Annotated in this window: 57 protein-coding genes, 3 pseudogenes and 1 other annotated feature; of the genes and pseudogenes, 13 read left to right on the forward strand and 47 right to left on the reverse strand. The window is 52.0% G+C overall.

The window, feature by feature from the left end; all coding sequences use genetic code 11:
* The 24 genes and pseudogenes from AC3G2T_RS10220 to AC3G2T_RS10335 form a co-directional block, all read right to left on the reverse strand.
* A pseudogene (locus AC3G2T_RS10220) lies at positions 1–211 on the reverse strand (hypothetical protein); the annotation flags it as partial.
* Between the two features lie 3 nt (positions 212–214).
* Positions 215–796: a phage scaffolding protein gene (locus AC3G2T_RS10225; RefSeq protein WP_488435369.1), complete on the reverse strand. Its 582-nt coding sequence runs from the start codon at positions 794–796 to the stop codon at positions 215–217.
* Between the two features lie 137 nt (positions 797–933).
* Positions 934–1092, reverse strand: coding sequence for a hypothetical protein (locus AC3G2T_RS10230; protein WP_488435370.1), 159 nt, complete (start codon positions 1090–1092; stop codon positions 934–936).
* A complete protein-coding gene (locus AC3G2T_RS10235) occupies positions 1089–2855 on the reverse strand; it encodes a minor capsid protein (RefSeq protein ID WP_488435371.1) in 1767 nt (588 codons plus the stop codon). Before AC3G2T_RS10235 ends, AC3G2T_RS10230 begins: the two co-directional genes overlap by 4 nt.
* Positions 2852–4327, reverse strand: coding sequence for a phage portal protein (locus AC3G2T_RS10240; RefSeq protein WP_488435372.1), 1476 nt, complete (start codon positions 4325–4327; stop codon positions 2852–2854). The genes AC3G2T_RS10235 and AC3G2T_RS10240 overlap by 4 nt, the downstream gene beginning before the upstream one ends.
* 14 nt (positions 4328–4341) lie before the next feature.
* On the reverse strand, positions 4342–5568 hold the full coding sequence (locus tag AC3G2T_RS10245; protein WP_488435373.1) for a PBSX family phage terminase large subunit: 1227 nt from the start codon (positions 5566–5568) through the stop codon (positions 4342–4344).
* 11 nt (positions 5569–5579) lie between these two features.
* Positions 5580–6086: a terminase small subunit gene (locus AC3G2T_RS10250; RefSeq protein ID WP_488435374.1), complete on the reverse strand. Its 507-nt coding sequence runs from the start codon at positions 6084–6086 to the stop codon at positions 5580–5582.
* A 189-nt stretch (positions 6087–6275) separates the two neighbouring features.
* Complete coding sequence (locus AC3G2T_RS10255; RefSeq protein WP_488435375.1) at positions 6276–6695, reverse strand: DUF722 domain-containing protein; 420 nt, start codon at positions 6693–6695, stop codon at positions 6276–6278.
* A complete protein-coding gene (locus AC3G2T_RS10260) occupies positions 6692–6958 on the reverse strand; it encodes a hypothetical protein (protein WP_488435376.1) in 267 nt (88 codons plus the stop codon). The genes AC3G2T_RS10255 and AC3G2T_RS10260 overlap by 4 nt, the downstream gene beginning before the upstream one ends.
* Positions 6959–6965: 7 nt before the next feature.
* Positions 6966–7199, reverse strand: a complete 234-nt coding sequence (locus tag AC3G2T_RS10265; RefSeq protein ID WP_488435377.1) for a hypothetical protein — start codon at positions 7197–7199, stop codon at positions 6966–6968.
* Positions 7200–7202: 3 nt separating this feature from the next.
* Positions 7203–7604: a RusA family crossover junction endodeoxyribonuclease gene (locus AC3G2T_RS10270; RefSeq protein WP_488435378.1), complete on the reverse strand. Its 402-nt coding sequence runs from the start codon at positions 7602–7604 to the stop codon at positions 7203–7205.
* The gene (locus tag AC3G2T_RS10275; RefSeq protein WP_488435379.1) at positions 7594–7863 is read right to left on the reverse strand and encodes a hypothetical protein; all 270 of its coding nucleotides are present in this window, start codon (positions 7861–7863) and stop codon (positions 7594–7596) included. Before AC3G2T_RS10275 ends, AC3G2T_RS10270 begins: the two co-directional genes overlap by 11 nt.
* A 330-nt stretch (positions 7864–8193) precedes the next feature.
* Positions 8194–10455 carry an AAA family ATPase gene (locus tag AC3G2T_RS10280; protein WP_488435380.1) on the reverse strand — a complete coding sequence of 754 codons (2262 nt, stop codon included), beginning with the start codon at positions 10453–10455 and terminating at the stop codon, positions 8194–8196.
* Between the two features lie 30 nt (positions 10456–10485).
* The gene (locus AC3G2T_RS10285) at positions 10486–10662 is read right to left on the reverse strand and encodes a hypothetical protein (RefSeq protein WP_488435381.1); all 177 of its coding nucleotides are present in this window, start codon (positions 10660–10662) and stop codon (positions 10486–10488) included.
* A 37-nt stretch (positions 10663–10699) separates the two neighbouring features.
* The gene (locus AC3G2T_RS10290; RefSeq protein WP_488435382.1) at positions 10700–10882 is read right to left on the reverse strand and encodes a DUF7167 family protein; all 183 of its coding nucleotides are present in this window, start codon (positions 10880–10882) and stop codon (positions 10700–10702) included.
* 35 nt (positions 10883–10917) lie between these two features.
* Positions 10918–12519 (reverse strand): DEAD/DEAH box helicase, encoded by a 1602-nt coding sequence (locus tag AC3G2T_RS10295; RefSeq protein WP_488435383.1) that lies wholly within the window; start codon positions 12517–12519, stop codon positions 10918–10920.
* A gap of 9 nt (positions 12520–12528) precedes the next feature.
* Positions 12529–13077, reverse strand: a complete 549-nt coding sequence (locus tag AC3G2T_RS10300; protein ID WP_488435384.1) for a hypothetical protein — start codon at positions 13075–13077, stop codon at positions 12529–12531.
* A 22-nt stretch (positions 13078–13099) separates the two neighbouring features.
* Positions 13100–14218: an ATP-binding protein gene (locus AC3G2T_RS10305; protein ID WP_488435385.1), complete on the reverse strand. Its 1119-nt coding sequence runs from the start codon at positions 14216–14218 to the stop codon at positions 13100–13102.
* Positions 14218–15519, reverse strand: coding sequence for an AAA family ATPase (locus AC3G2T_RS10310; protein WP_488435386.1), 1302 nt, complete (start codon positions 15517–15519; stop codon positions 14218–14220). Before AC3G2T_RS10310 ends, AC3G2T_RS10305 begins: the two co-directional genes overlap by 1 nt.
* Positions 15520–15730: 211 nt before the next feature.
* Entirely contained in the window at positions 15731–16870 is a 1140-nt protein-coding gene (locus AC3G2T_RS10315) for a sigma-70 family RNA polymerase sigma factor (protein WP_488435556.1), read from the reverse strand.
* Positions 16857–17141 (reverse strand): hypothetical protein, encoded by a 285-nt coding sequence (locus tag AC3G2T_RS10320; protein WP_488435387.1) that lies wholly within the window; start codon positions 17139–17141, stop codon positions 16857–16859. The genes AC3G2T_RS10315 and AC3G2T_RS10320 overlap by 14 nt, the downstream gene beginning before the upstream one ends.
* Before the next feature lie 96 nt (positions 17142–17237).
* Complete coding sequence (locus AC3G2T_RS10325) at positions 17238–17510, reverse strand: hypothetical protein (protein ID WP_488435388.1); 273 nt, start codon at positions 17508–17510, stop codon at positions 17238–17240.
* A 27-nt stretch (positions 17511–17537) separates the two neighbouring features.
* Positions 17538–18203 (reverse strand): Rha family transcriptional regulator, encoded by a 666-nt coding sequence (locus AC3G2T_RS10330; RefSeq protein ID WP_488435389.1) that lies wholly within the window; start codon positions 18201–18203, stop codon positions 17538–17540.
* A gap of 47 nt (positions 18204–18250) precedes the next feature.
* Entirely contained in the window at positions 18251–18451 is a 201-nt protein-coding gene (locus tag AC3G2T_RS10335) for a helix-turn-helix domain-containing protein (protein WP_488435390.1), read from the reverse strand.
* Positions 18452–18665: 214 nt separating this feature from the next.
* On the opposite strand from AC3G2T_RS10335, the pseudogene AC3G2T_RS10340 reads away from it, so the two are divergent.
* The 4 genes and pseudogenes from AC3G2T_RS10340 to AC3G2T_RS10355 form a co-directional block, all read left to right on the forward strand.
* Positions 18666–18851, forward strand: a pseudogene (locus AC3G2T_RS10340) (helix-turn-helix domain-containing protein); the annotation flags it as partial.
* A 318-nt stretch (positions 18852–19169) separates the two neighbouring features.
* Positions 19170–19376 (forward strand): annotated as a pseudogene (locus AC3G2T_RS10345) (transcriptional regulator); the annotation flags it as partial.
* A 12-nt stretch (positions 19377–19388) separates the two neighbouring features.
* A complete protein-coding gene (locus AC3G2T_RS10350) occupies positions 19389–19850 on the forward strand; it encodes an ImmA/IrrE family metallo-endopeptidase (RefSeq protein ID WP_488435391.1) in 462 nt (153 codons plus the stop codon).
* A gap of 163 nt (positions 19851–20013) precedes the next feature.
* The gene (locus tag AC3G2T_RS10355) at positions 20014–21207 is read left to right on the forward strand and encodes a site-specific integrase (protein WP_488435392.1); all 1194 of its coding nucleotides are present in this window, start codon (positions 20014–20016) and stop codon (positions 21205–21207) included.
* 888 nt (positions 21208–22095) lie between these two features.
* On the opposite strand, the gene tyrS is transcribed toward AC3G2T_RS10355, so the two are convergent.
* Entirely contained in the window at positions 22096–23358 is a 1263-nt protein-coding gene (tyrS, locus tag AC3G2T_RS10360; protein ID WP_474684941.1) for a tyrosine--tRNA ligase, read from the reverse strand.
* A 44-nt stretch (positions 23359–23402) separates the two neighbouring features.
* Positions 23403–23668, reverse strand: a binding site (T-box leader).
* Between the two features lie 140 nt (positions 23669–23808).
* Between tyrS and AC3G2T_RS10365 the strand changes: the two genes are divergently transcribed.
* On the forward strand, positions 23809–26964 hold the full coding sequence (locus AC3G2T_RS10365; protein WP_488435393.1) for a transglycosylase domain-containing protein: 3156 nt from the start codon (positions 23809–23811) through the stop codon (positions 26962–26964).
* A 934-nt stretch (positions 26965–27898) separates the two neighbouring features.
* Here AC3G2T_RS10365 and acsA read toward each other — a convergent pair.
* A complete protein-coding gene (acsA, locus tag AC3G2T_RS10370) occupies positions 27899–29623 on the reverse strand; it encodes an acetate--CoA ligase (protein WP_488435394.1) in 1725 nt (574 codons plus the stop codon).
* 242 nt (positions 29624–29865) lie between these two features.
* Between acsA and AC3G2T_RS10375 the strand changes: the two genes are divergently transcribed.
* The gene (locus tag AC3G2T_RS10375) at positions 29866–30504 is read left to right on the forward strand and encodes a GNAT family N-acetyltransferase (RefSeq protein WP_474684938.1); all 639 of its coding nucleotides are present in this window, start codon (positions 29866–29868) and stop codon (positions 30502–30504) included.
* Between the two features lie 38 nt (positions 30505–30542).
* Positions 30543–31730: an acetoin utilization protein AcuC gene (locus AC3G2T_RS10380; RefSeq protein WP_488435395.1), complete on the forward strand. Its 1188-nt coding sequence runs from the start codon at positions 30543–30545 to the stop codon at positions 31728–31730.
* A 255-nt stretch (positions 31731–31985) separates the two neighbouring features.
* Here AC3G2T_RS10380 and AC3G2T_RS10385 read toward each other — a convergent pair whose 3' ends face one another.
* The 7 genes from AC3G2T_RS10385 to AC3G2T_RS10415 all read right to left on the reverse strand — a co-directional run bounded on the left by AC3G2T_RS10385 (position 31986) and on the right by AC3G2T_RS10415 (position 39362).
* A complete protein-coding gene (locus tag AC3G2T_RS10385; RefSeq protein ID WP_488435396.1) occupies positions 31986–32690 on the reverse strand; it encodes a 5'-methylthioadenosine/adenosylhomocysteine nucleosidase in 705 nt (234 codons plus the stop codon).
* 43 nt (positions 32691–32733) lie between these two features.
* A complete protein-coding gene (gene ccpA, locus AC3G2T_RS10390) occupies positions 32734–33738 on the reverse strand; it encodes a catabolite control protein A (protein ID WP_488435397.1) in 1005 nt (334 codons plus the stop codon).
* A 169-nt stretch (positions 33739–33907) separates the two neighbouring features.
* Positions 33908–34315 carry a hypothetical protein gene (locus AC3G2T_RS10395; protein WP_474684935.1) on the reverse strand — a complete coding sequence of 136 codons (408 nt, stop codon included), beginning with the start codon at positions 34313–34315 and terminating at the stop codon, positions 33908–33910.
* 141 nt (positions 34316–34456) lie between these two features.
* Positions 34457–34987, reverse strand: a complete 531-nt coding sequence (locus AC3G2T_RS10400) for a type 1 glutamine amidotransferase domain-containing protein (protein WP_474684934.1) — start codon at positions 34985–34987, stop codon at positions 34457–34459.
* Positions 34971–36728, reverse strand: a complete 1758-nt coding sequence (gene ptsP / locus AC3G2T_RS10405; RefSeq protein WP_474684933.1) for a phosphoenolpyruvate--protein phosphotransferase — start codon at positions 36726–36728, stop codon at positions 34971–34973. The genes AC3G2T_RS10400 and ptsP overlap by 17 nt, the downstream gene beginning before the upstream one ends.
* Positions 36725–38614, reverse strand: coding sequence for a glucose PTS transporter subunit IIA (locus AC3G2T_RS10410; RefSeq protein WP_474684932.1), 1890 nt, complete (start codon positions 38612–38614; stop codon positions 36725–36727). The genes ptsP and AC3G2T_RS10410 overlap by 4 nt, the downstream gene beginning before the upstream one ends.
* A 109-nt stretch (positions 38615–38723) precedes the next feature.
* Entirely contained in the window at positions 38724–39362 is a 639-nt protein-coding gene (locus AC3G2T_RS10415; protein WP_488435398.1) for a hypothetical protein, read from the reverse strand.
* Between the two features lie 204 nt (positions 39363–39566).
* Between AC3G2T_RS10415 and AC3G2T_RS10420 the strand changes: the two genes are divergently transcribed.
* Entirely contained in the window at positions 39567–40130 is a 564-nt protein-coding gene (locus AC3G2T_RS10420) for an NAD(P)/FAD-dependent oxidoreductase (protein ID WP_488435399.1), read from the forward strand.
* An 84-nt stretch (positions 40131–40214) separates the two neighbouring features.
* Here AC3G2T_RS10420 and AC3G2T_RS10425 read toward each other — a convergent pair whose 3' ends face one another.
* From AC3G2T_RS10425 to crcB (AC3G2T_RS10445), 5 genes are read right to left on the reverse strand one after another with little or no spacing between them, the layout of a single operon-like run.
* Positions 40215–40640, reverse strand: a complete 426-nt coding sequence (locus AC3G2T_RS10425; RefSeq protein WP_474684929.1) for a CoA-binding protein — start codon at positions 40638–40640, stop codon at positions 40215–40217.
* A gap of 11 nt (positions 40641–40651) precedes the next feature.
* Positions 40652–41461 (reverse strand): C39 family peptidase, encoded by an 810-nt coding sequence (locus AC3G2T_RS10430; protein WP_474684928.1) that lies wholly within the window; start codon positions 41459–41461, stop codon positions 40652–40654.
* Positions 41462–41493: 32 nt separating this feature from the next.
* On the reverse strand, positions 41494–42789 hold the full coding sequence (gene aroA / locus AC3G2T_RS10435; RefSeq protein WP_474684927.1) for a 3-phosphoshikimate 1-carboxyvinyltransferase: 1296 nt from the start codon (positions 42787–42789) through the stop codon (positions 41494–41496).
* Positions 42790–42804: 15 nt separating this feature from the next.
* Positions 42805–43164: a fluoride efflux transporter CrcB gene (gene crcB, locus AC3G2T_RS10440; protein WP_474684926.1), complete on the reverse strand. Its 360-nt coding sequence runs from the start codon at positions 43162–43164 to the stop codon at positions 42805–42807.
* Positions 43161–43547, reverse strand: a complete 387-nt coding sequence (crcB, locus tag AC3G2T_RS10445; RefSeq protein WP_488435400.1) for a fluoride efflux transporter CrcB — start codon at positions 43545–43547, stop codon at positions 43161–43163. Before crcB (AC3G2T_RS10445) ends, crcB (AC3G2T_RS10440) begins: the two co-directional genes overlap by 4 nt.
* 123 nt (positions 43548–43670) lie before the next feature.
* On the opposite strand from crcB (AC3G2T_RS10445), the gene AC3G2T_RS10450 reads away from it, so the two are divergent.
* Positions 43671–43961: a rhodanese-like domain-containing protein gene (locus AC3G2T_RS10450; protein ID WP_474684924.1), complete on the forward strand. Its 291-nt coding sequence runs from the start codon at positions 43671–43673 to the stop codon at positions 43959–43961.
* A gap of 67 nt (positions 43962–44028) precedes the next feature.
* Here AC3G2T_RS10450 and AC3G2T_RS10455 read toward each other — a convergent pair whose 3' ends face one another.
* Positions 44029–44553: a shikimate kinase gene (locus AC3G2T_RS10455; protein WP_474684923.1), complete on the reverse strand. Its 525-nt coding sequence runs from the start codon at positions 44551–44553 to the stop codon at positions 44029–44031.
* Positions 44554–44726: 173 nt separating this feature from the next.
* On the opposite strand from AC3G2T_RS10455, the gene AC3G2T_RS10460 reads away from it, so the two are divergent.
* Positions 44727–45032 carry a hypothetical protein gene (locus tag AC3G2T_RS10460; protein ID WP_474684922.1) on the forward strand — a complete coding sequence of 102 codons (306 nt, stop codon included), beginning with the start codon at positions 44727–44729 and terminating at the stop codon, positions 45030–45032.
* A gap of 37 nt (positions 45033–45069) precedes the next feature.
* On the opposite strand, the gene gndA is transcribed toward AC3G2T_RS10460, so the two are convergent.
* The 7 genes from gndA to AC3G2T_RS10495 form a co-directional block, all read right to left on the reverse strand.
* Entirely contained in the window at positions 45070–46482 is a 1413-nt protein-coding gene (gene gndA, locus AC3G2T_RS10465) for an NADP-dependent phosphogluconate dehydrogenase (RefSeq protein ID WP_474684921.1), read from the reverse strand.
* A 32-nt stretch (positions 46483–46514) separates the two neighbouring features.
* Positions 46515–47282: an SDR family oxidoreductase gene (locus AC3G2T_RS10470; RefSeq protein ID WP_488435401.1), complete on the reverse strand. Its 768-nt coding sequence runs from the start codon at positions 47280–47282 to the stop codon at positions 46515–46517.
* Positions 47283–47315: 33 nt separating this feature from the next.
* On the reverse strand, positions 47316–48890 hold the full coding sequence (gene gntK, locus AC3G2T_RS10475; protein ID WP_488435402.1) for a gluconokinase: 1575 nt from the start codon (positions 48888–48890) through the stop codon (positions 47316–47318).
* Entirely contained in the window at positions 48887–50158 is a 1272-nt protein-coding gene (locus AC3G2T_RS10480; RefSeq protein ID WP_488435403.1) for a nickel pincer cofactor-dependent isomerase, group 22, read from the reverse strand. The genes gntK and AC3G2T_RS10480 overlap by 4 nt, the downstream gene beginning before the upstream one ends.
* Positions 50159–50173: 15 nt before the next feature.
* Entirely contained in the window at positions 50174–51181 is a 1008-nt protein-coding gene (locus tag AC3G2T_RS10485; RefSeq protein WP_488435404.1) for a LacI family DNA-binding transcriptional regulator, read from the reverse strand.
* A 1076-nt stretch (positions 51182–52257) separates the two neighbouring features.
* Positions 52258–52854: a hypothetical protein gene (locus AC3G2T_RS10490; RefSeq protein WP_474684915.1), complete on the reverse strand. Its 597-nt coding sequence runs from the start codon at positions 52852–52854 to the stop codon at positions 52258–52260.
* A gap of 475 nt (positions 52855–53329) precedes the next feature.
* Entirely contained in the window at positions 53330–54175 is an 846-nt protein-coding gene (locus AC3G2T_RS10495) for a stalk domain-containing protein (RefSeq protein ID WP_488435405.1), read from the reverse strand.
* A 148-nt stretch (positions 54176–54323) separates the two neighbouring features.
* Here AC3G2T_RS10495 and AC3G2T_RS10500 point away from each other — a divergent pair, with 148 nt between their 5' ends.
* The 3 genes from AC3G2T_RS10500 (at position 54324) to AC3G2T_RS10510 (ending at position 55937) form a co-directional block, all read left to right on the forward strand.
* Entirely contained in the window at positions 54324–54461 is a 138-nt protein-coding gene (locus AC3G2T_RS10500; RefSeq protein WP_488435406.1) for a hypothetical protein, read from the forward strand.
* Positions 54462–54499: 38 nt separating this feature from the next.
* Positions 54500–55129 carry a YktB family protein gene (locus AC3G2T_RS10505; protein WP_488435407.1) on the forward strand — a complete coding sequence of 210 codons (630 nt, stop codon included), beginning with the start codon at positions 54500–54502 and terminating at the stop codon, positions 55127–55129.
* Positions 55130–55235: 106 nt separating this feature from the next.
* The gene (locus AC3G2T_RS10510; RefSeq protein WP_488435408.1) at positions 55236–55937 is read left to right on the forward strand and encodes a hypothetical protein; all 702 of its coding nucleotides are present in this window, start codon (positions 55236–55238) and stop codon (positions 55935–55937) included.
* A 99-nt stretch (positions 55938–56036) separates the two neighbouring features.
* Here AC3G2T_RS10510 and AC3G2T_RS10515 read toward each other — a convergent pair whose 3' ends face one another.
* The gene (locus tag AC3G2T_RS10515) at positions 56037–56273 is read right to left on the reverse strand and encodes a LacI family DNA-binding transcriptional regulator (protein WP_488435409.1); all 237 of its coding nucleotides are present in this window, start codon (positions 56271–56273) and stop codon (positions 56037–56039) included.
* Positions 56274–56900: the final 627 nt, after the last annotated feature.

A 56900-nucleotide genomic window follows, 5' to 3' on the forward strand; every position in this document is an offset into this window, starting at 1 on the left:
ACGTTACAGCGCCGTCCACAAAACCTGTTGTACGGTCATAATTTCCCATTGCATCCATAGTCAGCTTTGGCACCTTGACCTCATTACCGCCGCTGTATTGAACAAGGCCAGCGTTTGGCTCCATCCAACCGGATGTTGCTTGCGCTACGATCTGCTTATCCAGCGCCGTTTGAAAAATCTTCGCGTATTCTAAAATGTTGGGAATAGCCATATCCTATAGTCCTCCTAAAATGTTTTGTTCAATGATCGATTGTGCCGAAGGGGCACCGCCGCCGCCACTACCTTCGGCAGGGTTCGTGCCTCTAAATGTTGTGCTTGGCGGTTGTTTCTCTGCGAACAAGTCCTTATAACTCGTTTTCAGCTCGGTAATCTGATCCTCCAAACCTTTGACCGTACCGTCTTGCAGCAGCTCCAGCTTCGTTTTGTCGATCTTCCCAAGCAGCAGCTCAGGAAATTTTGCCTGAGCACCATTGAGCGCTTTTTCGATAGCAGATGTGACGGAAAGGTCTTTCAGCTTCGCCTGGTGCTCATCGGATTGCTTTTTGTTTGTTTCCTGCAGCGTCTCGATTTGCTTTTTAAGGTCCTCGTTGTCGCCAGCAGACTTTTTCAGGTCCGTGAGCTGCTTATCGCGGTCCTTCAAGGTATCCTCTGCCTGTTTCTTGGCCTCGTTTACCTCGTTGAACTTTTCTTTAGGAATCCATGAACCATCAGAAACAAGCGCGATTTTGTGCTTATCACCCGCCTTTGCAACGACCTGGTTATACAGTTCCTCGCCTAATAGTTCTTTCAAATCCATCGTGACACACTCCCAATTGGTTTTTATGGCGCAACCCCGCCGCGGGCGGCCGTGATGCTCCGGCCAACGAGCAGAGGCCCCGGCAGTCTCAGCCGGAGCCCAAATAAAAAGACACCCTCAATTATTGAGAGTGCCGCTTATGATTTCCGTAATGTCATTTGCCCGTCTTTCTCTAATTGCGATTTCAATTTGTCATACAAAGGCAATACTTCTTCCGGGGCTCCTGGCTTTAGGATGACCGTATCATTGCCGAATTCGATCCATGGAGCCAATTTCGGGGGGATAAATGGAATCACTGCATGCCAGCCTCCTTTAACTTTCTTTTCAATATCTTCATAACTTCCAAAGCGAGCGGACGCGGATTTGATGATCCCAAAGCTTCCGCAAAGGCTTCCGCCAAAAATTCTTTTGTATTTTTGTTCGCGTAATTACTCAGCTCGTCGGTGATATTTTTCGGAGTATTGGCAATGCCCAGATTTGACAAGGCTTCTGCCATGATTGACTGCGAAAGTATCCCCTTATTAATGCGGGACCAAATCACCTCTGCGTCATCAATCGTCAGCGCCGCCCCTGTCCAGGCCCCCATGACTTTCATCGCGTGGGCGTACTCAAGCAAATGACCAAACTCGTGAATAAAGAGCGATTCCTTTGTAGAGCCCGCCGGCCAGTGCTTGGCGTCCACAGATGCCTTGATTATATCATCAATATCAGACGAATTGTAATAATGTGAAGAAATATTCAGATTGGCAATGGCCATGCCGTTCGCATAAGCCAAACCGGCTTGAGCAACGAAATCTTCGGTGTTTACGGCAGTTATTTCCTTCGCGAATCCTTTTATGCCCGGGAACTCCTGCATGGCCTTATCGATTGCTCTATTCATGGCATTTGCGCTTTCTAAATCCAAGCCGCTGTAATCCGCGACTTCAAAGCCATAATCCCGCTTGGCAGCAGCTTCCGCTTCTTTCAACGTCTTTGCTGGGACGAAAGGAGCCGGTAACACAGAGCCATTATCCGGCGGCGGCGTATTGGCATCCTTGGGAGCATGTTTCTTTGCCCATTCCTCATATCTCATGTCGCCGGGGACATCGTAGGTCTTACCATCATCCCCCCGCGCAGCTCTTTCTTTCACGTTGTCCTCGAAATGCGGAATATCGACGGTCCGGCAGCGGCCATGAAATGGAGCACAGTTCACGCCCGGCTGCGCCTCCGACACCTTGAACACAGTACCGTCCATAGTCCGGCAAATTGTCGAAGTGTATTTATCAAGCGTGGCTACGTTTTTAAATTCCAAAACGTCCAGTTCCACATATGCAGCCCGCCGGGACGATCCAGAGAAAAAGGCAGATTCGGTGAGTACCAGGTTTTCAGCACGCGACCTTGAAACGCCCATTCGTTCGGAAAGCGCTGAAATCATCTTCTCCGAAGAATCCCCGCGGATTAAGCCTTGTGTAAGTGTGGTCTGCAACTCACGGACAAGCTTTTCACGGTCTGCCCATATCCTGGAACTGAAATTGCGGCCGTCCGGTGCCCAAGGTGTCGAAAGCAAACTATCAAGTTGCCGTTGATCCAGTTTTGAAAAGCTGGAACCGAGCCCTACGCCCTTCTGTAGCTCAAATATGCTGCGGTAGTAGTTATCCCTATAAATACCACTTAGAAGCTCGCGTGTGCCTGTCTGACGCTTCGCTGTGAGCACTTCGATGTGTTGCCGCATTTGTGTCTGCAAAGCTTCCAGCCTGCTAATATGAACCTTAGCGCTCGCGTTCTCAAGTTCTTTCATCCAGCGCTGATCAACTGCATTCTCCCGGCCCGCCTTGATGTACTCGTCAACGGTCCATTTGAATTCTTTCAGTTCCCCAGCTTTCAGTATTCGTCGCGCTTCGACCAAACTTACCCCGTTATTCTTGGCTAAACGCTGATACCAGGCGTCAACATCCTTTTGGATCTTGGCTATTGCCTTTTGGTACTCAACATTTGTTTGCCGAATGAATGCTTCGCCCTTGGCGAGCTGCGCCTCGTTCAATATTTCCATCCGCTGGGCCCAGTACGCGTCAGACTTCATACGCTCCCAGCTCCACCGGCTTGCTGATCGTTTGGATTAGCTCCAATACCGCCGTAATTCTGAGCTTCCTCCATAGCAGCCGTTTTTTGTGCGTCAAGGCGCTCCATCTCCTTCTTCGCATCTGTAACCCATGGATGATTCGCAACAATCGTTTCATCGGATATAATGCCGACACTGTTCTTTGCGTTTGTGATCGTGTCCGTTTCATTGATCAGGATGTCCCGATTAAAAATAAAATCAACGGATTCATTCGCGAAGTCGCCAGCGCCGCTGTTGGCAAGGTGAACATCAATAAACCATCGAAGCTGCTCAAGGCTCGCTTGGAACTCTGTTTCGATGCTATTGGCATCCATATCCAAATCGGCGTATAGGAATTTCAGTGATACGCCGCTCGGGCTGCTGCCGAATTCTTTCGACTGCGTGTCCACGCCGCGCCCAAATTCGTATATATCCTTCCGATTCATTTCCATATGCGTTTTGTAGGCTTCGGTATCGATTGTAAGGCTGATCGTGTCTACCCCGCCCTCGCCTGTGACGAATACAACGCGATACTGAGTTATGTTTTTCCTGAACTCGCTGCCGTTTGTGCCGTTGTGGTCTTTCACCACGTATATGCTGTTTGGCAAATCCTCAAGATTGTTGCTGTTATCGCTTTTCCGCTTGTCGTAGTCATCAACGAGCGATTTCAAGAACTGAATGAGCGGCAATTCTTCGTCATTGTACTTGAAGCAAATGAAGGGGATCCGCTGCCAGTTATAAGGCTTTTCGACGCCGCCTCCTTCAATCACAAAAAAATGCGCCTGACTCTCGGGCGCTTCAACGTCATCGATAAGCTGGCCATTCGTGTAATCATATCGCTTCACGCCTTCGAGACTCCAAAATTCAACCTTCGTAAGAATTTTCTTGATAGTTCCTTCGTAGGCTGTGACATTGTATACCCGAATCATGGCGTCGAGCTCGGTATGTGCAGCATCCCGCCAAAGTGGAATACACTCCTCGGATGGGATGCGCTTGAATGAGAGCGTGCCTTCTGTATTGTAGTATACGTGCAGCCAGCCTTTGCCTTTGTTCACGGCATCTTTGCCTAGATTTTTTAGCAACCGCATCATTGCGCCATTGAAGAATCCATTTAGCTGTTTGTGGTATCCCTCGTTGTCGGCCTGTATGTTCAAAGCCTTGCTCAAGAGGTAACCAACCTTCTGATCCGTCAATTTCCGAACGAAATTATGAACCAGTTTGTTATTTGCAAGATGCTCAACCGGCTTCGGCCGGCCACCTTCCCCGATAACTGTCCGTGTTCTGTGAAGGATATCCGTATTGCCGGTGTAATAGCGTTCCCCTTCGATCATCTGAAATCGGAGCGGAGAGGAAAGCCAGTCACTGACTTCTTGCCGGATGATTTGCTCAATGGTCATTGCAGAAGCGGCGCCAGTTTCGAGTATGGCCGTAATTTCCTTCATTGCCGGGGTCATGTGCTCCCTCCTTTCTAACCGAATGAAATGCTCGGTGCCTTCATGTCGCTCTCCAAAGCGTAACGCGTCATGTCAATACTGTGGTTGTCCCTGTCCGGATAACCAGCTTTCCAGCCGCCGTTTCCATCCGGATCCAGCTCGTAGCCGTCAAACTCCCTGGATGTATTCGGGCATCGAACCGGATCGATAATGATCTCGTCCAAGTCCTCCAAGAACTTCATCCCATGGTCAACCGAGTCCGGCCCTTTCTTGGCCCCGGCCACTTTCAACCCGAGATTGCGCAGCTCAGAAATCGTTCGCGGTTCTGCGCTGTCCGCCGTGACAATTCTATTACTGGTATTCTCGGCCTTGATCCCCTCGGCAAGCTTTCGAGTGGACAGCCCGACCTTGTGAATCTCATAAAATATAAAAAGACGCCTACGCGTGCTATCGAAATGCATAACGCCGTAATGCGTCGGATGTGAGGCAAAACCAAAGTCCAGGCCACGCTTGATACGATCAAAGCTCTCAATCTCTTCGTCCGAGATTCGGCGCAATGTGAGGTTGCGGAACACCTCGCCGCCGGTGCCGGTATCCTCTCCGAGATATTCATGCCGGTATGCCAGCTCGTTGCGCTGCTGCAAGCTCTCCGCCTCAAGAAAAAATTGTTCACCAAGCCAGTGCCGCGGAACGCTGCGGTAATCACTGTGATGCGTCAGCCAGCCTGTAGGCGGGTTTTTTCGATACTCGTGAACCCATGCCTTGCGCCTTTTCGGCGGGTTATACGAATAAAACACGCGATACCCGTCACCGCCGCGCAGCAACGTCTGATTGATCGAACGAATGTCCTCGACGGCAAATTCGTCGGCTTCCTCGTACCACACATATTTAAAAAAGCCCCTGCGGAGCCGCAATGACTTGATCTTGATCGGATTATCGGCGCCTCGAAATATGATCCGCTGGCCGGTTGGCTTGTAGACTATTTGCATTGGAGATATGCGGCAGTCGAAGAAATGCGCCACCCCGAGCTTGTCAATCGCCCAGACAAACGATTCGTACACAGACTCCCTCAGCGTATCCTTGACCTTACGGAGTGCAATAGCGTTAGCGTTCGGATCAGCAATTAGCCCAAGGATAATCTCGGTCGGTGTGAATGACGATTTAGTCGATCCCCGACCGCCGCCCAAAAGGAAATGTGTGGCCGTTCCTTGCTTAACCGCATGATGTACGTCGTAGAAGCTCGGCGCGACCAGGTCGGTCAACCGAACCGCCGTCATCCAGTGTCACGGTCTTTCGGCGGCACATCATCCACAATCTGCACGGCTCCCTGGACATCTATCTGCTGCTTATCGATCCACATACCGTATCGCTTGCCAAGTAGCTCAAGCGCTTTTATCTTATCTGCAAATCGCACCTCACGTTCGACCATCTCAACATCGCCTTTCATGGTCTTGACCTTGACGGAGGCTATTGCAGCCCGATCGTCAGCGTTCGCATCGTCCTCAATTTCGCCTGAATCCATATTGATCAGTTGCGTCGGGTCGAGAAAGGCAATCCGAGCAAGCTCGCGGAGGATTCGTTCCTGATTGACGCCTGTTCGCCGTGAGAGCTCGGCCATTCGCTCATCGATGTACGCGCGAATCTGAGGTTTCGTTAAATTCTCACAGCCTATCTCTGCTGCCGTTTTAGTACTGTATCCCGCTCGAATAGCCGCCTGTGTGGCATTGAGGTCGATCAGGTATTCATCCGCGAATTTTTGCTGTTTGGCCGTCAATGCCATAACAGTCAGCTCCTTTCAAGAAAATCATAAAAATAGCCGCCTCCAAAGAGACGACTGGCAAGATGGAAAATTTTAGTAAAAATAAAGCAGCCACGCTATATGTTTTGAGACATAGCCGGCTGCTTATTACTGGCACACTAACATAATAACACGGAAAATGACGTCAAAAGTATCATGATAGTATCAATTTCATCGCCAGCCGATTTTTTCAGCGATCGCTTGAATAATTTGGCCCCTCCAGCGCATTGCTGTTATCCGGCTTACTTCCAATTGCATCGCAATGCCATCCCAAGTTAAATGTTGCGGTCTCGTCCAGTATCTCAATTTTACAAGGTGTCTATGCTTTTCCGGAAGCCTTTCGACAACTGATTCAATAGCGTCAGCGATATTCTGTAGCTGCTCCAGCTTTTTATGTGTTGTAAGTAGCACCGCCGTCCGCCCTGTCGGATCGCCCGGCAGATTACTTCGGCCGCCGCCGACATTTTCGTCCTCGCTCGGCTCGCCGTGAAGGATTTCATTCTTTAGTCTTACGATTTCTCTACGGGTATCGTGATAGGCGTAGATTTCGCTTTCAATGTGCTGGAACGTTCCCCGTTTAAGTTTAATCATGCGCTGCCCTCCTGTATGCGTCTAATTCTCGTCAACCCGAGCTTATTGACTTGCCCTGTCACTGTCGTAATTGGTATGCCAAGATACTCAGCAATCTCCCCAGTTTCATGAGTCGGATACATCCTGACCAAATCCAGCAGCATGTCCGGCGTAAATTGCCTAGCTTGTAGCTCCCTGGCCGCCTCGTAACGCAAATCTAGCGGCACACCTTCGTCTGTTGCGATCGCATTCAGTTGCTTCTTTGTCGCCAGTGCAAGGTCCATTGCGCCCTCAACTCTTTTCATGGCCGTTACTAAGACCCTCTGAGAATTCTTCCATCCATTCGACTAGCATCATCATTTGCTTGATGACCAATCGATTCTCCTGATATTTCTGGCAGATTGCACCGCACGAATCAGCGACCCATGTCCAAAAGTCCGCGCTCCCCATCCCATGCCGGGAAGCCGCCTGGTTGGCTTGCTGGATCCACTCCAGCACATCCGCGAAAAACGCTTTATAGTCCATCGGCTACAGCTCCTCGATTTTGACGTAGATCCCCGGCCGAGCTGCCCAAAATTTCTCAATGATCTCGCTGGCCACAATGGCATCATCCTTCCAGAAACCCAAGTCCGTCATGATATCGAACGGGAGCTTGTTCAGGTTGTGAGTGTCGGGCTTGGTTATTTTCCACTCTCCGTCGTAATGCTTGCTTCCGGCTGGAATTGGAAACAGCCATTTCACAATCACCCGCAGGGCTCCGGTATATTTTTTCTCAGGCACATGTTGCCCGAGGTGTGCCGTCAGCTTCGCCCGAGCCGCCTTCAAGTCGTCCGGCTCGTAGAAGACTGGCTTTCCACTCGTACAAGCGACCTGCTTCTCTTGGTGCGTTGCAGTCGGCGGTTTCATCGGCATGAAGAATTCAGTCGTCATGTTGGTTCGCCTCGTGCATCTCTTCCCAATCGTCGATCATCGTCCGCAGGTAACCAGCAGCTACATCATCAGAAAACAGAGCATCCCGATCCAAAACATACTTCACCTGGAATATTTCTTCGCCGGCCTTGTTCTTGAATTTTGTCCCAAACTGCAACTTGCCGGCTTTGTCATAGCACCGCATGAAATTCCCGTTTCCGAACTCTATCGTTTCAGGGATTTCCGTTTCCCAATATTTGTTATCGTATTTTTTTGTCATCTCTTTTTTTCTCCTCTCGCGCGGAAGACTTTAAGGGGGAGGGAATGTCACGGGGAGGAGGGAGCGGAAGCGAACACTCCCTCCCCCATTACGTACATTCCCTCCCCAGTCTTATAGACTTACATAATCATGATTTAAGTCTTAAACATACTACTACGGGCGCGCGTTATATACGCGATATAATATATAGGGATTATCCGCAAGTTTTCGCGGATTTGCGGCATCGCGGCAATCATGATGCTTGCAACTTGCGGTAATCATAAATTTATGATTACCCCGCAACTTTCAGCGGATTGCGACCACCATAAAATTAAAGGTCGACGCCGCAATTCAATCGTCTTCTTCGTCTTCCTTTTTGACTATGCGGAAGCCAATTGAACGATCAATTTCATACCCGTATTTCTTGATCCAGTCTCTCACGGTGCGTTCAGCAACCTCTTTTCCGGTCGAACCATACCAAGCCATGACATCATTTAAAGTAGGCGGTTCGCCAAAATTGCAGTTATTAATTACATCTTCAAATTCCTCGGCCTTGCTTCTTCGCTCAGTTTTTGCCTTGCTCTTCCGTTTATTCGTAGCCTTCTGCCACGCTGGCGCTTCCCCTTCTGGCTCGATGTCTTTCAGGCTGCCTACTTCGTCCACACGATGAACCGGATATTGAAACCACATGTTGACCGGCTCAAACTTTGGATACTCCCGCAGCGTGCCTTCCACGCGCCAGGCCGAACGGATCCGGACGCTGTGGAGGGCCTTCTTGATCGTCTCCTGAGCGGCTGCCACCTGATCTGCATAAATAGCTCGCTTGGCATGATCCTCCATCTCCTTGGCACTCAGCAGGTCGTCCTGGGAGACGTGTTCCGCCAGATAAGCCGGGTTGTGCTGCTGGAAGTAGCGCTGATACACCGCGCATATGGCCTTGTTTTCCTCTTGCTTGAGTAACGCTTCTGTTATCTCAAGCTCCACAAGGTCGATCAGCGCGTCCGGATCCCGGGCGAATACGCCGCTGCCACTGGCCCGGTCCATAGACTTCTTGCCACCCTGAGACCCCTTTGAATGGTGATGACAGTAGATGACGCTCGCGCCGAGCTCCGTTGCGATCTTGTCGAACTGGTTCGTAAAGTGGGCCATCTGGTCCGCGCTGTTCTCGTCGCCCGTCAGGACCTTGTAAATCGGATCAATGATAATCGCAATGTAATTCTTCTTGGCCGCGCGCCGGATCAGTTTCGGCGCCAGTTTATCCATCGGCACAGACTTGCCGCGCAGGTTCCAAATGTCGATATTTCTGATGTTCTGCGGCTGCAGCCCGAGAGCCTGGTAAACATCGCGGAAGCGGTGCAGGCAGCTAGCTCGGTCCAGCTCAAGGTTGACGTACAACACTTTTCCTTGCGTGCAGGCCCAACTAAACCATTTAACTCCCTCGGCAATCGCAATACTAAGCTCTATCAGAGCGAAAGACTTGCCGGCTTTCGATGGCCCGGCCATGAGCATTTTATGCCCCTGCCGCAGCAGGCCCTCAATAAGAGGCGGCGCCAGGACCGGCATGTTATCCCAAGTTTCCGTCAGGCTCTCCGGATCCGGCAGGTCGTCGTTGACGCCTTCGATCCATTCGTGCCAATCATTCCAACTCGCTTTGCCGATGTTTGTGTCCACGATAAACTGCTTCTTACCATTCCGCTCGACGCCCGGCATGCGGGACAGCCTGGACGGATTTCGATTCTGGTTGTCGATGTTCAGCCCGTTCTTTTTGCAAACGTTATATAGATAATCCACACGCTTCCGGTACTCGTCGTAATTGGAAGCATCGACCCGAACAATAGCGTGCAGGCTTTTGCTGCCGCTGTAGACCATGACGGCGATCGGCAGCTCGAGCTCACGCATGATGGCGTTCTGCTTCTCAATGTCCATCGTGTCGGACTCAACCAGCGCATACCGGAACTCGGTCACATTCTCATTTTTGACGCCTTTGCCGTCCAGCGGATTGAAGCGGATCCAGGCTCCGGCTGTCGGGTTGTAGTCGCCCAAGACGGACCCTATGTCCCCATTGCATTGATTGAGCCGCTGAATCAGCTCGCCGGCAGTCCGGTCCCATGCCCCTTTTGTGGGCAGGTATTTCCCGTCTTCGTTTTGCCATGTGTCCACGACATAGCCGACGTTCTCGCTCGCTTCGAACAGCGTCTGCAAATACGTGGTCAACTGCTGCACCGGGTTCCAAACGGCCGGCTCGTGGATCTCCTTGCCCTCGATCCAGTTTTTATCCACGACAACGTAATCGCCGCCGGATATCTCGTCATCCCAGCCCAGCTCCCGGTCCTCGCGATCCGCAGACCGCGATACCCAGCCGTTCTCCTTCGCCATCTGCGTGATTGTGGCGCCGGTTACTGGCGTGCCGGAGCCTTCGAAGCTGGTCCATTTTTTGAAGCATTCGCCCGGATGGTATCGGGCCGGGTCCCGCTTGCTCCAATCGTCCCATTCGGCTGCCGTGTAGCCTTCGTATTTGAGGGCCATGCCCACGTTGACCCATTCTTGGTAACTCAGATAGGCCGGATCAACGTAGGCCAGTAAAGCAATGAGATCTATTTTATGCTCTGCCATCCGGCTCTACCTCCTCACGAAACTAGATATTCAAACTTGTCCGAAATCCTGGTGGACTCGCTCCCGATCGACCGTAACGTAAGTTCCACTTTCAATCTCGATAGTGACTTCGTTATTCCCGGCATCGGCTCCGATAACTCTGCCACTTACTCCTGCAAGTATCCCGTTAACGATGGCGGCTCCTTTGTTAATCCAAATCGGCTTCATACGGACCTCCCCATGTCCTTCGATATTCAGTCGGTGTTCATTCCTCGACTATTTCCCACGATGTATCAACATATTGAGCAGCGTCTTCCCAAACAAGCTCAGCAATTTTTTGGGTACGCTGATCTTCGGTCAATCTCTCTAATTCCTCGTCATCGATTTCTATTTCGCTTTCCATATCAGCCCCTGCATAGCCAAGAGTTACCTTATATTTAACTCGCATACTATGACCTCCATGTAATTGGATATTCAATTGCGTTACCACTCAAGGGACGATCCCGACTCCTCACGATATACTTTCGGATCGATACCTTCCGGCACGCGCCAGCCGTTGCCTGCGATCCGATCGATCAGACGCTTGGCCGTTTCAAATGACCATGTTCCGACGTGCTCGAACCCGCGCTGTTCAAGGAAGCGGATCTGCTTCGGCGTGGTCAACCCTTCCGTGCGCCGTTTATCCAAGCGTTCCAGCAGCTTCGTCGCCTTGCCGGCGTTATCGATTTCATCCGGCAGGATGCCCAGCTTCTCCAGCGTCTTGACTTGGGCCTCACTCGGCGGCGCCATTTCCCAGCCGAACGACGGCACATAGCTGGAAAGGTCCTCAGCCTGGATAGACATTTCAAACTGCAACGGATCCACCAGCGCGCGCTTCCGGCGTTTCATTTCGGCGAGTTGCTTCGCGAGAGCTTCTTCACGCTGCGCAACAACATCTTCCGCAGCCTGCTTCTCGACGGCTTCCAAATCCAGCGGGATGCCCGCCTCCTCGATCTGCTTGGTCATAGCTGCGGCGATTTCTTCGTTTTCGGCGATCAGATGCGCCGGGTGGCAGAGCTCATGCCGCTCGGTGTGCCAAAGAAAGTCAAGCAGCAACAATTCAGTTTTTCCGGGATGGAGCCGGGTACCTCGCCCGACCATCTGGCTGTATAAGCTGCGGACCTTTGTAGGCCGCAAGACGACAACGCAATCCACGCTGGGGCAGTCCCAGCCCTCCGTCAGCAACATCGAATTGCATAGGACGTTGTATTTGTCTTTGTCGAAGTCATCCAATATCTCCGCTCGGTCATGTGAATCCCCATTGACCTCCGCAGCCTTAAATCCAATTAAATTCAGAATATTCGTAAATTTCTGGCTAGTCTTAACCAATGGAAGGAAGACAACGATCTTTCTATCCTTGGCGACTTTCCACATCTCAGCCGCAATCGATTCGAGATACGGGTCCAATGCCGTGCCGAGATCCTGTGACTTGAAGTCGCCTGCCTGCTGCCCGACTGCCGACAAGTTGATCTGCAACGGAATCGTCATCGCCTTGATCGGGCTGAGATAGCCCGCCTTGATCGCCTTCGGCAGCGTGTATTCGTAGGCCAACGATTCGAAGTAGGCTCCCAGGTTGCGCATATCACCGCGGTCCGGAGTTGCCGTCACGCCCAGTACGTTAGCTGACTCGAAATACTGCAGCACGCGCTGGTAACTGTCCGATATACAATGGTGGGCCTCATCAATGATGATGGTGTCAAAATGGTCCGGAGCGAATTGCTGTAGTCGTTTTTCACGCATCAACGTCTGAATGCTGCCCACGACAACACGGAACCAACTACCGATTGATGTTTGCTCTGCCTTCTCCGTAGCGCATTTCAGTCCGGTTGATTTCTCCAACTTGTCGGCCGCCTGGTCCAACAGTTCGCCCCGGTGGGCCAGGACGAGCAAACGCTCGCCCAACCTTACACGGTCTTCGATGACTTTTGAAAACACGATCGTTTTACCACAGCCGGTCGGAAGCACGAGCAGCGTCCGCTTGACGCCCTTTTCCCACTCGTCTTGAATCGACTGGCGCGCCTCCTGTTGGTAAGGTCTAAGTTCCATAGCTACCTCCTAAAACTCGCCCGCCGACCAATTGCCGCTTTGCTGCTGGCCTGTTGGGAATGGCTGTTGATACTGTGGTTGCTGGTATGTCTGCTGTGAAGGCTGCTGATAGCTGTGCTGCGGTTGTGTCGGCTGAACCTCGTCGTAAGGATAGAAGGACTTGATTTGGTTGTTTGCTCGATCCTCGCCGTTATGTTTGTAATTCCGCACTTCAAGTTTCAAACGCCCCTTACGGCCCATGACGGCAGGCCAGTTCATTTTGAGCGGCTCACCTTTCTTTTTGAGTCCGATGCCGGCGAAGAAATTGGACAAAAGCCCCTCCGTCTTACTGTGCAGAAACAGGTTATGGAAAACCACGATATCCCCTTCTGGAGAGTGGACCGTGATCTCCAACTTCGCCTGGTTGCAGGCAGGCATTTTCTCGCTGCCATTGAACCGCCCGCGTTCAAATTTCGTTACCGTGAAATTGTAGTCTCCGGCCGGGAGCAAAACAAAGCCCCCGCCGTCCTTTTGAATCTCATCATCCCAACCAAGTTCTCGTTCAATATTTTGTGTCATATATGATTCCTCCAGTTATGAATTATGAAAATGGCAGATTTGCTTTAAATTCCCGGATCATGTTATGCACTTTAGGCCAAGCTCCTACCAGCACGCCCGCAATGAAATTAGGATCATAATTTTCAATAGGCGTATTCTCTGGATAGTAGCCTTTTTGGCTCACCACAATCTGAATGTCTGTCTCCGTGACTTGATGCTGCATCATCAGATCCCGCAGCGATTGAGGGATATTCGGATTCAATTGCTGCGACTCTGGCGGAGTAACTGCTGCTGCTGGTTGCTGCTGCGTCGACTGTCCCCCAGCCACCTGAGCCCCTGCCTGCACTGCGGTCTGTGAAGGGGTGCTGACTGCCGAATCCGGCGCAGGCGACGGTGACGACGTATGAGCAGCTTGAGCTGCTGGCACACTGGTAGAGCCGCTAAAGATATGAGCGATCCGGCTGTAATCCAGTGGAAACTCGTCCGGTAGGCCATGGCGGTTCTTCGCGTCCCAAGCCGGATGATGCGTCGCATAGACCGTCCGCACACCACCCTGCCCCTTGTGCTTGGTCCCTTTCTGATCGGCTGCCACCGAGAACGTTTTGTAATTGATAAACAACACCATGTCGGCCCACTCTTTGACGAGCGGTGCCGTCCTTGATCCAGTCTTTTGCCCAAGCTTCAGCTGGTAGCGGTCATAGGCGCCCAGTTCGTCGGGCTGCTCGAATTTGATGATCTGAGCATGTGCTGTCAGAACGACGTGGATACCAGATTCAACTACGTCGCTCAGGAGATTCAGGAAGCGCCCCAATTCCTCGGCAACGTAGATGTACCCTTTGCCGAATCCGAAGTCTTCCACGCCCTTTTTGTTGTGAGTCGCACAAACACTTTCGACGCACAGCATTTCTGCCCAGTCGATCGTATCGAGGACGAGCGTCCCGAATCGGCCCCCCTGCTGCTTGACCCACTCGACCTGCTGCCGGAGCATTTCCCAGCTCGTCGGCTTGGCCAGGCGGTCAACCTGCATTTCCGTGGTTGAACCCTCTGTATCGATGAAGATCGGTCGTGGGAACTGTGCAGCGAGCGAGGATTTACCGATTCCCTCGGGGCCATACAGAACCGCCTTCTTAGCTTTCTGAACTTTTCCGCTGATGACTTGCATCAGAATTCACCTGCTTTCCATGTTTTCGCTTCTTCCTGGCCTGGCTCCGTTGCAGTCTGCTCCTGCCCTGCGACATAGCCGTCTTCGATAATGATGGAACATTCCTCCCCGGTGCTGACCCGGGTTGCGATCGCCTGCAGCCCCTCCTGCTCCAGCCATTGGCCGAACTCTTGGAGCGTCTCGAGGTCCATCTGCTCCAGCTTGTCCAGCAAGATAAAGCCGCAATTCGGTTTCAACTTTCGGACAATGGCAGCAGATACCTTGAGCTGATCGGATCCGCTCATGTTGTCCCAGCGCTGGCCGTCATAGATCAGCTCGCCTGCATCGACGGACAGGCCCGGCAACGGCAGATTTGCGTTCGTCAGCAGGTCCGTCTTTTGCTCACGAATTGTATTGATTTCGGCGGTCAGCTTGTCGTACTCTACCCGGTATTCGCCTGCATCAGATTCAGCCTTGTCTTTGTCCAGATTGGCCCGCACCTTCCGATTGATCTCGTCGATCTGTTGGATGTTTGCTTCCAGCTCCGCGGTCGATTCGTCGCGTAGGTCGAGTGCGTCCTTTTGGGCAATCGCCAGGTCGTTCTGCAGCTGCCCGTATTTCTCCTGAGCGGCGTTGAGCATCGCCGTCAGACGGACCACTTCACGACCCTGCTGCTCGAACTCGGTCTGAATCTGCGTCACACGCTGCCGCTTACGCTGGTTCTCGCCATTCTTCGCCAGGATCTCCTGCTGCTGGCAGATCAACTCGGAGGCGGAAACCGGCTCCTTCGGGGCATCCGGGAAGTATGGCTGCTCTTTTGCAAACTTGGCTTTCTGGTCCGCAATCTGCCCGATGGCATGGCGCCGGTTATAGACTTCCTGTTCCTGCTTTTCCAGCTCGAAGAGTTTGTCGCCGACGCCGATGATGCGCAGCAGGATATTGGCCTTCTCCTTGCTTGTCGAGTGCATGAACTTCGGTAGATCGATCGCCAGTTCTTCGACGAAGCTGTCGAGAAGCTGCTGGCCGCCTTTCTGGCCGTTCGGATCAATAACCTTAAGGTCGCTGTTCTTACCCTTGCGCTCAACGATCAGCCCGTTTGACAGGACAATGTGCAGATAAGGCGGGACGGCCGATCCTTCCCGTTCAGCTTGGGAAGGGCGGTATTTGTTGCCGCCCAGTCCCCAAGCGATCGCATCCAAAACGCTCGTTTTACCTTGTTTGTTGTTGCCGCCAACAATCGTTAGTCCCGCGCTGGTCGGCTCGATTTTAACCGCCTTGACACGCTTGATGTTTTCGATTTCGAGCTTGTTGATTTTGATCATTGGTTTATCTCCGTCCATTCATTTTTTTAGTTTGACGCCATATAAGGGAGTCGATATTTCCGGACATTGTAATCATGATTTCCCCGTCTGTTGCCCTCAGCTTGTACCAGTTTCTGGCGACTCCCCAAGCATCAACGATGTCAGCCGCCTTACCCGATTTCGTTTTGACTTTATCGCCTTTCAAATAAAGATTCGTAGAAAAGAACCCTCCTTAAAGGTAAAATTTCAACAATGCCTTGAGGCCAGCGATTTCCTCAACTAACCGCGCATGTTCTTGCCTTTGTGCCTCTTCTACCCGTACCCAAAGGCCATCAAGTTGCTGTTTCACTTCGGCGTATTGGCTGTGCCAGTGATCGCGTTCAGCCCGCAGACTTTCCTTTTCCGAATCATTTGTAATTGGCGATACTTGAATATGAGCTGTTGACTGTGTGCTTTTGCAACTAGGAGTCGATGTTTTAGCAGCATTCACTTCATTCTTGTTACCTTGTTTCAATAAACCCCAGGCATTTTTTTTGCGGTAAATACTGCTTTTCCCTAAGCCAAACATAGAACTGATTTTTTCATCTGGTACGTTTTTCTTCTTTAATTCAAGATATTTTTCTTTGGTTAGTGCACCGTTCAATTCTGTTACCTCACTTCCTGAAAATCCCGAATATATTCGATATTTCTGAGCTAATGATTCAATTTGCTCAATGACAGTATCTTCCGAGCAGCCCAGGACCGAGCTGATTTCATAAAGGGTTAAGCCATCCAGCCGCATTTTTAAGCAGCACCGTTCATCACTATTGAGAGAAGTAAGAAATTCTTTCACGAAAATGCTCGATACGTCATCCTCTGTTTTCAATAGATCGAAAAGCGTTAACGACTCTTCCTCATTCTTCGAACCCATGTTGAGATCCATGGAAACAATCTGGGAATCCCGTAAATATTTAAGTGCCTCGTTGGCTTCCTTTGGGCTGCAATCTAATTGATTAGATATTTCAAAAGCAGATAAATGCCTTGCATCGTTTTTTATAATCCGTCCGGCCAAAGCATACATCCGCTGGCTTGCTCGGACAGACGTTCCCTTATCTCGAAGAAATCTGCGGATTTCTCCAATCATCATCGGTACTGCATAGGTTGAAAACTTCCGAACCATTCCGCCGAATTTGTCAGGGTTGAAGCGATCGAATGCTTTCATTAGCCCAATATAGGCTTCGCTGACGATATCTTCATATTCGATGCCGCCCCTTCCAATAGCCCAACGAAAACGCCGTGCGGTAGAGTGAACAAGGGGGATGCTTGCCTGAATTACTTCATTTTTCTCCCCCAAATAAGGATTAATATTTCGTATCATTTCAACAGTTTCCATTGTCAAATGATTGCCACTGTGATACCATTGGCACAATAATGTTTTTGATTTGCATTTTTCGATGGCCGCTGCTCGTAACAGTGGTCATCTTTCCTTTTATAGACTGATGTGCTTCCGCAATTTCCATTTCCAAACATTCAATCTCGGAAGCCAAAAACCAATCCCAAGTGCCGTCTTTAACTTGAGTTTTAGCCATCCGTCGGTACTGAGCGGTTAAGTACTGAATCCGATCGCGTGCAGCTTTGAAATTATAACCCTTCGCCAACTTCACACCTCCCCGCCTCCTTTACGTCCAATCGCTGTTCCAAAAAAATCCCGTTCCACAAAAACTCCTGTCAAAGCGTCTACCCACGCGTTGATTTTTTTATTACCAGCTATTCACGATTTCTTCGATTGCCTTCAAAGTAGGCTGTGCCAGCCACCAACGCTTACGTTTCTTCTTTCGCTCATGCATCCTGACTCTAGGGTCAGGTAAAATTTCGTCTTCGAGATAGCGAATAGACATCGACGTCAGATCGCTGAGCTTGTTGATGTCGACGAGCAGCAACTGCTGATTGATTTGTTTCTGCAATTCACGCTCAATGAAACTTGCTATTGCTTTTTCGTCGACTTCAATGTTGATTTTCGTTGTTTGCAACAATCAATTTCACCGCCTTTTGTCCTATGATTAGGCGATCAGTTTGAGACGACACCGCTCATAAAATTGCGTTAACGCTTGCTTGCGCTGTTCAAAATCCGGAATAGCAAGAAGCAAACCAATATCTGCGCGTTGCAGAGTTTCGACGGCTAGAATCTGCTTACTGTCAAGGTACGGACGAATCGATTGCCCTTTTGGTATATTGTGTAGCTCCCGAAATTGCTTCGCGCTCATTCCTAACACAATCCGGTTAATCATGTCTGCTTCATTGCTGAAGTGGTGGAACGCGACGTCTTTGCCCTGCACCTCTCTCGCGGTCTGGATCGCATTTGTGAACGCAGGGTGTTCCAACTTCGCCGTAATGACGGACTTAATGAAATCTTCCATTTCGTTGAATCGACGAATGTAGGATTCTTTGAAACGAGCAGCCTTCTTACCCCGGTATCCCATAACCAGAAAGGTAAAACCGTCTTTGGACATCAGATATTCGGGGAGTCTCCTACCGGTACTATCTTTATAACTACTGACCTCAAAATTGAGGGCAGTAAATTCAGGACTACAATCAAGTGCTTCAATGTCGCGAAGAACATTGTAATGTTCCTTTTCGAACTCTTCCGCCACCTGCCGGCTGCTGCAAAAAGCTTTCCCGTTTCGCTCGTACAGGCGATATTCCGGATTGAGGGTGAGCTTGCTCATGCGCATCCTCCTCTCATTGGTCTCTGTTCAGTTTTCATAAGCGGTACCTAGCAACCAGTTCGACTACTGAATGTAATTTCTAAATCCAGCGCGATGCACACTTTATCCATCGTCTCTTCATTCCAGCGCTTATCGCCTTTTAGTAAATCATGAATGTACTGTGGCGAATAACCGATCTTCCTAGCCAACTCAGAAGGATTCATCTTTCTTTCTGCTAAAATGTTTTTTACTTTGGTTGAGAATCCCATTTGCGTCACCTCCTGAAATAATATTAATCTATTGGATTAATTTAATCAAATAGCATAATTAATCAAATAGATTAAAATTCAATCATTTTGGAGGATTAATCATATAGTTTAATCGAAATGCTTCATTTAGCTCAAATTCGCTTGATTTTTCAGCTATTTGATTGTTGTGTTTTAATCTAATGGCTGATATAGTTTAATCAATAAGTTAAGGAGGATGTTTAAAGTGGTGTTTTCGGAGTATAGAATCAGGAGTATAAGGGAACAGAAAAATATGAGTGGTGTCGAAGTCGCAAATAAACTGGGAATTTCCCCTCAATATTATTACGACATTGAAAGAGGAAAGAAAAACTTGAGTGCAGATAATGCTGCAAAATTAGCAGGAATATTCGAAGTATCGCTTGAGTATCTTCTCGGTTTGGCACCCAACAATACGAATTTCGAAAGCGAAATCCCCTTGAGTCAAAACATCACAGAAGCTAATAGAGACAACATACGTAAGTTAATTCGACTCTACTCTTTAAAATATAAAGATTCTTTAAATAAGGAGCAGATCATTACTTGGGCAAATGAAGGTTTGAGGAAAGCAAATTCAAGTTTCAACCCGAATAAGGGGCTCAAATTCGAAACTTTTGCCGCAAGTTGCATTGAAAATGAAATCGCACTACAACTGCGTAAAGCTAATTTCTCCGATAATAACGGACATGTAGCAGATGCTACATCCCATCTTAGTATCAAAGAAGAACGCGACATCGCGAACGATTTGGAACGTATGATCAGTGATTTAGAATCGAAAGCTGCTTTGGCCTTTCATGGCGAACCTATGGATGATGAGACGAAAGAACTTATGAAAATATCACTTGAGAACTCTTTACGTCTAGCGAAGCAAATGGCAAAGCAGAAGTTCAGCCCTAACAAAAATAAATAAGGAGCGTGCTGGATGACGATTAAACGCTTAGTCAGTCAGCTGATCCGCAAGCACGGAACGAACAACCCCTTCACGATCGCAGCTCAGAAAAACATACTTGTTCTGTTCGAGCCCCTTGGCGGCATGATGGGCTACTTTAATACTTATAAACGTATACCAATGATTCACATTAATTCCGATCTGAATGAGACTGATCAGCGTTTCACATGTTCACATGAGCTTGGACATGCAATCCAGCATCCTAAGGTAAACACTCCGTTCCTGCGTCGGCACACATTGCAGTCCATTGATAAGATTGAACGAGAAGCTAACCAATTTGCGGTTGAACTCCTAATACTGGACAAGCTGTTATTGGAGGGTATGACGATCTATGAGGCCGCGGCAGCTTGTGGTGTTCCGGGAGAAGTTGCCTCCTTAAAGAAACCGCCACGAAAAGACTTCAGGAATGCTGAGTCACCATTAATAAATTTCTAACCTTACGTGCTTTCCAGCCTCAAGGCTGTTTACTGCGCGATTTAAATCGAACGTACGTTCCGAAATGTAGAGTATAAATTGAATTAGATTATTACTGAAAGGAGGTGTTGCTCAGCTTTTCCGTCCCCCAAGAGCGTCTACCCACGCAAAAGGATGGATATGGATGGAACTCCACAAAACGAAACATGACGAAGTGTACTACTATTATCTGAAAAACAGCGAGAAACGTTACATGTACCGACATAAGTATTACAACAATTTGGGAAAGCGGAAAGAGAAGAAAGAGAGTGCGTTTGTAACGGAGAAGGAAGCGCTCCAGGCGCTGATTGAAGTAAAAGCCGCGCTGCTGAACGGACAAGTAAAGCAAGTTGAGCATAGCCAGATGACCGTATCCCAATGGCTGGATATTTGGTATGAGACGTACAGCAACAGTTGGGAAGTCACGTCAAGAAAGCAGCGAGAAAATGCCATCAAGCACCAGATGAAGCCGCTTCTCGGCAAATACAAACTCAACTCTCTGGACAAGACGACGTATGTACGGGCGTACATCAATGTACTCAAGAAGAAATACAGCGACAGGACTGTAGCGTTATTTCATCGCTTATTTAAAATTGCGATTAATGCCGCCGTGGAGGATGAGATCATCCCCCGGAATCGTTTCCAAAAAGTCACCGTCGAGATCAACGACGAGTTGGAGAACGTTCTTACGGCACAGGAGTTGGATCTCTTTCTTCAAGCAGCCAAGCAGTATGAGAACATCACAAACTACACGCTCATCCTTTTACTTGCCTTTACCGGCCTTCGCAAAGGCGAAGCGCTTGGCTTGCGATGGCGGCATATTGACTTTGGCGAGAAAACTCTGACGGTTGAATGCACTCGCGACCGGCATGGGTGCAGAACGCCAAAGACAAAGAACAGCTATCGTACAATCCCGATTGATGAGGTGCTGGTTAATCAGTTGTCGACGTATCAGCGTTGGTGTGTAGAGACGAAATTTTCCTTCGGAATGAAAGTCGACAAGAAGGAAGACTTCATCTTCATTTCTTATCAGGATGGTACTCCGATCGCGGAGAACATGGCCTTCTATTCTTTCAAGCGCATACTCAAGATACTTGAAAAAGAAAAAACACCGATTAGAGAAATCAGCCCGCATGGTCTCCGCCATACACATGCAACCATTCTGATCAACCAAGGGATCCCAGTCAGGACGATCGCCGATCGGTTGGGCAATACGCCGGACATGATTCACAACGTGTACGCCCATTCGTTCAAGGAATACGAGCTGAAGGCGGTATCAGCTTTCAGTGGCAGTTTGACATTTGGTGGGGCAAGTGGGGCTGCAAGTGGGGCTAATTGACCGGGCAATGCCCGCCAGCCCTTATATACCGGGGATTTTTGTCGTCAACGAGTTCTACAGCCGTTAATAAACAACCCCTTAGGGACTTCCCTAAGGGGTTTCTTTGTTCATTGTGGGGCCGAAGCCTCTCAAGGACGCAAAGACGGCGGGGCCGTTCATGAACGGGTTGAGGCGCGTGAAACCTGCGAAAATACCCGAAAATGCAGGCTTTTACGCCGGGAAGAGCCATATTGGCAAAAAAGCCTGCGATTGTGCAGGCTGCCCGAGAAAGTCGCGCGCGCAGCTCCCAGCGCGCGGTGTTACGCTTCATGACGGCGGTCGGTCAACGCGACACTTTGTTTGGGCTCGGGGAACCAGAGTAGAGCCCACCGCAGCTTTTTCCCAACGTGTGCCCCTCCCGGTGCTGGCCGTGGAACTGCACAACTGGCAGGAGACAGCTTGGTTGGAGGAAAAACCTGCGAAAGTACAGGCTTTTCCTCCGGAATTGGCTTGTTTTAGCGAAAAACCTGCAAAAGTGCAGGAATTTTCGCTGAAAATGAGTCTGAGTCTATGTGTTCGGTGAAAAACCTGCACTTTTACAGGAATTGTTCGTAGCCAGCGATTAAGGCAGCAAATTCCTGTATTTTTGCAGGTTTTCTTCGTGCAGCCAGCCGGATGGGGGCTATAGCCTTTGACGCGAGGCTGGGCTCAGCCACCTTATGGGCGAGATTCCTGCGCAATCGCAGGCTGTTGAAACATCGCGGCGCAAATTCACGCACTTTCGGCTTTTGCAGGATTTCCGCGCGTCGGCTAGTGCCGGCGGTCTCCCTCCCAGCGCGCGGCGTTGCACTACATGACGGCGGTCGGTCGACCGCCTGCCATGAACGCCGTCGATCATTGCCGGCACAATCAGCCTGTGAACTGAGCCAAATAGTAGTTCTTTTTCCCGCGGCGAATAATAATGTACGAGCCGCCGAGCTTGCCAAGCTCGCTCGCCTTGGCTTCCAGCTGTGTGACCCGGACGCCGTTAACCGTCACCGCGCCGCTTTCGATATCCTGACGTGCCTGACGCTTCGACGGCGCAGCCTGCACCGCTACGAGCAGGTCGATCAGACCGATGTCTTCCTGATCCAGCGTCGTGGACGGCACGTCCTTGAACGCCTCTTCGATTTCCGCCCGCGACAGCTCCTGAATGTTGCCGCTGAACAGCGCAGCCGTAATGTTCAAGGAACTTTGCAGCGCCTCTTCCCCGTGTACCAGCTTCGTCACTTCGCTTGCCAGCACTTTTTGGGCCTCGCGTTTTTCCGGCTGCTGCTTCACGGCTTCTTCCAAACGGCCGATTTCCTCATGACTAATGAAAGTAAAATACTTCAGAAAACGCACGACGTCATTATCGTCGGTATTCACCCAGAACTGATAAAATTGGTAAGGTGACGTTTTGGCCGCATCGAGCCAGACGGCTCCGCCTTCCGTTTTGCCGAATTTTTGCCCGTCGCTTTTCGTAACCAGCGGCAAAGTCAGGCCGAAAGCGCGGTGATCGGTCGTTTTTCCGATAAGCTCCAGCCCTGCCGTAATGTTGCCCCATTGATCGCTGCCGCCGATTTGCAAAGAACAATTTTTCGTCTGGGCCAGCTTCAGGAAATCGTACGACTGCAAAATCATATAGCTGAATTCCGTAAAAGAAATCCCTTTGCTGATCCGGGAATCGACCGAATCTTTGGCCAGCATGTAATTGACCGTAAAATTTTTGCCGATGTCGCGAAGAAATTCAATCACATTCAGCGAACCGAGCCAATCGTAGTTGTTCACCAGCTCCGCGCTGTTGTCCAGCCCCTCCGAAAAATCCAAAAACCGCGAAAGCTGCGACTTGATGCTCTGCGACCATGCTTGTACCACTTCAGGACCGTTAAGCGTTCTTTCGTTCGCTTTGCCGCTCGGATCGCCGATCAATCCGGTGCCGCCGCCGACAAGCGCCAGCGGAATATGTCCCGCCTGCTGAAAGCGCCGCAAGGTCAAAATCGGAAGCAAGCTCCCGATATGCAGGCTGTCGGCCGTCGGATCGAAACCGCAGTACAAAACTACGCGCTCGGAGGAAAGCTTTTTATCTAAACCCTCCCGGTCCGTAACTTGCTGAAGCAATCCGCGAAACTCCAAATCCTGTAAAATATTCACTGCCATCCCTCTCCTTTGTCAAAATAAAAAAGCCTCGCCGTCCACAAAGGGACGAGAAGACTTCAACTCGCGGTACCACCCTGATTAAAACGGCTGATGCGTACTACTGCGTTAACCTGTACTAGCCATTTTCACTCACAGCCGATAACGGGGCTTCTCCGGCAAAAGCTACTTCCGGCGCACTCGCCGCAGATTCCCTTTTGCTGCTCCGGACCGTAATTCGCTAGCGTGCAGGTACCGATTCGCACCATCCATCGGCTCTCTGAAAGCATCCGCAAGCTGACTACTGCTGATCCATCTATGCATGTTGAATGTCGTATTCAACCCAATTTATAACACAAGCCTGCTGCGGTTGTCAAACCTCTCTGCCTCATTCATTTTACATCATTACCGAATAAGGCGCGATTATGGTATACTAGTAGCGTTCATGTTAGGAGGAAACTGGAACTTATGAGTAAATTTTTCACCAAACATCCCAGGTTAAGAACTACACTGAAAGTATGTTGGATAACTTTGAAGTGGACGATCATCACCGCCTTCCTGGCCGGATTATTGGGCGGATTTGCCGCATTCGGCTATGTCAGCGCGCTGGTCAAAAAAGATCCGGTACGCAGCGCGGATACGATCCGCCAGCAAATACAGGACAATGCCGTCACTGGCTTCGCCTACTTCAATGATGACGCGGTCATCGGGCAGCTGCGGACGGAGGAAGACAGGCGGCTCGCCACGCTTAACGACATTCCCCAAGTCGTGCTGGATGCGGTTCTAGCCATCGAGGATAAAGATTTTTACAATCATCGGGGCATCGATTTCCGCGGACTGTACCGCGCGGTTACCCAGAAGCTGCTGAATGAAGACGTACAGACGGGCGGCAGCACGATCACCCAACAGCTTGCCCGGCGCGTATTTTTGACGCTCGACCGGGACGACGGGCGCAAAGCCAGAGAGATTTTGCTGGCGCTGCGATTGGAACGCCTGATGTCGAAAGACGAAATTTTGCTCGCCTATTTAAATAAAATTCCTTACGGAAACGGCTATACCGGCTATAATCTGTACGGCATCAAAGCGGCGGCCAAAGGCTTGTTCAACATTGACGACCTCAACAAGCTGAACGTTGCCCAAGCGGCTTATCTGGCGGGACTTCCCCAGCTTCCTTCCCAGTACTCCGCTTATACGAGCAAGCCTGAATTCGATCCGGACGGATTCAAACGGGCTGTAACCCGTCAGCAATTAGTGCTCAAGCGAATGCTCGAGGAGCAAAAAATTACAAACGCTCAGTACCAGCAAGCTCTTAATTTCGATCTCAAATCAACGATGCCGCAACCGTCGCAAAAAGCGTACACGACATACCCTTATTTGATGATCGAAACCGAAAGAGAAGCTACCGAAATTTTGCTCAAGCTGCAAAAGCCCGACCTCGATCCCAAAAAAGATCAGGCCGCCTATAACGAAGCTTTCAAAGGCATGCAAGCGCAGCTGCTGCGCGGCGGCTACCAGATTTACACGACGATCGACAAGACCATCTACGATTCCATGCACGAAATTTCCGGCAACGACAAAAATTTCGCGCCGAAGGACAAAAGAGGCACGGAACAAGTTGGCGCCATCATGCTCGATAGCAAGACGGGCGCCATCAAAGGGATGATTGAAGGCCGCGACTTTTTCCAGGAGCAGCTGAATCATGCCACACAGGCGTTCCGGCAGCCCGGCTCCACCATGAAGCCGATCGCCGCATACATACCCGCCCTGGAGAGTGGCGCAATTCAACCGGCCAGCGTTATCGACGACGTGCCGATTATTCTCAAGGATGGCGTGAAAGGCTTCCATCTTCCGGAGAACTGGGATCACAAGTTCCACGGTTTGATGACGGCCCGGAGAGCTTTGAACCAATCGTACAACATTCCCGCCATCGATCTGTTCCTGAATAAGGTCGGCATCGACGAAGCCTGGGATTTTGCCAAAAAATTAGGCATTACTTCGCTGCAAAAAGAAGACTATTATGCGCAGACAGGCGTTATCGGCGGTTTAAGCCGCGGTACCTCGGTCAAAGAATTAACCGGCGCCTACGCTTCGGTTCCAAACAAAGGCGTATTTAATGAAACGTATATGATACGCGCAATCAAGGATTCCAACGGAAACACAATTTATGAACATAAGTCCGAGCCCGTAACCGCCTATTCCGAGCAGACGGCCTACCTGATTACCGATATGATGAAAACGGTCATTTCCCAAGGTACGGCGACGGATCTGATGAAAAAGTATAAATCGTACGGCAAAATCGAGATTTCCGGTAAAACCGGCTCGACGCAGGACGACGCCGACGCCTGGTTCATGGGCTTCACGCCGGACATTACGGTTGGCGTATGGATCGGCTACGATCAGCCGGTCAACAAATTGTCGGCGAAAACATTGCAGACCTACCATGCCAAAGATATTTGGGCGCTTATCATGAATAGTGCGATTGAGAAAAAACCGGAGCTCTTCCCGACCAAAACGTTCGAGAAGCCGAAAGGCATCGTCTCAGCAACTGTTTCCGACCTTTCCGGCAAGCTGCCTAGCGATCTGACCAGCAAAACCGGGCATCTGGTCACCGATATTTTCAATCAGAAATATGTGCCGTCAGAAACCGACGATGTTATGGTCAACGCGAGAATCAGCACTTACGACGGGCTTAACTACATTGCCCAGGAAAATACGCCGGCTGATTTCGTACAGGAAAAAACCGTAATCAAACGGCAAAAATCGATCAGCCAGCTGTTAAGAGAAGTTCAGGCCGCCATGAACAAGCTTCCTGAAAAAAGCAGGAAATCGATCGATAACTACAAGCCTGTCGATTACGATTCCGACGCGCCTTCCGAAGTCGACCCGCGCGTCGACGACGGCAAAGAACCGACCGCGCCGACCTCGGTTGTCGCCACCAAGTCCGGAGATACGGCTGTCATAACGTTCCAGGCCAGCCCTAATCCCGACCTTGTCGGTTATCGCATCTACCGTTCCGACAACCACGGCAAATTCCAGCTGCTCAGCGGAAAAGTCGTTATGGCAGGCGACGAGACGAAATTTGTAGACCAGGTTCCGGCCTCGGCTTTAATGGGCTATTACATCACCGCAGTCGATGTTGCCGGCAAGGAATCGCCGCCAAGCCGATCCGCCTACACGGATGGAAGCTCGCTGGATACGCTGTTCGTCCCTCCGACGGACGGCACCCAAATCCCCGGAAACCCCGGCGGCGAAACCGGCGGCGAGGGCAAGAACGGCGCTTCCCCTTCGCCGGGAGCGACAAGCGAGCCGGAAAGCTCGCCTAACGGCGGACAACAGGGCGGCAGCGCGAAAGACGTACCTTCCGCGCCGACAGGCTTGAAGGCCAAAGAGGACGCCAACGGTATCGTCATATCGTGGAAAGCCAACGCCGCCAAAGACAAAGTGAAGCAGTATATCGTCTACTACAGCGACAAAGAAAAAGGAACCTACACCAAGCTCGGTTCCGTGAAAGATGCTACCGAGTTTCACTACTTCGCCTCGTCGTACAACGGCTACTACAAAGTAGCCGCCGTCAACGAGGCAGGCGAATCCAAAGCGTCGGCTGCGATCGCTTATAACAATTAAAATGAAGAAAGACCCGGGAAAACCGGGTCTTTCTTCATTTTCAAGCGGGCGCGGCACGGGTCGCCGTGCTGCACGGAGGGCTGGCCGGGATGGGACGTTTGCCCGTATGGCACAGGCACGGGCCGCTAGGTTGCTCGGAGGGCTGCCGAGATGCGAGCTGACCCGCTAGCCCTTGCCGAGACGCTTGCTCTCTAACACAACAGCACGGCCGACAGGCTGCTCAGAGGCTGCCGAGATGTGGGCCGGCTGGTACCCCACGGGACGAGACGTTTGCTCTTCTGGCGCATCCACTGCAGTTACGCGCAGAAAGCCTGCAAATGTGCATCTTTTTGCTCCTTGTTACCCGTGCCGCGGGACTATTCCTGCAAATGTGCAGTTTTTTCGGCTGGAATTTGGGCTCGGCCCCATTTGGTCCAGGAAAGCCTGCAAAATTGCAGGCTTTTCCTCCAAACGGCCCGATACCGCCGAAAAAGCCTGTACTTTCGCAGGCTTTCCAGCGGCAGCCGGGCTGCTGACACGTGTCGAGACGCTTGCTCGTCTCGTTCCACTAGCAGTTGCGCGCAGAAAGCCTGCAAATGTGCATCTTTTTGCTCCTTGTTACCCGTGCCGGGGGACTATTCCTGCAAATGTGCAGTTTTTTCGGCTGAAATTTGGGCTCAGCCCCATTTGGCCTGGGAAAGCCTGCACATTTGCAGGCATTTCCTCCAAACGGCCCGATCCGGCCGAAAAAGCCTGCACTTTCGCAGGCTTTCCAGCGGCACCCAGGCTGCTGACTCGTGTCGAGACGCTTGTTCGTCTCGTTCCACTATCAGCAGGCTGCTTCACACACACATGGCTGCGCTCCCAACGACGCAGCCAATCCAATCAAAAAGCCCCTGTTCCACCGCTCGCTGCGGTGGAACAGGGGCTTTTCGCGATGATCAAGCTGAACCAACTAATCTTCGATTGTAGACAAATCGCCTGTCGGCAAGTTCAGCTCCCAAGCTTTTAACACGCGGCGCATAATTTTTCCGCTGCGGGTCTTCGGCAGCTTATCTTTAAATTCGATTTCACGGGGAGCCGCATGTGCGGACAGTCCTTCTTTTACGAATTTCGAAATGTCCGCTTTCAGCTCGTCGGATGGCGAGTAGCCTTCGCGCAGCGCGATGAACGCTTTAATGATTTCGCCGCGCATCGGGTCCGGCTTGCCGATTACGCCCGCTTCCGCTACCGCCGGATGCTCGACGAGCTTGCTTTCCACCTCGAATGGCCCTACGCGCTCGCCCGACGTGTTGATGACGTCATCGACGCGGCCCTGGAACCAGAAATAACCGTCCTCGTCCCGGTAAGCGGAATCGCCGGAAATGTACCAGCCGGCAATGCGGAAATATTCTTCGTATTTGGCCGGATTGTTCCAAATTTTGCGCATCATCGACGGCCAAGGCGTCTTGATGGCCAGATTGCCCATGCGATACGGCGGAAGCTCATTGCCCGCGTCATCCAGGATGGCAGCCTGAACGCCGGGGATGGGACGCCCCATCGATCCCGGTTTGATCGCCATGCTCGGATAGTTGCAAATGAGATGGCCGCCGGTCTCCGTCATCCACCATGTATCATGGATGCGCTGTCCGTATACTTTAAGTCCCCAGCGAACGACTTCCGGATTCAGCGGCTCGCCGACACTGAGAACATGGCGCAGCGACGACAGATCGAACTGCCCCACAACTTCGTCTCCCGCCCCCATCAGCATCCGGAAAGCGGTCGGAGCGCTGTACCATACGGTTACGCCGTACTTTTGAATCGTGTTGTACCAATCCTGCGGGCTGAACCGGCCGCCGCGGATCACATTGGTAGCCCCGTTCAACCATGGCGCGAAAATCCCGTAAGAAGTGCCGGTAACCCAGCCCGGGTCGGCCGTGCACCAGTACACGTCGTCTTCCTTCAAGTCAAGCACGATTTTACCTGTATAATAGTGCTGAATCATCGCGTTGTGAACATGAAACACGCCTTTCGGCTTTCCGGTAGATCCCGATGTATAATGAATGATGAGTCCGTCCTCGCGTTCGACCCATTCGATATCCAGCTCCATGGATGCGGTCGCCATTTGCGCGTAATAATCGACTTGGCCTTCGCCAAGCTCAACGTTCTCGCCGACGAGAATGACGTGCTTCAAATGAGGAAGCTGGCTCACCGGTACGCGAGACAACAAAGCCGGCGTCGTGACGATCGCCACTGCCGCGCTGTCTTCCAGCCGGTCCCTCACGGCGGTTTCCATAAAAGCCTCGAATAAAGGTCCGACAACCGCGCCTACTTTAATCGTGCCCAGCAAAGCGTAGTAAAGCTCGGGAGTCCGGGGCATGAAGATGAAAACCCGCTCACCCTTACCCACGCCCAAGCCGCGAAGCACGTTGCCGAACTGGTTTGATTTCGCTTTCATTTGCCCGAACGTAATCGCTTCTTCCCTTTGAGCGTCGCTGTAATACAAAGCGATTTTATCTTTCCTGGATGAATCCGCATGACGGTCGATCGCTTCGTAGGCCAAGTTCAGCTTTCCGGTTTCATGCCAAGAGAAGCTCTGCTCGATTTCCTTCCAGTCGAAAGCCTCATATGTCTGCTCGTAGCTGGTCATGTTGGGGTTCGTAGACACCGGTTCAATGAGTTCCGCTTTCATTTGCTCCATGATAAATAAAACCCTCCTCGCGCATCTTAAAACGCTTTCATTTAAATGAAATTTTCGCGCAAAATGTGATCAATTTTTGACTTATTCTATTATAACACAATGAAATTTTTTCGCCTACGCCAAATTGTTTGCGTTGCTGCTCTTTTATTCGGCCGGAAAGTCTGCTATAAGTTAACTATAACGACCTTCATCCGAAGAGAAATTTCACCATCATGCCGTTTTTTAAAAGGAGAGCCGAAGTTATGCAGCATATCAAACGGTATCACTCGCACAGCTTTCGCAACGCTCCGGATCAGCCCGAAATCGTCGTCGAAGGTCCCGTTTCACCGGGAAGCTTGCAGGAACTTGCGATGCATCCGAAGCTGGATGCGTTTCGCAGGCCGAAGGAACAACTTGAAGCGTTGATCGAAATCGCTCAATTGCCCGAAGGGCGGATTGTCCTCGCCCGGGACGGAACGACGATCGTCGGGTATGTGACCTTTCATTATCCGGATGAAATCGAGCGCTGGTCGGAAGGAAACATGCAGGATCTCATTGAGCTTGGCGCAATAGAAGTCGCGGACGATTACCGGTCTATGGGACTGGGTAAAAAACTGATCCGGCTAGCTTTTGAGGATGGCCAGCTTGAAAACGTCATATGCTTTACGACCGAATATTACTGGCATTGGGACCTCGAAAACAGCGGCCTGAGCGTTTGGGAGTATCGCCAAATGATGGAAAAATTGATGAAAAGCGTGGACATGATCTGGTTCGCCACCGACGATCCCGAAATTTGCTCGCATCCCGCCAACTGCCTTATGGTGCGCATCGGAAAGCAGGTTCCGCTTTCGTCCGTCGAGCAGTTTGACCGCATTCGCTTTCATCAGCGGTTCATGTATTAAATTTTGGACGCAAGCATGTGCCCAGGGGAGTAAACGATATGAAAAAGAACGACAAACGCCCCGTCTTTATTTATGATGACGGTGAGACCAAGTATAAATTCAACGATGAGCATCCTTTCAATCAAAATCGGCTGGTCATGACCGTAGACCTGCTGCGCAAGGCAGGCGCGCTTCCGGACAGCGCGCTGAAAGCTCCGCGGGCGGCAACGGACGACGAGCTGCTGCGGGTTCACGCTCCCGCTTACATCGAAGCCGTGAAAGCGCTTAGCTTGCCCGTGCCGGAGGAGCGCTGGGTCCGTGAAGCGGAACGCTTCGGACTCGACACCGACGACACGCCTTATTTTGCCGGGATGCACGACGTCACGGCAACGGTCGTAGGCGGCTCCATCGCCGCAGCGGAGCTGGTGATGTCCGGCGCGGCCCCGCACGCCCTGCACCTGGGCGGCGGGCTGCATCATGCGCTGCGCAGCAAGGGCGCCGGCTTCTGCGTATACAACGACGCGTCCGCGGCGATTGCGCATGTGAAAGAGACGTACGGCGCGAAGGTGCTGTACGTCGATACCGACGTGCATCATGGGGATGGCGTTCAGTGGGGCTTTTACGCCGATCCGCAGGTATGCACGCTGTCCATTCACGAGACGGGGAAATTTTTGTTCCCCGGCACGGGAGCCGTGGGCGAGCGCGGCGAGGGCGACGCGTTCGGCACGTCGCTGAACGTCCCGGTGGAGCCCTACACCGAGGACGAGTCGTGGCTGGAATGCTTCGGCGAGGTGCTGACCGAAGCCGTCGCCCGCTTCCGGCCGGACGTGATCGTCTCCCAGCATGGGTGCGACGCCCATGCTTTCGACCCGCTCGCGCATGTGCACTGCTCCATGCGCGTGTACAAAGCCATGCCCGAGCTGATCCACTCCCTTGCGCACCGTTGGTGCGAAGGGCGGTGGATTGCGCTCGGGGGCGGCGGGTACGACATCTGGCGCGTCGTACCGCGGGCCTGGAGCCTGCTCTGGCTCGAAATGAGCGAGCAGGCGCTGGCCGGGCAGCTGGATGCGGAGCCCCAGCTGCGGCTGCCCCAGGCGTGGCTCGACGCCTGGCAGGGCAAAAGCCCGGTCCAGCTGCCGCAGACGTGGCTGGACCCGGTGCAGGAGTGGCCGCCGATTCCGCGGCGCCGGGAGATTACCGAGCGCAACAGGCAGACGAAGGAGCTTGCCATGATGTACCTGAAATAGCGCATAGCCGCCTTGCAAGGAGTCCTATCTTTTCATTCACCGCCGGTCTAACCGTTTGCTCTAAGCCCCCCACCCGGGGACACGAAGCCAATTGACTTTTGTTGTTCCAATGCGGAAGGGAGCGCTGCAAGTCGGGCTTGGACCCTGTTTTTCATCGCAAATCGAGCGCCCCACGCAAAAAGACGCCTCATCCCCACTTGTTATCGTGGTTATGGAGGCGCCTTTTTTAATGTCCGGCCACTTGCTCTCGCCGATCTATTGCAGGTGTTTGACGATGTCTTCCACCATTTTGTGCGAGTTCTCGGATGCTTGGATCGTGAATTCGGCAAAGTTCACATGAGCGGAACCGTCGGCCTTGTCCGACATGGAGCGGATGACGACGTACGGAATGCCGTTCATCGAGCATACTTGCGCGACGGCCGCTCCCTCCATCTCCGTGCAGGTCCCTCCAAGCTCCCGGTGGAGCTGTGCGACCAGTTCCCGGCTCGCGACGAATTGATCGCCGGATAACACTTTTCCGAGCTTCACTCTGCCTGGAAACAGCCGCTCTCCCGAAGCGACGGCAAGTTCGACCAGCTTCGCGTCCGCTTCAAACAGCGATTTGGCTTCGTAAGGAATGACGCCTCTCGGGAAGCCTAACGCCGTCACATCCATATCGTGCTGCATGCACTCGCTGGAGATGACCAGGTCCCCGATGTTTAATTCAGGGTCCAGCGCTCCGGCAACGCCGGTAAAGATGACCGCTTCGACTCCAAAATGGTCGATAAGGATTTGCGTCGTTACCGCTGCGTTTACTTTGCCGACGCCCGAACGGCAGACGACAACCTGTTTCCCGAAATATTCGCCTTCGCGGAATGTAATGCCGGCTTTGACGGTTTCGCCGACATGCTCCATAGAGCCAAGCAGCAGTTCGATTTCTTCGTTCATGGCGCCGATCAGCGCGATTTTATTCCATGTCATGATCCGTTTTCCCCATCTCTGACCAAAATAGAAAGATGGCTCATTAGGAATGAGCCACCGATTGACGGTAAATAATTTCGTGCGGCAAAATGACCTGCATATTGTCCGTGGACTCTTTGTTCATCAGCTTTGTCAACAGACGCATCGATACGGCGCCGATGTCGTACATCGGCTGAGCCACTGTCGTCAACGTCGGTCTGACCATGGAAGCCATGCGGATGTTGTCTACGCTGATGACCGCGATGTCCTGCGGCACCTTGAGTCCCGAATCTTGAATCGTATGAATGGCCCCGATCGCCATTTCGTCCGTCGCGGAGAATATAGCGGTCGGTCGCGGCGAAAGCTCCAGAAAATATTTAACCGCTTCGATACCGGACTCGTAACGGTAATTGCCGATCCTGACGAATTCGTCGCGAACTTCAATGCCCGCCGCTTCGAGAGCTTTTTTGTACCCCTGATAACGGGCGAAACCGTTAGCCGGGTCCTGCAGCGTTCCGGAAATCATCGCGATATCGCGATGCCCGTCCGCAATCAGCACGTTCACAGCGTCAAAAGCGGCCTTCTCGTGATCGATATCCACGGACGGCATCGTATGGTTCTCGTCTTTCGTACCACACAACACAACTGGGACTGAAGACGTACGGAACGCCTGGATATGGTCCTCCGTGACTACGCCGCCCATGAATAGCAGTCCGTCAACCTGCTTCTCCAGCAGCGTATTGATGACGCGAATTTCTTTTTCCTTCTTTTTATCAGCATTACACAAAATAATGTTGTAATGGTACATATTAGCAATATCTTCGATTCCGCGGGCAACTTCAGCAAAAATCGAGTTGGAAATATCGGGAATGACGACGCCGACAGTCGTCGTTTTTTTGCTCGCGAGACCTCTCGCAACAGCATTCGGGCGGTACCCGAGCCGTTCGATCGCTTCAAATACTTTTTTGCGTGTTTGAGGTTTTACGTTCGGATTGTTGTTCACGACCCTGGAAACGGTCGCCATGGAAACTCCTGCTTCGCGTGCTACATCATAAATGGTTACGGTCACGTTTACTCTCTCCATATTCAAAAGTATTCTGCGATCCTAGCATGTTACAGTTATGATACGACAAATTCATGCATCTTGCAACGCATATTGAAAATGGATTGAAAATTTTTTGAAAATAATTTCATTTTATTTGCAAAAGCCAACCTCGGGGGAGATTGGCTGCGTGTTTTTATGTCGATATCGTACTTTGCGTAATTTGCGCCAGACGCTTGCGGACTTCTTCCGTCCAAGGCATATCTCCGAGCGATTGCGCCAGCAGCAAAATGTCAAGAAGTTCATTGATCCGTTCTTCGACAATTTTTTCCATCGAATCATTCATATGCTCTTTTTCCGTTACTTTAAGCAGCAAATAAGCGACTTCGGAAATTTCTTGAAAAAAGAACTGCTGCTTGTCAGGCTTGCTTCCCAATTTTCCGATCAGTCCTGTAAGCTCTGGTTTGACATGGGGAACTACCTCGCTGCGGCCGCATGCTTCGCAAGAGTAAATAGGCACATTTTCAATGTCAACTTTGTTTTGGTAGATCACCGTCCGCAGACGTAAATTCATCGAACGTCCGCATTTGCAATACTTTTGCATCCTTAGCACTCCTTCATAACAGGCGGCATGTACGTTACTTGCTCTTGTACTATGGTATTCTACTTCTTCTCGTAATTTCCTTCCGAAAAATAAGTAGTAGTTTTTGCCACCTCTGGAAGCGGGATGCCGAATTGCAGGTAATTAACCAACAAACTTCGCGAGCACATCCACGAACTGTTTCGTAAATGCCGGAAGGTCCGGCGGACGGCGTCCGGAAACGATATTCCGGTCGACGACAACCTCCTCGTCAACCCATATAGCGCCTGCATTTTCGAGATCGTCCCGAATGCCCGGGGTCGACGTCATGGTATAGCCCTTGACGATTTTGGCCGAAATGAGCACCCAGCCGGCATGGCATATTTGTGCGATCGGCTTGGATGCGGCATGAAATTCCTGCGTTAGCCGCAGCACATCCGGATAGCGGCGAAGCTTGTCGGGAGCCCATCCGCCCGGAACGTACAGCCCGGCGTAATCCGACGATTTCACCTCGGAGAAAGCGTAATCCGTAGTAATCGGAACGCCGTATTTGCCGTGATAGACGGTTTGTGCCTTCGGTCCTACGATATCCACGACGGCGCCCGACTCTCTTAACCGCAGCACCGGATACCACATTTCCAGATCTTCAAACTCTTCGTCGACAAAAGCGAGCACTTTGTTACCTGTTAACACCATTCGAATTCCCTCCCGAAGCAGTTGCCGCCTGTTCGGCCTGAACAAGCAGCTCTTTAATTTGTTCGCTTGATTTGCAAGCGATGATTTGGTCGACCAAGTGGCGGCATTTGGAAGCGTCGCTGCTTAACAACCGGTGCTTCACCTGCAGCAGCGACTGCACGGAAATGCTGAGCTCCTCGATGCCGAGCCCCAGCCAGATCGGCAGCGCCCGAATGTCTCCCGCCATTTCGCCGCATACGCCGACCGGAATTCCGGCGCTTTGCGCGGATTCGATCACGTGCTTCAACAGCCGGATCACCGCAGGATGAAAAGGATCGTACATATGCGCGATATTTTCGTTCATGCGATCGACGGCGAGCACGTATTGGACAAGATCGTTCGTGCCGATGCTGATAAAGTCGACCTCGCCGGCGAGCACATCGGCAATAAGCGCGGCCGCCGGCACCTCGATCGTAAGGCCCACTTCGATGTCCTCTTTGAAAGCGGCTCCCTGGCTGCGCAGCTCCTGCTTGGCTTCTTCCAGCAAAGCTTTCGCCTGGCGCACTTCGCCCAAAGTCGTAACCATCGGATACATGAGCTTGACGTTGCCGTAGCTGCTTGCTCTTAATATAGCTTTCAGCTGCGCTTTAAACAAGTCCTTGCGGTCCAAAGAAATGCGGATGGCGCGGTAGCCGAGAAACGGATTGTCCTCTTTGGCCAAGGGCAAATAGTCCAGTTTCTTGTCTCCGCCGATATCCAGCGTCCGGATGATGATCGGCCGGCCTTGCAGCTGGATAGCCGCGTGCCTGTACACTTCGAACTGCTCCTCTTCGCTCGGCAAAGATTCGCGGTCCATGTAAATGTACTCCGTGCGGAACAGCCCGACCCCCGATGCGCCGCTTTTCAGCACCTGATCGATTTCCATGACGGAGTTCATATTTGCATGAAGATGGACCAGCTTTTGATCCACGGTCATCGGCGGAACATTGGCAATCTCCTGCAGGCTTTCCTTGAACTCCAGCCAATTCCGCTTTCTGGCCTTGTAGCGCTCGATGGTGACCGGATCCGGGTTGATGTAAAGCGTCCCCTCCTGACCGTCAATGATCAGGAAATCGCCGTTCTGGATCGGCCTTAGCAGCTTGCCCTCCAGGCCGAGAACGTATGGTGCCGACATCGCCCTCGCCATGATGGACACGTGGGAATGCGTCCCGCCGAGTATGGTCACCAGCCCCAGCACTTTAGCCGGATCCAGATGGGCCAACTGCGACGGCGTCAGCTCCTTGGCGACCAAAATATAAGGATGGTCGATAGGCGGCACATTGCTGTCGGTATCGCCGAGCAAATGCTTCAGCAGCCTGTTGCCGACATCTTTGATGTCCAGCGCCCGCTCCTTCATATATTCGTCGTCAATAAGATTGAACATGCCGACGAACTTGTCGATGACCTCTTTGACCGCCACTTCCGCCGCTTTGTACTGCAGCTCGATAATGCCTTGAATTTCGTTCATGAATATCGGATCTTCCAGTATCGCCAGATGAGCGTCGAATATATAAGACTGATCCTGTCCGACAACTTCCTTGATCTCCTGCTTGATCAGCTCCAGCTCATGCTTGGAGGATTGAATCCCGTCGTACAAGCGCTCGAATTCATATGCTAAATCCGTTACATCAATCATTTTTTCAGGAAAGTCCCACTCCCATGTCGGGATCACGAAAGCTTGACCCATCGCGATCCCTGATGACGCTCCTATCCCTCTGATCATCCGTTAGTTCCCCCCGGCGTTTTTGTAGGCTTTAAGACGACGGACATCACGGATGCTTGGCCTTTTTTAACAGCTTTAAACGGAGCGAAGCTCCAGGATCTAACCAAATCCGGATTTGTAATAATCATAGGTGTCGCCAGTGATGAAGCTAATTTTTTCACCTTGTTCAAATTGAATTTGACGAGCAGCTGCCCGGGTTCTACGTGATCGCCTTCTTTCACGACCGCCGTAAAGCATTTGCCCGGTAAGCTTGCCGTATCGATTCCGATGTGCAGCAGCACTTCGAGCCCCTCCTGAGTCTGGATCCCCAGCGCATGCATCGTCGGATAGACGTGCATAATGGTCCCCGCTACGGGTGAAACCAATTCGCCTTTCTCAGGAATAAAAGCGACCCCGTTGCCGACCAGTTTGGATGCGAAGATGCGATCCGGCACTTCTTCAATCGAGATCATCCTGCCTTGCATCGGCGCGCTGAACAGCACCGGCTGGATGTCTTTTCGCAGCACCTTCACAATCTCTTCGCGTATGAGCTCCGAGAACGTACCGAACACGACTTGCACATTGCCTCCCCCAAGACGTATGACGCCTGCCGCACCCAAATGGCGTAAAGCCGTAATGTCCATCAAACGATCGTTGGCAAGGGTAAGCCGCAGCCTGGTGATGCAGGCTTCAATTTTTTTGATATTGTCTTTGCCGCCGAGCGCCTGCAATATAAGCGGGGAACGGTACGGAATATCTCCCGCCCACTCCTCGAGTGAGGAGCCTTCTTCCCGCCCTGGCGTCGGAATCTGGAACCGGCGTATGGCAAAGCGAAATAAAAAGTAATAAAGCAGCCCATAAATAATTCCCAGCGGCAGCAAAAGCAGCCCGTTGTGCGACAGGTGCAAATTGATGACATAATCAATCGCCCCGGCCGAATAGGAAAAACCGTGATGAATGTCCAGCTCATAGGCGATCCACATAGCGGCGCCGGACAAAAGCGCATGAATAAAAAACAAGTACGGCGCGACAAAAATGAACGCAAACTCGATAGGCTCAGTAACGCCCGTTAAAAAAGAAGCCAGCGCGGCGGTTAAAAATGTCGCTTTGATTTTCGGCTTCAGGTCTTCCCTGGCTTCCTGAATGATGGCAAACGCGATCGCCGGCAAGGCGAACATCATGATCGGGTATAATCCCGCCATGTAAATCCCTGCGCTCGGGTCCCCTGCAAAATACCGCGGCAAGTCTCCGTAGACCATCTTTCCGTCCGGCGTTTCATAGGAGCCGATTTGAAACCAGAAAAAATTGTTCAGGATGTGATGCAGCCCTGACGGAACGAGCAGACGGTGAATGACGCCGTAGAGAAACGTACCGAAGCCTCCGAGCCCGAGCAGCCATTGGGTGAGCTTGCCCATCGCCATTTCCAAGGAAGGGCCGATCCAAATCATCAGGTAAGAGACAATAAACGTGGCCAGCCCCATGACAAGCGGCACGATGCGCGGACCGCCGAAAAACTGGATGTATTCCGGGAGTTGGAACTCCTTGAAACGGTGATAGATGATCGCAGCGATAAGACCGATCATTATTCCGCCGGATACGCCGAGTTGAAATTGCGCGCCCAGCGCATGCTCCACAAGACGCGTGAACATAAAGTAACCCAGCATCGCGGACAGGCCGGCAATGCCTGCGCTTTCCGTAAGCCCAAGCGCGACACCGACTGCAAAAATGATCGGTATGTATTCGAAGATGGTATTCCCGGCCAGCAGCAGCATATCCCCGAAGCCGGACGCATGAACGGCATCCCACGGAAGATCCCCCAGGCGAAGCAGCACAGCAGCGATTGGCAGAGCGATCGTAGGCAGCATTAAAGAGCGGCCGAGCTGCTGCAAAATTCCCATCCAGTTCACACAAATGCTACCTCCTCTCTCTATACCAAATCGTATAGCTTGTCAGCCTGTTTGTCAAAAACAAAAAGCAGGCCGATGACCGACCTGCTCCTGCATAGGTTTCCCGTTTTTAATACGCGGAGTTAAATCCGAACTGCTGGCCGGCTTGGTTCATCCCTGTGCTGAAGGAGGAAAAGCTTTGACCGCCCATTCCGCTTTGTTGGCTGCCGGATTGATGCTGCGCCGGATTCATGGAGTCCGAACGCAGGTAGTTGTCATGGCCGCTTTGATTGCCGCGGTATTGAGTGGTATGGTATGCCGTCGGAGATACCCATTGCTGACCGTAGGATTGATTGCCGGTTGCGGCGCGGCCGAATTGATTGGAGCTGTATGGTTGCTGTTGTTGACCGTATTGTTGTTGATTTTGTTGGCCAAACTGGGATTGACTGGACCCGAATTGGTTTTGCGCTTGATTCATGCCGGAATAAGACGGAATTGAAGCTTGGTAATGGCTAGGATTTTGCGAATCGGAACGGAGGTAGTTGTCATGGCCTGTTTGGTTGCCGCGGTATTGGGAAGTATGGTAAGAAGCGGAAGACGCTCCTTGTGTCCCCCAGCCTTGGCTGCCTTGTGCGGCGTTCGCTCCATAGAAGGATTGAACATAACCTATAGGTTGGTATTGCTTTTGGAAGCCTTGATATTGGGAGCCCCCGCCTTGAGACGACTGCCCGAAGGAAGAAGACCCGAAGTTGTTAATATTGTTGTACACGCGTAAATCCTCCTTTAATTGTCAGTTGATTGAGCCTCCTTTAAGAAGCCTTTTTTATTCTAACCGTCTGCGTTTTTTTTATTTATGGAAGCTATTGGATAGCGATTAAGCATACTTATTATACATAGAAATTGACTATGTAGTTTTTTATATGTCATAATCTTCTTGAATCCCTATTTTTCAAATTACAAGGAGTGACGCTACATGTACGATGTTATCATTATCGGATCAGGCCCGGCAGGTGCAAGCGCAGCGCTATTCACAGCCAAAGCGGGAAAATCGACGCTTGTAATCGACAACGATCAAAGCATTACCAAACGGGCATGGGTGGAAAATCATTACGGTGTCGACGCCATTTCCGGACCGGACCTTGTGGAAACCGGAAAGAAGCAGGCAGCGAAGTTCGGAGCCGAGTTCGTACAAGGCAAAGCCCAACAGTTGGAAAAAACGGGTGAAGGCTTGCGCGTATCGACCGAAACCGGTTCATACGAAGGCAAGCACGTTATTTTGGCGACAGGCTTGTCTGTGGAGCTGGCCCAAGCCGCCGGCATTCAGACAAAAGCAGGCACAGAGCCGCGCATTAAAAACGTTGTTGATGCAGACGCACAAGGCAAAACAAGCATGGCCGGCGTATGGGCCGCCGGAACAACCGCCGGCGTAAGCGTACATACGATTATTACGGCAGGCGATGGGGCCAAAGTAGCCATCAATGTCATCAGCGAATTAAACGGCGAGCGTTATGTCGATCACGACGTAATGAAATCGTAAAAGCCATGAAACAAACAAACCGCCCGCTCTTACTTTCGTAAGAACCGGGCGGTTTTGCGCGTTGTGGCTGCAATGCTTAACATGCTACTGATTTCTGGGATTCAACACCGCGTCTTCGACTTTAATGCAGCGGTCCATGATGACCTCGAGTCCGGCTTCGGCGGCAATGCGTCCCGCCTCTTCGTTGACGATGTCAAGCTGCAGCCAAAACACGTTGGCCTTGATTTTTACCGCTTCCTCGGCGATGGGAACGACCTGGTCCGCGCGGCGGAATACGTTCACGATATCGACCGGCTCGGGAATGTCCGACAACGACGGATAGCAAGTTTCGCCTAAAATCGTCGTCGCGTTCGGATTTACGGGAATAATCCGGTACCCTCTGCTCTGCATAGCCGCTGCAACCATATGACTCGTCCGGTCCGGATTGTCCGACAGACCTACGACAGCGATGTTTCCCGCTTTTGCCAGCAGTTCCTTGATGCGTTCCCGCGGCGGATTTTCAAATGCCATACGTTTCCCTCCTATTTGCTCGAATACGTCAAGCCCTGTTTTCCCATAGCTTCCCAGCTTTCGAGAAATTGAGCTTTATCGACTTGAAACTGCTTCTTGCCGCTTAACGGATCATTCAAATAAACGTTGTTCTCATCATATCCTACCAATAATACGGCATGCTCCGCAAATGACGTTTGGATAGGTCCGATCGGTGTATCCCAAGTGACCCATTTGTAAGGGATGTTAAAGTCGATCGTCGTCCAGACCATAACCGGAATTCCCTTCGCCACTTGCTCTTCGTATGTACTAAAATCTTGATTCGTCACATCCAAGGCTTGCGGAATGTACTGCTTGAGAAGCGGAAACAGGCCGGCATGATAAATGCCGAAGCCCCGCTGTTTCCTCGTTACATCGCCGACAAAGCCCGTATTCGGATTCCCCCAAAACTGAATGGAACCGTCGCTGTTCAAAACAACCGGCGTCTTGTCGACAGGCAATTCGGCAGCCAGCTCCATTTTCGTTTTGGAGATGCCGTTGAACTGCAGCAGCATCGTGAGGCTGGTGATCTCGCATCCTGCCGGAAGCTCCGGCAGCTGTTTGATGATAGGCGCATCAATCATGGCGGAGGCCGGCTTTTGCCATGGAGCAGGCGTCGGGGTGCCGGCAGACGCGGCCGTCGCCTCGGGAGCGACCAGCGCCGTGCCGGATGCGAAAAGCATTGGTTCCCTTCCCGTTGCTTTGCCATACAGCAAAACAGAAAAGACGGCGCTGGCAAATATAAGCCCTGCTATGAGAAAAAAGCCAAACGTCACCTTTAATCCTTGCCATAGTATCGTCATGCTGATCACCTGTTCGCTATTTTAGAAAATTGCTATTCGCTAACCAGTTCTACTTGGGCGCCGATAGAACGCAAATGATCGAAATATTGCGGGTACGATTTGGCGACATGGTGCGCATCTTTTATAACGAGCCCTTTCTCCGAGCGAAGGCCGACGACCGTCAAAGCCATGATCACGCGATGGTCGAAATGAGCGTTAATCTCTACCCCGCCTTCTACGCCCTGAGGCTTGCCGTGCACGATGATTTCGCTTTGGCGCTCTTCCACATCCGCGCCGGCTTTCCGCAGCTCGTTCAAGTAATCCGTGATGCGGTCGCACTCTTTGTAGCGCAAGTTTTCCACGTTGTAAAACCGGGAGGTGCCTTCGGCAAACACCGCGGCAGCCACCATGGCAAGCACCGCATCCGTAAAGTGATCCCCGTCGAACTCTCCGGCTTTAAGCTGCTGATTGCCGCGAACATGGACTACTCCGTTGTTATGCGTCAGATTGACGCCCATGGCCTGCAGAACGTCCACGCACGCCTTCTCGCCCTGCTTGCTGTTCTCTTCCAGACGCAGCACGCGGACATCCGAGTGAGTTACGGCCGCCGCCGCCAATACGGCCGCGGAACCCGGGTAATCGCCTTGGATGACATATTCTTTGGCCTGATAAGCTTGTCTGCCCGGCACTTTGTAATGCATCAAGTCTTCGCTTGCCTCGACTTTAATTCCTGCTTGTTCGAGCACTTCCAGCGTCTGTCTGACGATGATTTTCGATTTCAAGTCGTGCAAAACTTCGATTTCGCTGTCTTCTTCGAGCAGCGGTGTCATAAACAGCAAAGAACTTAAAAATTGCGAGCTGACATTGCCCGAAACGGTAATTTTGCCGCCGCGTGGCTGTCCGCCTTTTATCGTGATCGGCAGCCGCCCGTTATTGTGCTGCACTTCGACGCCCATTTGCTGCAAAGCGTCGATCAAGTCATCGTGCGGGCGTTTGCCCAAAGAATCGGGATACGTATTGACGAACGTCAGGTCAGGACAAAATGCGGCGGTGGACATCAAAAAGCGAAGCACCGCGCCGGCGTTGCCGACATTCAGCTCGGATACGTGTTTGGGATGCTTGCCGAATCCGGTGATGACGATTTTCTCGTCGTCCTCTTCGATTACGGCTCCGAGGTCGCGCACGCAGCGCCGCATAGCATCGCTATCCTCGCTGTGAGCCGGATAATAAATCGTGCTTGTCCCTTCCGCGAGCGCTCCGATCAGCAGGTAGCGGGTTGTGTAATTTTTGGACGATAATGCGTTAATTTCTCCTTGCAGACGAGCGGTTGGCTTGACGATGGCCTTCATCAGTTCGATCTCTCCCTATATGTAATATCCAACAAACGCAAGCGCAATGCCGAGTGTATAGCTCAGCAGCGTATAAAGAAGCCAATAGTTCCATGCTCCTGCCTGCAAAAGCTTCACACTCTCAAGCGCAAGCGTTGAAAATGTCGTAAAGGCACCCATAAAACCCGTTCCGATCAACAGTTTCCAATCGTCCGACGCATGGTATTTCATAAGCCAACCGAGCAAAAAACTGCCTAACAGATTTATAGTCAGTGTACCATACGGAATAGAACTTGGAAACCTTCTGCTCATGTAAAGGGACATTCGATAACGGCTGATTGCCCCGACAAAGCCTCCGCCCCCTACCAAACAAACGTGCCAGAGCCACGTTGTCATAATTGTTCTCCCCTGCTGCGAAAAGATTGACCCAGCCGGCTTCCCAGCCAGGCCAGGGCGAGTCCCCCCCATAAGCTGACGTTAATATACAGGAAAGCCTGCAGTACATGACCCGTCCGCAGCATATCGACCGTTTCGTAGCTAAAGGTGGAAAACGTCGTGAAAGAGCCGATGAACCCAACCGTAATTGAAGCCCGCAAACTGTCGGGCAGCATAAGCTTAGCGGCGAAGGCAAAAAAACCGAGCATCAGGCACCCCGCGAAATTGCACAGCAAAGTTCCCCATGGAAACGATTCCGGCAAAGCCGGATTCCATGAAAGTGAAATCGCGTAGCGGGTCAGCGCCCCCAAAATGCCGGCTATACCGATATAGACCGAAGTCAATCGAACTCCCCCCGTTTGTATCGAATTGGCATTTCCCGCGGTTTGACAACCAACCGCTTTCTTCCTATCATTAAAGCTAGGGTGGGACTTCTTCCCAGCTATTACGACATGCGGAGGTCTTACATGGATACGATTGTACCGTCCGAAATCAAAAAACGCCTGGAACAGGGCGAACAGCTTACGATTATCGATGTTCGCGAAGACGAGGAAGTTGCCGCAGGCATGATTCCCGGAGCGAAGCATATCCCTCTCGGCGAGCTGCCGGAAAGGCACGCCGAAATTCCGCAGGCTAGCGAAATTATTCTCGTATGCCGCAGCGGAAACCGCAGCGGCAAGGCGCTGGGCTACCTCGAATCGCTCGGATACAAAGGCCTTAAAAATATGACCGGCGGCATGCTGGAGTGGCCTAACTAGGAGTCTGTCCGACGGAGTTGGTTTAGTGCATACCTTCTACGTGGTTCATCGGACAGACTCCTAGGCGTTAACTTCGGTCGGCGCCCTTAAGTCCTGCTTTTTCCATAATCAGATCGGCAATTAGATCGGGGTCCAGCTCGGAGGTATCGATCGCCAGATGCGCGAAATCGTAAGCGTGTCTGCGCTGCTCCAGCAGCGTATGAACCCGCTCTTCCAAATTGCCCTGCAGCAAAGGACGGCTTTGGTCGCTGCTCACTCTTTGAATAATTACTTCAGGAGAAGCTTTGAGCGCGACAACGAAGCCGTTTTGCTGCATGCAGGCCCGGTTTTTGCCGGCAAGCACGGCTCCGCCGCCGGTGGCCAAAATTTGATTGCTTTGCGATAATATATCGGATAATGCCTGACTCTCCAACTCCCGAAAGTACGGCTCTCCATGTATCCGAAACAGCTCAGACACCGTCGTCTGACTCTGCTGTTCGATGACGGTATCCGAATCGAGAAACGTCCAGCCCAAGCGTGCGGCGAGACTTTTTCCAACCGTCGATTTGCCTGTACCCATAAATCCTACCAGAACGATATTGCTCGTACTCACGCCAATCCCCTTTTCCGAATCGCTTTTTTGCGCAAACTTACCCAATATCATACCATAAACCGGGCTGCGATGAATACATGATGTCAAAAAAACATATAGTAATGTGAATATATTCCAGCATGAACAGTAAAGATGGAACTACAGACCATAAATCTGCAAGGAGAGATGGAGCTTTGAACGTAACTTCCACCTATACCAATCACACCAAAGGCAAACTGGAACAGATTTTACACCCCGGTTATCCGCTGTGCAAAGATGACGTCATCTGGATATTGGAGTTTATTAAGAAAAAAGTGGCTGAAGAAGACCCGCAAATGCTGGATCTTAGTCAACCACGCCTGATGAAAAATTTTCGTTATTTTGCTGAAGTCGCGATGATGCTCATTCACCGCCGCAACGGGTTCGACCAAGAAGCCGACCGCCTGAAAATGTGGCTGCGGGAAGCGGCATACGGCTTGCAGGAAGATACTTCAAAATAGCCCTGCAAGCGCGGCCCCTCTCCCCGCCGCCCTCCGATTAGTTCTCCATCCAGTTGAAATGGAAGGAGCCTTCTTTGTCCACACGCTGGAACGTATGTGCGCCGAAGTAATCGCGCTGCGCCTGCAGCAGGTTGGCAGGCAATCTTTCCGTGCGGTAGCTGTCGTAGTATGCAAGCGCGGAAGCGAACGCAGGCACTGCAATACCACGGGTTACAGCCTCAGCGACGACTTGTCTCCACGATTGTTGATATTTATCGACCACACCTTGGAAGTATGAATCCAGCAGCAAGTTTTTCAGCTCGGAATCGCGGTCGTACGCGTCCTTGATGTTTTGCAGGAATCTTGCGCGAATGATGCAGCCGCCTCTGAAGATCATTGCGATGCTGCCGTATTTCAGGTTCCAGTTGTACTCCTCGGAAGCGGCTCTCATCTGTGCGAAGCCTTGCGCGTAAGAGCAGATTTTGCTTGCGTACAGCGCCTGTCTAACCGCTTCGATAAACGCTTTGCGATCGCCGGTATAAGCTGGGGCCGCAGGTCCTTTCAGCACTTTGCTGGCCGCGACGCGCTCGGCTTTCATCGCCGAAATGAAGCGGGAGAAGACGGATTCCGTAATGATGGAAAGCGGAACGCCAAGATCCAGTGCGCTTTGGCTTGTCCATTTGCCCGTTCCTTTTTGGCCTGCGGAATCGAGAATAACGTCGACCATCGGCTTGCCGGTTTCCGGATCGTATTTCGTGAAAATATCTTTCGTGATTTCAATCAGATAGCTGTCCAGCTCTCCGTTATTCCACTCCGTGAAAATCTCGTGAAGCTCTTCCGTACTCACATTCAGCACGTCTTTCAACAGTTGGTAAGCTTCGCAAATCAGCTGCATGTCGCCGTACTCGATACCGTTGTGCACCATTTTCACATAGTGGCCGGCACCGTCGGGACCGATGTACGTACAGCAAGGATCGCCGCCCACTTTGGCGGAAATCGCCGTCAGAATAGGCTCGACAAGCTTATAAGCGTCCTCTTGGCCCCCCGGCATAATCGACGGCCCTTTCAATGCGCCCTCTTCGCCGCCGGAAACGCCTGTGCCGACAAAACGGATGCCGTGCGCTTCAAGCTCTTTGTTGCGGCGCTGCGTATCGGGGAAGAAAGCATTGCCTCCGTCGATCAAAATATCGCCTTTGGACAAATGAGGCAGCAGTTGGTTGATCGTATCGTCAGTAGGGCCGCCCGCTTTGACCATAATCAAAATTTTGCGCGGCACTTCCAGAGATTGCACAAATTCTTCAATGCTGTATGTACCTGTCAGTTTCTTGCCGGGCGCTTCTTCCAGAAGCTCCTTTGTTTTTTCCGGAGAACGGTTATAGACCGATACGCTGAAACCTCTGCTTTCAATGTTCAGCGCCAGGTTTTTCCCCATGACCGCAAGACCGACGACACCAATTTGTTGTTTGGACATGTCTCTCATACACCCTTCCGATTAAATATGTTTTAAATCGTCATCGCGCCAAAACCGCCATCCACTCTTAAGACAGCACCGGTTACGAAGCTGGAGGCCTGCTCCGAAGCGAGGAATACGGCCGCTCCCTGCAGTTCTTCCGCTTCGCCGAAACGATTCATCGGCGTGTGCCGCATGATCGATTCCACCCGTTCCGGGGACAAGATCTTACGATTTTGCTCCGCTGGGAAAAAGCCCGGAATGATCGCATTGACACGCACCCGGCTCGGAGCGAACTCGCGGGCCAGATTTTGTGTAATATTGTTGACGGCCGCCTTGGAGGCTGAGTAAGTGAAAACACGGGAAAGCGGCGGATCGGAAGAAACGGACGATATGTTGATAATGCTTCCGCCCTCTCCTTGGTCGATCATATGTTTCCCGAACACCTGGCAGGCTAACACGACGCTTTTCAAATTAACCTCCATAATAGAATCCCATTCTTCCATGGAAATGTCAAAGAAAGGCGTAGCGCTGTTTTTGCCCGGACAATTCATCAAAATATCGACACGCCCGGTCCACGCCAAAACTTCCTTGAGCAGCAGCTCCAAATCTTCGCGTTTGGTGGCGTCCGCCGGAAAGCACTTCGCTTCTCCGCCGGCGCTTTCGATCCGCTGACGCACCTGCTCGCTCTTCTCCTGATTGCGGCCGACGACCGCGACTTTCGCGCCGTGTCCGCCCAGAGCTGTCGCCATGACGCCTCCAAGCGTGCTGTTTCCGCCGATGATTACGGCTGTTTTCCCAGTAAGATCAAATAAGTTCATTGTCTTTGCCCTCCTCAATAATGAAAAACTGGTTTATATTTTTGCAGGAGGGCTCAGGAGGTTCTGCTGTTGAAAAGCGGTAATCGCATCGAATTGATCTTTTAATTGATGATATACGCTTGTATAAATAGATGTCAATTGCTTATATACGCGATAATCGCTTTCATTCACCTCATGAGCCCTGCCTACCCGAATCCAGTTGTGCGCATAGGACAAATCCTCGATTTCTCCCATAGCCAAAAGCCCCAGCAAAGCCGCTCCGATACCCGAGCTCTCGATCGAATCGGGCACGACGACCTGCGTGCCCGTCATATCGGCAAGCATCTGCCGCCAAAACGCCGAGCGCGCAAAGCCGCCCGATGCGCGGATTTCCGCGGCGGGTCCCATCAGCCCCTCCAGGGAAGCGGCTACGGAGTTGATGCTGAACATGACGCCTTCCAAAGCGGCGCGGATCATATGCTTTTTCTCGTGGCTGAGCGTCAGCCCGAAGTAAACGCCGCGCGCGTTCGCGTTCCAGTAAGGCGCCCGCTCTCCCGAAAGCAGCGGCAGGAACAGCAGGCCGCCTGAGCCCGGCTGCACCTGAGCGGCCAGCTCGGTCAGCCTGTCGTATGGATCGCCGCCGCGCCGACGGCCTTCTTCCGCTTCCAGCGTGGCCAGCTGGTCCCTGACCCAGCGGAACACAATTCCGCCGTTGTTGATCGGGCCGCCGACGACCCAGAAATTTTCGGTCAGGGCGTAGCAGAACAGCCTGCCCTCAGGATCGGTCACAGGCCGCGGCACGACGCTGCGGACGGCGCCGCTCGTGCCGATCGTAACCGCAACGACGCCCGGCTCGAAGGCGCCGACGCCCAGATTCGCCAATACGCCGTCGGAAGCGCCGATAATAAACGGCGTCTCCGGCGACAGTCCCATCGCTTCGGCGTATTCCGCGTTCATGCCTTCCACCCTGTATGTCGTGGGCACAAGCTCCGACAGCTGCTCCCTCGTCACGCCCGCCAGCCCGAGCGCTTCCTCGTCCCAGTCCAGCCGTTCCAAATTGAACAGTCCCGTCGCGCTAGCCAGCGAGTGGTCGATCAAAAACCGGCCGAACAGCTTGGCGAAGACGTATTCTTTAATGCCGACGAACTTGTATGTCCGGCTGACCAGTTCAGGTTCGTGATCGCGAAACCACATCAATTTAAACAGCGGCGACATCGGATGAATCGGCGTGCCCGTCCGGGAATATACCGCTTGCCCCAGGCCGTTTTGCTTCAGCTCTTCCGCATAGCCGGCGCTGCGGTTATCGGCCCAGGTGATGCAGGGCGTCAGCGGCTCCGCCTGCCGGTCGACCGCAATAAGGCTGTGCATCGCGGAACTGAAAGAAACGCAGAGCACTTCCTCGGCGCGGATGCCCAGCCTGCTTACGACAGCTCCGATCCCTGTGACAACCGCATCGAAAATTTGCCGCGGATCCTGCTCCGCACGGTCGGGGGCAGGCGTAAACAGCGGGTATTCGATCGAATGCGATGCTCTCACCTTGCCCTCTCTGTCAATGATGAGCGTCTTCGTGCTGGTCGTGCCGATATCCGCCGCTAAAATATACGGCTTCGCTGCTGAAAGCTGACTCATTTGCTAATATTCCCTTCTGCGTCAAATACAAGATCGTAAGGCTCGGTCAGCACCTCGATATCGGGATGCCGCTTCGCCTCTTCAAGCAAGTTGACCGAAATTTCGATTTCCCCCAAATGCAGGGTGTCCTGAATGCGAACAAGCTTGCACTTCGTGTAATCCAAAATGTTGCATGTTTTAACCGCCGCTTTAATCGCATAGTAGTCGTTCTCGAGGGTAGTCGCCAGCTTCGTCGGCGCACACACGGTCGAAGTCAACCCGTTCGCATAGGTCGCGGCCAAATCGGTCTTGTCGACAAGCCGCTGCGTTGTAAAATCGGCGGTTCCTACGCCGTTGGCGTTCCCTTTTGTTTCCGGAGTAAGGTCCAGAACGACCATTTTGGCTACTTCCGGCCCGCCGTGCGCATAAGGCGTCGGATAACGTCCTGTCACGTTCGGGTCCATGCCGTCGCCGCTGATGTTTTTGCCGATATAATCGATAAGAAGGACGTCAATTTCGTCAAATAAAATTTTCGGCAGCCGCGCCTTCGCTTCGACCAGCAAGCCTTCTTCTCTCGCCTCGATCTCGGCGGCTGGCAGCACCTCCACCCTGCACGTCTGATCGTAGGCGTTCTCGACAAGCGCTACGCCGAACACGATCGGCAGCTTGTCGATCATAATTCTCGCCATCGCCGGCACGTTCTCGGCCATGTACTTGAAGCCGAGCTGGTGGCACGCTTCGGCGCCTTTTTGCTTGCCCAGGCCGATCGCGATCATCTTCATGATGCCGCTTTCGATCCGTCCGCGAAACGCCGTATGCGGCTTCACGCGGTTAATGACGACGATCGCGTCCGCTTCCGAAGCGATGCGGTCCACATACACAGGCAGGCCGTTCGGCAGCTGGTCGATTTGCACGACTTCCATCGAGGAGCGGATCGGCGCTCCCATCGTTTCTTCGGAGATGCCCAGGTGATGCAGCACCTCCGCCTGGCCGGCCGCCGTCGCCCCGCCGTGGCTGCCCATGCAGGGCACGATGAACGGGTGCGCGCCGCGCTCTTTGATCGCATCGAGCGTCGTTTTGGTGAATCCCGCGATATTGGCGATTCCCCGGCTTCCGACGGCTACGGCGACCTGCTGTCCAGGCTGGATCGTGTCCAGCACTCCGCTCTCATACAGCTTGCCGCGGAGCTCGAGCTCCGGGTTTTCCAGCCGCGCGCCGTCGAATTTTTGACGGATTTTTACCATTTGCGGAATGGGTATATCTTTTAATAATTCTCTTAATATGCTCATCCTTATTCCCCTCTCTTACGCCTTCTGCACCCTGCGAACGGATTCTCTCACAATCAGTTCGGTTTTTAAAAACAGCGCGGCGGTCTCGGACTGCTTGTGCTCGATCATGTCGATGATCCGGACGGCGCCTTCCTTGCTTATTTGTTCGATCGGTCTGCGAACGGTAGTGAGCGCCGGAGTCACGTAAGCCGCAAACTCCGTATCGTCAAAGCCGAGCACGGAAATGTCGTCAGGCACGCGCAGCCCAGCTTCCGATACAGCCTTCATAGCCCCGAGAGCCATCTGGTCGTTGCAGCAAAATACCGCCGTAGGACGCTCTTCCAGCTCAAGAAACCGCTTCATGGCTTGGTGACCGCTTTCCAGATCGTACAGCCCCGGAAACTTGTAATTCGGATTATCCGGAATCCGGTAATGCCGCATCGCCTTTTCAAAACCCGCCTGGCGGTTTTCCGCCGATTTAAAGCCTGCGCGCCCTTCGATCAAGGCAATGCGCTCATGCCCCTGCTCAATCAGATAGGAAACGGCATGAAAAGAGCCCTGCTCTTCATCGGAAAGCACGTTGAGCACGCCGGGAGTGTCGACCTGCCGGTTCAACACGACGATCGGGATGCCTTTGCCTGACGCGTGCTCGATCAATCGCTGATCGTCATCGCTTTGGCTGACTACGATAATGCCGTCGAAATTGCGGCGCGTAATCGTATGGAAGCTCGTGTAATCGTCAATCCCTTTGACGATCAATTGATACCGGTCCTGAATGACACTGTTCACCCCGCGAATCGCTTCATAAAAAAATCCGGCGGAAGTTCCCTGGCTAAGCGTCGTAAAAAAGAGCCCCAAATTATAAGACCGGTCCAGCACTAAACTTTTCGCGCTAAAATTCGGCGAATACCCCATCTGCTCAGCCATCGCGCGAATCCGTTCCTTCGTCTCCTCATTGATGAGCGGACTGTCGTTCAGCGCTCTGGAAACCGTCGTATGGGAAACGCCTGCAAGACGAGCAATATCTTTGATCGTAACGCTCATTCGCTCACCTCTGACTCCAGCATAGCACATCTATGCACACGTTAACAATACCTATTTCACGCGGGAAATTCCGCTGTTTCCCGGAATGCAAACAAGCACCTGTCTCAAGTGGACCATGCGCTTATTTGGGCATGTTGAACGCAGGTGCCGTGCGCGACCGCGCCTCTCGCGAAGCCTGCGAAAGCGCTTGAAAATGCAGGCTTAGCAGCCTGGCTTGAGCGCCAGCTCGGAAAGCCCGCGAAAGTGCTTGAAAGTGCACGTTTTACAGCTTGGCGAGCCGCCCGCTCGGAAAGCCGGCAAAAGCACTTGAAAGTGCACGCTTTACAGCCTGGCTTGAGCGCCAGCTCGGAAAGCCCGCGAAAGTGCTTGAAAGTGCACGCTTTACAGCCTGGCGAGCCCCCCACTAGGAAAACCTGCAAAAGTGCAGGCTTTTTCGATGGAAACGGCTCGTTTGGGCGAAAAGCCTGCAATTGTGCAGGAATTTCCGGGAAAATCGGGCCAAGCCCTGCATATTAACGGAAAAGCCTGCAGATTTGCAGGAATTTCCCACCGCAGGCGCATCAAAGAGCAAAAACCTGCACTTTTGCAGGTTTTCTGTGCCTAACCCACGAGGCACCGGCGCTCAAGCAGGGGAACCTTCCGACTGAGCAAGTTTTCCCGCCCGCAGATGCGAATTTGCTATGGGCAAGTTCTCCCGCTCGCGGAGAAACCAATTGGCTATGAGCAGGTTTTCCCACTCCAGGAGATGCCGATTGGCTTTGGGCAGATATTCCCGCCCGCAGATGCGGATTTGTAGTGGACAGGTTTCCCCGCCCCCGCAGATGCGAATTTGCTGTAGGCAGGCTTTCCCACACGCAGATACAGATATGCTGCGGGCAAGCTTTCCCGCCCCCAGATGCGAATTTGCTGTAGGCAGGCTTCCCCACACGCAGATACAGATTTGCTCCCGGCAGGCGGACGCAGCCGGCTGCAGGTGGGCAACTTTCAGCGGGTCGCGGCTCATTTTTCAAACGCAAAAGGAGAACCCGCATCTTCCAGATACAGGCTCTCCCATCATGTGCTTCCTATATTCATCGTCACATCTCCAGCAAAATCATCTCTTGTCTCATTTCCGCAAGCTTCGCCTTGCTCTCCATCGCCGTCTTTTGATCGCCGGAAGCCATGGCGTCAAACAGCGTCGCCAGCTCGTAATCCATTTCCATGCGCAGGACCGGGATTCTCTCATCCGTTCGTTTGGATCGCAGCGCCTGCATCACTTCTTCCACCGTGACGACAGGTTCTTTTTGATACAGCACTTTATGCTCGATGCCGCTGATCTCCACCATGCGGATGATTTCGCCGAACATGATGTTTTCAATCAATATTTGTCTGTCTTTAAACCGCTTCACTACGGCATGCCCGCGGGTGTCCCCGATCAGCTTCTCCATCATTTCAGCAAGCTTCTCATCCTTAAAGGAGTAGTTCCCTACAATTTTATACTTCTCCCCGATTCGCTCGAATTTCAGCTTGATCAGTTTGCGTCCCGTACGAATCGATATGATGAACTGCAGTTCACTTTCATTCCAGTAGAGCGAATATCCTTCCTGAATAAGCGCTTTGATAAAATTCCGGATTAGCCGGCGATCAAATCGTAACTCTAGGTTGCAGTATTCTACTTCATGACTCTTGCTCACGGCAATCCCCTCCATATTTTATTGGCACGTCTTTGACTAAATATTCAGACAACTTATCCTCTTATCTTTATCTTATTATGAATTCTATGTTTTAGCAACTTGGATTATTGACATTTTTTTAAGGCAAAACGTACAAAAATTAATAAGACCCGCCCGATAATCGGACAGGCCCGTTATTCAGCTTGCTTCCCCGCCGCCAGGCCGCAAAATCGCCGCCCTGACGCCAAACAAAATCAGGCAAACAGCGCCGGCACTCCCATGTGCAGCCGCATATCGCCGAGGGTTTGCCCGGAGGCTATTCGTTCAATGGCGTCAATGGCCCGCTTTTGCGGCATGAAATTCGAAAATCTTTTGCCTCCATATTCGGGCATAAAGCCGCCGATCAGCCGGGCTCGAGAGCACCCTGGTCCCGGTTGACATATTCGATCTAGACGGTCTTCGGTTTCGGTGCCCATATTTTGATACGCCGGGTCCGTCAATTAAGCTTGGAAGCCTGAATATCTTCTTTTGACGTGCTTCCTACGGTATACGCCTTGGAACTGTTAATTTCAATCGTCTTCGTCAGTTTGAGCTTGGTGCGGAAAAAATGCCCGTTCTCGCTCATTAAAAAGTCATACGTATTTTCTTCGGGGAGGGCATCGATAATAATTGGCGTCGTCGAATACGACACCTTGTTTATTTCGTAATTCCGGATGCCCTCGATGTAATCGGAAATGGCTTTGCGCTTAAGGTCGTCCTCCTCTTCGGTGAAGACAACCGGCTCCGGCACGTACGCAGGCTGCGGCGTTTCCTGCCACTTCGGTTTCAGTTCTTTTTCGTTCACGTAAAAATCCCCGGTATACTTCTCTTTGGCCAGATGAAGCCCGCCGACGTCAACGCCCATTCTTTTCACATCTTTTAACCGGTAAAAGTAGCCTTGATCCGTCATGTTGATCAAAACGGGATATTGTGCGCCCAGATAAGTGAAATATTGCGCATAAGGGCTCATCAGCACGATTTCAGTATACTGCGTATCGGTTCCGTCCGTTGTCTGCTCAGGGTATTTGCGGCTGTTGACGTAGATCGTTTTGTTGCTTTCCTTCCAATTTACGATCGCGCCCAAATACGTTCCCAATTCTTTCACCGGCAAGTAGCTCGTATTGTTATAAATCAAAGGGGGATTTGCCAGCGCCACCTGCTTCCCGTCTACGACAACTTGAAAATCCTTGCGCAAATAAGCGTCCACCCGCTCCAAAACATCCTGGGCATACACGCCCGCCGTAAAACAGGTGCCCATCAAAGTACCGACAACCGTAAATTTCGTCCATTTGCTTACTCTCATAGCATTAGCTTCTCCTGTCTGCAAAGTAATGAAATGTCTGGAAATTATTCGCCATAAATCGCCATTCTCCTGCTTTTTCCAACAAAACAGCTCCAAAACGCCAGTGACTTTCCCGGGCAATGCTTCAAACGTCCCTGGAGTCTGACGGGTGAACTCTGTTGAAGTTATGCACAAAAGCAGCTCCGCCTGCCGGGCGACTTTTGCTTGCGAAGCGGCCGCCAAGGCGCTTCGCGGCCTATGCATGAGCTATGTACGGATCATTGCAGGAATTGGCAATTTGCATTAGAATGAGTGAAAAAAGTGTCAACAGGAGAGGAATACACGATGAATTTCAGCGGATTTACGGAGCACGATTTCGATACATTTGCCATTGCCGGCCTGGACGGCCGAATGGAGGCCATTCGCGAGCGGATTCAGCCCAAATTCAAGGCGCTGGGCGACTCCTTGTGCGAGGATCTGTCCCTGCTGTCCGGCACGGAGATGTTTTTGCATATAGCCAAGCACGCGCGGCGCACCGTCAATCCGCCTGTCGATACATGGCTGGCGATTTGCCCGAACAAACGGGGCTACAAGCAGGTGCCGCATTTTCAGGTCGGCCTGTTTGACGACCGGCTTTTCATTTGGCTCGCGCTCATTTACGAGCTTCCGAACAAAGACAAAATCGCCGAGCGTTATTTGGGTCAGCTGGACCGGCTGCAAAAAGAAGTGCCGAGCGATTTCGTATTGTCTTTCGATCATATGAAAAAAGATACGGTAGCCGTGTCGCAATTGGACCGCAGCGAATGGACAGCAGCGCTAACCCGCTTCCGCGATGTGAAAAAGGCCGAGCTCCTGATCGGACGCAATCTTGCCGCTAGCGAACCGGTTCTGAAGCGGCCTGCCGAGCTGGAACAGCTGATCAAGCAAACTTTTGAGAGCCTCATTCCGCTCTACCGGACTGCCGTCCAAGCCTGACAAAATTTAAGTTAGCTTAAGGTTCCATTCAAGTAAAATTTATCCTTTCTGTACAGACTAAGTGCTGTAATTCCGATTTCTGTACAGAAAGGAGGTATTCCGACCGATGAAACAAGCTTTTATGAAAAAGCTGATCGTCGGCTCCATCGCCTGCTCCGTGATGTTCGCCGCAAGCGCCGTCTATGCCGGAGGCCGCACAGCCAGCGCGCAGACGGAAGCGGCCCCGGCTGCGAAGGCGGCGGGCGACGAGCGCAAAGATGAGACCGCACACCACAGGCACGGGAAAAAGTGGCCGATCGTGGAAGAGGCCGCTTCCTTGATCGGGGTCAATAAAGAAACCATGATCAAATTGCTGCAAAGCGGCAAAAGCATTGCCGAGGTGGCCGCGGCCAAAGGCATCAGCGAAGCCGATCTGACCGCCAAGCTGCAGACGCTGCGCTCCGGCAAAATCGATGCCGCGGTCAAGGACGGCAAGATGACGGCCGACCAGGGCGAGCATATGAAGCAAAAGCTCCCCGAGCATCTGAAATCCATCTTGAACGAGAAACATTTGTTCGACAAGATGAACGATCACGGCAAATGGCACATGCACGGCATGATGAAGCCGGACTCCGAGAAGCTCGCCCTGTCGCTGGGGATGAGCCGGGAAGAGCTGAAATCCGAGCTTAAAGCCGGCAAATCGCTGGCCGAAATCGCCGCGTCCAAAGGCATTTCGAAGGACAAGCTCGTCCAAACGATCAAGGATCAGCTCACTCCTTCCATCGAGAAGATGATCAATTGCAAAAAAAATGACGGCCCCAAACAATAAGCCGCCGTTTACAACGGTTCTCCACGTACCAATTTCGGGCTACCGCGGCGAACAAACAGGCTGCCCCGCAAGGTCCGACGACCGCGGGGCAGCCTTTCATTATGTCAATTCTTTTTTCACTCTTTCCAGCATGTATCTGCTGGATTCACCCGGCACATTGCCGTTGCCCTTCATCGCAGATGCCAGCCTGTTCGGCTGATACTTCAGCTCGTCCATAATCCGGTGAATTTTGCTCCTCGTCTTATCGCTGATACTGCCCGTGTTGTTGATGACTTTGGATACGGTAGCCGTCGAGATCCCTATCGCTTTGGCAGTATCATAAATAGTTGGCTTCATCGCTGACACTTTCCTTTTCACTGGATCCTTCATTTTGTGCCAACATTGTACACCATTAAGCGGAAAAACTCTACGCCTTTCCAGGGAGCAGGCAAGAAAACGCCCTCCGGGCTGTGGGCATCGCGGGATCGCGATACGCCTGCGGGCAGCCCCGGGCTCGCGTTTCGCCTGCGGGCAGCCCCGGGCACACGGTACGCCTGCGGGCATCGCGGGCACGCGTTATAGCTGCGGGCATGACGCTGAATGGGGCTGCATAGCGTTAGCGATGCACATCTGCTTGCAACAGCTCGGCAAACGTCATTCTGGCCCCGAGCCATTGGGCTCAGCCCGCTGCAACACGCCCCTTTGTTGCCGCAGCCGGAAGGGGCCTGAACCGCTTGGAAAAGCCAAAAAGCCTGCGAAAGTGCAGGCTTTTTCTTTAAAAGTAGTTCATTTGGCTGAAAAGCCTGCAATTGTGCAGGAATTTTCGACTCAAACGGGTTTGAGCGCAGAAATGTGCTGAAATTCCTGCACATTTGCAGGAATTTCCCATTACGCGCGTCTTAGCAAGCAAAAAGCTGCACTTTTGCAGGCTTTCTGCGCATAACCGAATAGATGCATCCGCTCTGGCGGGCGGGTTTTCCAACA

The organism is Paenibacillus sp. sgz302191, from assembly GCF_057749925.1.

What these genes read in the sequence shown, in the direction of transcription:
- AC3G2T_RS10430 (WP_474684928.1), bottom strand. Translation starts at nt 41,461, where the DNA reads ATGACGATACTATGGCAAGGATTAAAGGTGACGTTTGGCTTTTTTCTC.
- AC3G2T_RS10285 (WP_488435381.1), bottom strand. Translation starts at nt 10,662, where the DNA reads ATGAAGCCGATTTGGATTAACAAAGGAGCCGCCATCGTTAACGGGATA.
- AC3G2T_RS10295 (WP_488435383.1), bottom strand. Translation starts at nt 12,519, where the DNA reads ATGGAACTTAGACCTTACCAACAGGAGGCGCGCCAGTCGATTCAAGAC.
- AC3G2T_RS10495 (WP_488435405.1), bottom strand. Translation starts at nt 54,175, where the DNA reads ATGAGAGTAAGCAAATGGACGAAATTTACGGTTGTCGGTACTTTGATG.
- AC3G2T_RS10355 (WP_488435392.1), top strand. Translation starts at nt 20,014, where the DNA reads ATGGAACTCCACAAAACGAAACATGACGAAGTGTACTACTATTATCTG.
- AC3G2T_RS10425 (WP_474684929.1), bottom strand. Translation starts at nt 40,640, where the DNA reads ATGGCATTTGAAAATCCGCCGCGGGAACGCATCAAGGAACTGCTGGCA.
- AC3G2T_RS10275 (WP_488435379.1), bottom strand. Translation starts at nt 7,863, where the DNA reads ATGACAAAAAAATACGATAACAAATATTGGGAAACGGAAATCCCTGAA.
- AC3G2T_RS10255 (WP_488435375.1), bottom strand. Translation starts at nt 6,695, where the DNA reads ATGATTAAACTTAAACGGGGAACGTTCCAGCACATTGAAAGCGAAATC.
- AC3G2T_RS10470 (WP_488435401.1), bottom strand. Translation starts at nt 47,282, where the DNA reads ATGAACTTATTTGATCTTACTGGGAAAACAGCCGTAATCATCGGCGGA.
- AC3G2T_RS10485 (WP_488435404.1), bottom strand. Translation starts at nt 51,181, where the DNA reads ATGAGCGTTACGATCAAAGATATTGCTCGTCTTGCAGGCGTTTCCCAT.
- AC3G2T_RS10365 (WP_488435393.1), top strand. Translation starts at nt 23,809, where the DNA reads ATGAGTAAATTTTTCACCAAACATCCCAGGTTAAGAACTACACTGAAA.
- AC3G2T_RS10510 (WP_488435408.1), top strand. Translation starts at nt 55,236, where the DNA reads ATGAAACAAGCTTTTATGAAAAAGCTGATCGTCGGCTCCATCGCCTGC.
- AC3G2T_RS10350 (WP_488435391.1), top strand. Translation starts at nt 19,389, where the DNA reads ATGACGATTAAACGCTTAGTCAGTCAGCTGATCCGCAAGCACGGAACG.
- AC3G2T_RS10265 (WP_488435377.1), bottom strand. Translation starts at nt 7,199, where the DNA reads ATGGACTATAAAGCGTTTTTCGCGGATGTGCTGGAGTGGATCCAGCAA.
- AC3G2T_RS10480 (WP_488435403.1), bottom strand. Translation starts at nt 50,158, where the DNA reads ATGAGCATATTAAGAGAATTATTAAAAGATATACCCATTCCGCAAATG.
- AC3G2T_RS10240 (WP_488435372.1), bottom strand. Translation starts at nt 4,327, where the DNA reads ATGACCCCGGCAATGAAGGAAATTACGGCCATACTCGAAACTGGCGCC.
- acsA (WP_488435394.1), bottom strand. Translation starts at nt 29,623, where the DNA reads ATGGAGCAAATGAAAGCGGAACTCATTGAACCGGTGTCTACGAACCCC.
- aroA (WP_474684927.1), bottom strand. Translation starts at nt 42,789, where the DNA reads ATGAAGGCCATCGTCAAGCCAACCGCTCGTCTGCAAGGAGAAATTAAC.
- AC3G2T_RS10305 (WP_488435385.1), bottom strand. Translation starts at nt 14,218, where the DNA reads ATGCAAGTCATCAGCGGAAAAGTTCAGAAAGCTAAGAAGGCGGTTCTG.
- AC3G2T_RS10395 (WP_474684935.1), bottom strand. Translation starts at nt 34,315, where the DNA reads ATGCAAAAGTATTGCAAATGCGGACGTTCGATGAATTTACGTCTGCGG.
- gndA (WP_474684921.1), bottom strand. Translation starts at nt 46,482, where the DNA reads ATGTCCAAACAACAAATTGGTGTCGTCGGTCTTGCGGTCATGGGGAAA.
- AC3G2T_RS10330 (WP_488435389.1), bottom strand. Translation starts at nt 18,203, where the DNA reads ATGAGCAAGCTCACCCTCAATCCGGAATATCGCCTGTACGAGCGAAAC.
- AC3G2T_RS10235 (WP_488435371.1), bottom strand. Translation starts at nt 2,855, where the DNA reads ATGAAGTCTGACGCGTACTGGGCCCAGCGGATGGAAATATTGAACGAG.
- AC3G2T_RS10260 (WP_488435376.1), bottom strand. Translation starts at nt 6,958, where the DNA reads ATGGACCTTGCACTGGCGACAAAGAAGCAACTGAATGCGATCGCAACA.
- ptsP (WP_474684933.1), bottom strand. Translation starts at nt 36,728, where the DNA reads ATGATCAGAGGGATAGGAGCGTCATCAGGGATCGCGATGGGTCAAGCT.
- AC3G2T_RS10315 (WP_488435556.1), bottom strand. Translation starts at nt 16,870, where the DNA reads ATGGAAACTGTTGAAATGATACGAAATATTAATCCTTATTTGGGGGAG.
- AC3G2T_RS10400 (WP_474684934.1), bottom strand. Translation starts at nt 34,987, where the DNA reads ATGGTGTTAACAGGTAACAAAGTGCTCGCTTTTGTCGACGAAGAGTTT.
- AC3G2T_RS10505 (WP_488435407.1), top strand. Translation starts at nt 54,500, where the DNA reads ATGAATTTCAGCGGATTTACGGAGCACGATTTCGATACATTTGCCATT.
- gntK (WP_488435402.1), bottom strand. Translation starts at nt 48,890, where the DNA reads ATGAGTCAGCTTTCAGCAGCGAAGCCGTATATTTTAGCGGCGGATATC.
- AC3G2T_RS10310 (WP_488435386.1), bottom strand. Translation starts at nt 15,519, where the DNA reads ATGATCAAAATCAACAAGCTCGAAATCGAAAACATCAAGCGTGTCAAG.
- AC3G2T_RS10250 (WP_488435374.1), bottom strand. Translation starts at nt 6,086, where the DNA reads ATGGCATTGACGGCCAAACAGCAAAAATTCGCGGATGAATACCTGATC.
- AC3G2T_RS10380 (WP_488435395.1), top strand. Translation starts at nt 30,543, where the DNA reads ATGAAAAAGAACGACAAACGCCCCGTCTTTATTTATGATGACGGTGAG.
- AC3G2T_RS10290 (WP_488435382.1), bottom strand. Translation starts at nt 10,882, where the DNA reads ATGCGAGTTAAATATAAGGTAACTCTTGGCTATGCAGGGGCTGATATG.
- AC3G2T_RS10420 (WP_488435399.1), top strand. Translation starts at nt 39,567, where the DNA reads ATGTACGATGTTATCATTATCGGATCAGGCCCGGCAGGTGCAAGCGCA.
- AC3G2T_RS10300 (WP_488435384.1), bottom strand. Translation starts at nt 13,077, where the DNA reads ATGACACAAAATATTGAACGAGAACTTGGTTGGGATGATGAGATTCAA.
- AC3G2T_RS10270 (WP_488435378.1), bottom strand. Translation starts at nt 7,604, where the DNA reads ATGACGACTGAATTCTTCATGCCGATGAAACCGCCGACTGCAACGCAC.
- AC3G2T_RS10280 (WP_488435380.1), bottom strand. Translation starts at nt 10,455, where the DNA reads ATGGCAGAGCATAAAATAGATCTCATTGCTTTACTGGCCTACGTTGAT.
- AC3G2T_RS10385 (WP_488435396.1), bottom strand. Translation starts at nt 32,690, where the DNA reads ATGACATGGAATAAAATCGCGCTGATCGGCGCCATGAACGAAGAAATC.
- AC3G2T_RS10335 (WP_488435390.1), bottom strand. Translation starts at nt 18,451, where the DNA reads ATGGGATTCTCAACCAAAGTAAAAAACATTTTAGCAGAAAGAAAGATG.
- AC3G2T_RS10375 (WP_474684938.1), top strand. Translation starts at nt 29,866, where the DNA reads ATGCAGCATATCAAACGGTATCACTCGCACAGCTTTCGCAACGCTCCG.
- AC3G2T_RS10450 (WP_474684924.1), top strand. Translation starts at nt 43,671, where the DNA reads ATGGATACGATTGTACCGTCCGAAATCAAAAAACGCCTGGAACAGGGC.
- AC3G2T_RS10515 (WP_488435409.1), bottom strand. Translation starts at nt 56,273, where the DNA reads ATGAAGCCAACTATTTATGATACTGCCAAAGCGATAGGGATCTCGACG.
- AC3G2T_RS10225 (WP_488435369.1), bottom strand. Translation starts at nt 796, where the DNA reads ATGGATTTGAAAGAACTATTAGGCGAGGAACTGTATAACCAGGTCGTT.
- crcB (WP_474684926.1), bottom strand. Translation starts at nt 43,164, where the DNA reads ATGACAACGTGGCTCTGGCACGTTTGTTTGGTAGGGGGCGGAGGCTTT.